Below are 57,671 nucleotides of genomic sequence, written 5' to 3'. Positions count from 1 at the left end.
TGCCATTATTGGTACTGGCTTAGCAAGTTTAGATGTCATTCGATTTGTAACGGCACATCATCCTAATTTACCTATTACAGTGACGAGTCGTAAAGGTCATTTACCCAGTGTTAGGGGAAATATGCCAGAAATTCAATTTAAATATCTTACTCCAGAAAAATTTAATGAAATCAAAAAAGAATGTTTTGGAAACGTACCTTTGGACGAGGCATTGGCATTATTTAAAAAGGACTGTGAATATTATGATATTCCATTAGAAGAATTAGTACACAGAAGGCAAGGCGACCCGATTTTGGATTTAACCTATGATTTACAACATGCCGAAGCGCTAGGGAAATTTCAAAGTATCTTAGAATTAACAAAAGAAAATTTAAATTGGATTTGGAACAGTTTCAGTAGAGAGGATCAGAAGATATTCTTAGAAAAATACCAATCTATATTAAAAGAAAATTCGAACCCAATGCCTCCTCGTACCGCAAAATTAATTATCGATCATATCGAAAAAGGGCAAATTGAAATCAAAAAAGGGTTGGAAGACGTTAAATATGACGGGCATCAATTTTGTTTTAAATATGAGGATGATTTTAAAGCAATTGATAAATTTGATATTGTCATTAATGCTACTGGTTCAAAATCACATTTATCAGAATTAGACCAAGATGATCAACTGATTCTCAATCTGGAAAATAGGCAAGTAGTCCAAGCACACCCACTAGGTGGTATTCAAATCATTCCAGAAACAAATCAAATTATAAGTCCACGTTATGGTACCTTAAAAAACATGTTTGCTTTAGGTCAAGTTACAAATGGAATTAATCAATCACGTAACGGCGTTATGATGATAGTAAAACAAGCTGTAAGTGTAGTAGAGAATTTGTTGAATACTAAGCATGATTGATTTTGTAGTGTAGTATACAAACGAATGTTTATCCAATTTAGATGAATCAGTTAAATATGAATTATGTTTCCGAATGAATTTAAATCCGGTTTCATTTTGAGGAAAGCAAAAGAGTAATTTTTGCTAGATGTTCGTTCGTTTTTGGTTTGAATTATAGAAGTATTAAATAAGTATAGCATTTAATCATTTATGAAAATATTTTAAGATGTAAATTTTTGATGAATGGATTTGTAAACCAACTTATAAGCATTGTAAAGTCAATAATATAAGCAAGTTGTTACTGATATAAAGCCGACTTAGATAATATGAATTGTTTTTTGTCGAAATATATAGTACGATAACGATGTAGCTTTCAAAAGTTACTTTGACTCAATCATCAATTACAATTTCATAAATATTCTTTCGGGGCAGGGTGAAATTCCCAACCGGCAGTAAATTAAGCCTGCGACCTGCATTTGTTTTGGCAAATGTGGCTGATCTAGTGAAATTCTAGAGCCGACAGTAAAGTCTGGATGGGAGAAAGAATGAAGTATAACAAAAAGGCACTTATACGAGTGTTTATTTAACGTACATTTTTCTAAAAATTGGAGAAGTGTATCCAAATTTAAGTAAATTATGTTATATCTAAATACATCCCACACCTGAAATGAGTTTCAGGTGTTTTTTTATTATTAAGAGGTGATTATATGAGTCAATATTTAAATTATGCAATTCAATTGGCGCAGATGGTAGATGGCCAAACTGGTGTAAATCCTCCTGTGGGTGCAGTTGTGGTAAATCAAGGTAGAATCGTCGGTATTGGTGCACATTTACGAAAAGGTGACAAACATGCCGAAGTACAAGCTTTAGATATGGCAAAAGCAGCAGCAAATGGAGCGACAATTTATATATCTTTAGAACCTTGTTCACATTATGGTTCAACGCCACCATGCGTAAACAAAATTATTGAATTTGGTATTTCAAAAGTTGTTTATGCTGTTAAAGACACAACCTTATCGTCTAAAGGTGATGAAATTTTACAAAATGCTGGAGTGAAAGTCGAGTTTCATCATAAGCCAGATGCTGAAGCATTATACAAAGACTTTTTTATTACTAAGCGACAAGACGTTCCTGAAGTTACTGTAAAAGTATCTTGCAGTTTAGATGGTAAACAAGCTACTGATAGTGGTGAAAGTAAATGGATTACCAACAAAACTGTTAAACAAGATGTATTTATGCTCAGACATAAACATGATGCAGTAATCACCGGGACTGGTACGTTAAACGCAGATAATCCACAATATACTACTAGGATTGAACAAGGTAAACAACCTATACGTGTGATACTTTCAAAATCTGGACAAGTCGATTTTACTTTAGACATTTTTCAACAACCGACGACGCCAATATGGATTTTTACAGAAAATAAAAATTTAAAAAATCAAAATAAAAATATAGAAATAATGTATTGCTCAAATTGTACGATTGAAAATATTTTAAAGCAGTTATATCAAAACGGGATTGGACGTGTTTTGGTTGAAGCAGGTCCCACGATTACTTCAGAATTTCTCCAATCTAACTTTACAAATGAACTCATCTTATATTACGCCCCAAAAATAATAGGTGGTTCTGGTGACAATCAATTTTTCAAAACAGAAAATGTCTTTAATTTATCAGACGTTCCTCAATTTGAAATTGTAAATTCCAAAATGCTTGAGCAAAATATTAAATTAGAATTGCGAAAGAAGTGAATAATTATGTTTACTGGTATTGTCGAAGAAATAGGAACTATAAAAAAAGTTACAACACAACAAGCGGTTGTTAATTTAACAATTGATTGTAGAACAATTTTATCTGACATGCATATTGGTGATTCTATTAGTGTAAACGGTGTATGTTTAACTGTTATACAATTTGATGAACGGTCATTTTCAGTCCAGGTAATCAAAGGTACTGAGAATAAAACCTATTTGAATCAATTAAATCAATTCGCTGAGGTGAATTTAGAGCGAGCAATGAGCGGTTCAGGAAGATTTGGAGGTCATTTTGTACTTGGCCACACTGATGAAGTAGCTAGAATTACTAGAATACAAAACTCAGATAATTCTAAAATTGTAACTATTAAACCATCTACTTCTGTGATCGATCAAATGGTACAACAAGGTTCAATCACCGTAGATGGCGTTAGTTTGACAGTATTTCAATTACGAGATACAGAATTTGATATTCATCTTATACCAGAAACAAGAAGATCAACTATTTTAAATCAAAAACGTGTTGGTGACTTAGTACATATTGAAACAGACATGTTGTTTAAATATGTAGAAAAAATAGTTGGTAAAAGTGAAAAAGGTTTAAGTTTAGAAAAACTAAGCGCTTTTGGATTCTAGGAGGGGTAAAATGCAATTGGACAGTATAGATTTAGCACTTGAATCACTAAAAAAAGGTAAAAGTATCATTGTAGTAGACGATGAAAATAGAGAAAATGAAGGAGATTTAGTAGCGGTTACTGAATGGATGTATGATAATACTGTTAATTTTATGGCTAAATATGGAAGAGGATTAATTTGTGCACCGATTAGTAAAAAAATAGCTGAAGATTTAGAACTTCATTCAATGGTCAATCATAATTCAGATGTATATGGCACTCAATTTACAGTTAGTATTGATCATATTAACACTACAACTGGTATCAGTGCTGATGAAAGAATGCTCACTGCAAAAGCATTAATCGATAATAGTACAACAGCAGAAGATTTTAATAAACCAGGCCATTTATTTCCATTAGTTGCTCAAGAGAATGGTGTATTGGCTAGACGTGGTCATACGGAAGCCTCTGTAGATTTAGCTAAATTAACTGGCGCAAAACCGGCAGCGCTGATTTGTGAAATTATGAATGACGATGGTTCAATGGCAAAAGGTGATGATTTAGAAGCATTTAAAAATAAGCACAATTTGGTAATGATATCTATCGAAGATTTGGAAAAATATAGAAAGCAATCTGTTTCGTCTGTTGCAGCAAAAGCTAAAATAAAGTTGCCTACTGAATATGGTAATTTCGATATGTATGGTTTTACAACAAATGATGGTGAAGAAATTGTAGCAATCACAAGTGGTAATATTAACGAAACAGAGAATGTACGTATACATTCTGCTTGTTTGACTGGAGATATTTTTCATAGTCAAAGATGTGATTGTGGTGAACAGCTTGCTGCATCTATGAAATACATTGATAAAAATGGAGGCGTTATCCTTTATTTACCTCAAGAAGGTAGAGGAATCGGTTTAATTAATAAATTAAGAGCATATGAATTGATAGAACAAGGATATGATACGGTTACAGCAAATATTGCACTCGGTTTTGATGAAGATTTAAGAGAATACCAATATGCTGCTGAAATTTTAAAATATCTAGGTATCAAACGTGTGAATTTATTAAGTAATAATCCTAAAAAATTTGGAAGTTTGGAGAATTACGGCATTGATATTGCCAAAAGAATTGAATTGGTAATACCATCGAACCAATATAACCAAGCTTATATGAAAACAAAAAAAGAGAAAATGGGTCATTTAATATAGGAGGAATAAACATGAATTTTGAAGGTAATTTAATAGGATCAGATTTAAAGGTAGCGATTGTCGTAAGTAGATTCAACGATTTCATTACGAATCGTTTGCTAGATGGTGCTAAAGACACTTTAGTTAGACACGAAGTGCCTGCAGAAAATATTGATGTTGCATATGTGCCTGGGGCTTTTGAAATCCCATTAGTAGCTAAAAAATTAGCTCAAAAAAGTGATTACGATGCAGTAATTACTTTAGGTTGTGTGATTAGAGGTTCAACGTCACATTATGATTATGTATGTAATGAAGTAGCGAAAGGTGTTTCAAAAGCGAATGATATTTCAGATACACCAGTTATCTTTGGAATTTTAACAACTGAAAATATTGAACAAGCTGTAGAACGTGCAGGTACAAAAGCAGGAAACAAAGGGTCTGAAGCGGCAGTAAGTGCTATAGAAATGGCAAATTTATTGAAAAAAATTTAATGATTCAAGTAATAATTAGTAATGTCATTTAAAAATAAAAATTAGGTCAGAACTCTAGATATCATTTCCTCTGCTCAAAATAAGAGTCAGGCATATAAATCCAAAAAATAGCACTCAGATGATTTAATTCAATTCATCTGAGTGCGTCTTTTTATTCAATACTTCATATTGTTGGCTCGCTTTCTTTGGGGACAGCTTTAGCCTGTAGCAGCTTGTCCTATACTTCGAGAGACTTGCTAAAATACGTCATATTTGTCAAAGAACTATATGATTCAAACAAAATAATTTTGAGAAAGGGGATTTATGTCCCAGCCTCTTTTGTTTTAAATTTTTGTTTTTGCTCGTCATACTTGGACTATAAATATCGTTTGCATAATCCGTAATCATTCACTTATTCATAAATATGATATTACATTTGATTATTCTAACAACATTTTTAAAAGGTTTAAATTACATACATTTTAACCATAAAATTTTTATTTTTTTAATTTTTTGTATAGCCATGCACTTAATGCTCCAATAGTTGACAGAGCTCCAACGACTACTCCCATTTTTTTCAACACTTCGGGTTTCATAATTTCTAAAAACATTAGATTTAAATTTTGAGGTCGTTCTGCTAATCTTCTCATAAAGTAACTAAACCAATCATCACCGTATGGAACATAGATACAGAAATGATTGCCTTCGCGCGCTAGTGATTCTGCCAATTCTGAGCGGAAACCATACAACATCTGAAATTCATAGTTATCTTTTTCAATATTATTGTCTTTAATAAACTGTTTAATATGTGTGATGATAGCATCATCATGTGTAGCAATAGAAGTGACATTTTTCGCATTTAAAAGTCGCTTTTTAATTAAGCGTATGTAATTATCGTCAATTTCTTCTTTAGTTTGATAGGCGATGTTTTCATTTTCTTTATATGCACCTTTGACCATACGTAATCGTAATTCTGGGTATTTATCGACGAGTGCATCTGCTTTATATAAATATCCTTGTATAACAGTTCCTACATTTTTAAATTCGCCTTTTAATCGGTCTAAAACTTGTGTAATATCAAATAAGCTATCATATTTTTCAGTGTCTATATTAATATGCATATTACCAAAATCGTTAGCTTTAAGTAATATTTCACGTAAATTACGATAAGCAAGATCAATGTCAAACTCAGAACCTAATTGGCTGATTTTGATAGACATATGACCATCTAAATTATGATTGTTGATAGCATACATCACTTCTAATATTTGGTCTTTTGCTTGTATTGCCTCACCTTCATTTAAAACAAATTCACCAAGACAATCTACTGTGACAGTAATCCCTTTGTTATTTAAACGTTCAATTGTGTCCACTAATTCTGGAATAGTGTTCCCTGCAACTACTTTCTTGGCACCGAACATAGGACCAATTTCCTTAGCTGCTTTATTTAAAAATGGATTGTTAGATAATCCTATAAAAAAATTTTTCACAATTGGCATATTAATTCCTCCCATTCTGCTTATGGCTGTTCTTTCAATAATAGTGTAGCATGAATCTAATAGTAATGAAATCGTTTACAATAAAATTTATTACACTAAATATTATATACTACACGATAACATTGTCTCACGCTTTAGCTATGAGTTATAATCATAAAGTTATAGGCACACATAACAGTATGATTTATGCGTTAAAAATGGAAAAAGTACATCATATTTTGATACAATGTAGTTATTGAAATTATTGTAGAAGGGGAAGTATGGAATATGTGGAAATGGGAAACAGAAAACGAGGCAAAGGGTGTCATTGTAATCGCCCATAACATGCTCGAACATACAGGTAGATATGCATATGTTATAACAATGCTTCGTAGAAATGGCTACCATGTAATCATGGGTGATTTGCCTGGACAAGGTCAAACTACACGTGCTAATAAAGGACAAATAGCAAACTTCGAAGTATACCATGAACATGTGCTTGAATGGATTAGAATAGCTAATGAGTATAAACTTCCGACTTATTTTTTAGGTGTAGGCCTTGGTGGGCTTATCATTTTAAATTTACTTGAAAAAGTGGAAGTGCCTATTGAGGGGCTAATGTTGATTTCTCCATTATTAGAATTCAAGAAAAATAAAAAAACTAGAAAAGATAAAATTGTGTCGAATGTAGGAAAATTAACTAAAGATACAAGATTTAAAATAGGTATTACAATTGAAGATTTAACACGTAATGAGGAGGTTATTGAAGAGGCAAAAGCGGACCAACTCATGCTTCAGAAAGTTACGTATCATTGGTATAAACAAATCATTGAAATCATGAAAGAAACTGTTACACATTTAAAAGATATTAAACCACTTCCTTTATTATTAATGTATGGACTAGAAGATAAAGTGTCTGATATTTCTACTATGAGTTTAATTAAAGAAAAAATTACTACAGAAGAGTTATATTTTAAAGCTTGGCCTGGGTTGAATCATGAAATACATAATGAACCTGAAAGAGATGACGTAATGCGCTATGTTCTAGCATTTCTTAATAATAGCGCTAGTAATATTGGTTTTATTGTACATGATGAAAATGAACTTTCATAATTTATATAATAAATGATGGAATCGGATCTTGAGTATCATTTTATAAAATGCTTAATAAGTCTAAACAACCATCTAATTGATACAATTATGACTTAACAATCATTGATAAAAAGAGTGAATAAATTTAATCTGTCGTTGATTTTATTGACACTCTTTTATTTATAAAAAATAATGTGAAAAAAATCACAATAAACATTGATTTTTAAAATAATGATTGTTATATTTATATTGTGAAAAAAATCACATTAATCTTTAGTAATATTTACTTTGAATTAAAAGGAGCGACTTAGCATGAAAATTGAAAAAGGGAATAAAGTGGTTTTAATAGGTGATGGAGCAGTTGGATCAAGTTATGCTTTTGCAGTAGTTGCACAAGGTTTAGCTGATGAATTAGTAATAATTGATTTAGATGAAGCAAAAGTTAAAGGCGATGTTGCAGATTTAAATCATAGTGCTCCATACGGTGATTCACCAGTAAAAGTAAAAGCTGGTAGTTATGAAGATTGTAGTAATGCTGACTTAATTGTCATTACTGCAGGAGCTGCACAAAAGCCAGGCGAAACGAGATTAGATTTAGTAGAAAAAAATACAAAAATATTTAAAGATATTGTCACTAAAATTATGAGCACAGGCTTTAATGGCATTTTCCTTATAGCAACAAATCCAGTGGATGTATTATCCTATGTAACACAAAAAGTTTCAGGATTACCGAAAGCTCAAGTGATTGGATCAGGTACAATACTAGATACCGCACGATTTAAATTTGAACTAGCACAAGAATTTGGTGTGTCCCCTTGGAGTGTGGATGCACAAATTATTGGTGAACATGGTGATTCTGAATTAGCGATATGGTCACAAGCTAATATTGCTGGTCAACCATTATACAATTTATTAAATGATAACCCTGATAAACAACATAGAATAGATGAAATATTTACCAACACAAGAGATGCTGCTTATGAGATTATCCAATCAAAAGGGGCAACTTATTATGGCATAGCAATGGGATTGGTACGTATTACACAAGCAATTTTAAAAAATCAAAATGTAGTCTTGCCAGTTTCTAGTTATTTAGAAGGTGAATATAAACAAGATGATGTTTATATTGGAGTGCCTACATTAATTAATAGAAATGGTGCAGTTAAAGTATATGAGACGCAATTAAATAGTGAAGAAAGTGAAAAGTTTGAAAATTCTGCCATAATTTTGAAAGATATGCAAAATAAAATCAAACAACTAATTGCATAATTCATAATTTAATTTTAAACTGTATATAAGATTAATTTTATTGAAAATATCAAAATTTATTCCGATATGAATAAATTTTGCATTGAATGAATTTTTGGTAAATTAATTTTACATGTTTAACTTTATATTATGATTGGGGGATATTTCTATGGGGAAGACAATTGCTGATATGGTAGATAGTGTCCTTAGATTGGAATATGTACTTAAAGATATTGAAGAAATTTTTGAAAAAGTACAGAAACAATATAAAATGTCAAAAGAAGAAATTTTAATTCTTTTAACACTTTGGGAAGAAGGATCAATGACGCTTAAAGAAATGGATAATTATGTTAAAATAAAATCTTATAAACGTACAAGAACGTATAATGATTTAGTTGAGAAAGCGTGGATTATTAAAGAAAGACCTGTGAACGATGAACGTACGGTAATTATACATTTCAATGAGGATTTAAAAGGTCAAAGGGAAGAACTTTTAAATTGTTTTAAAGCAGAAATAAGTGAAAAATCATCTACTATACAATCTAGTCTTAAATCTATCTTAAAATTATAGGGAATAATTATAGTTACAAAATGAGAAGTTAGACCCAATATAGTATTAGGTAATCAATATCTATACTAAAGTAAAAATGCATCTCCATTTATGTGGAGATGCATTTTTATTTTTAATATACTTTATCTTTTTTCAATTGCACATAGAAATGGTGCATTATTTTTTTGATTAATAAATTGATATTGTAATATGTGTGCTTTGTTTTGATCAAAATGTTGAAGATAATTTAATAATGCATCACGTTCAATTTTACCCTCATCATGTCCGTGATATATTACTAGTACAATTATGCCTTCTGTTGCCAATATATCAAATATTTCATCTATAGCTGTTAAAGTACTGCTGGGGATTGTCACAATTGATTTGTCGCCTTTAGGTAAATAGCCTAAATTAAAAATGGCTGCATCAATTTGTCCAATTTCATTACTTTGTATATATTGCTTTACTTTAGCATGACTATCTTGAATTAAGTGTACATTTTTAAATGCGTTTGTCTTGTTGCTCGTATTTTGAATTGCAACCTCTTGAATATCAAAAGCATACACTTTACCATTTGGAACTTGTTGTGCTAAAAATTCAGTGTCATGACCATTACCACAAGTGGCATCAATCACAATGCTGTCTTTGTTGATATGTTGTCGTAATAGCGTTTTAGAAAATGGTAAAATCCGTTCTAGTTTCATGATTTAATCGTCGATTCATAGTATTTTCCTTGATAAGAATTTCTGCGTGCTAATTCATCATCAATTTCGTTTAATACTTCCCATTTGTTGACACTCCACATAGGGCCAACCATTAAGTCAATCGGACCATCACCAGTAATTCGATGGACAATCATTTCTTTTGGTAAAATTTCTAGTTGATCACAAACTAAATTTGTATAATCGTCTTGAGACATGAATTCGAGCATGCCTTTTTCGTATTGTTTTACCATTGGTGTACCTTTAAGTAGGTGTAACAAGTGTATTTTAATGCCTTGGACATCCATTTGTGCTACTTCTTTAGCTGTTTCCATCATCATGTCATAGTCTTCTTCAGGAAGACCGTTAATGATATGTGTACACACGTTTATGTTATGTTTACGTAGCTTAGCTACACCTTCGTAATACGTTTTCATATCATGTGCACGATTAATCAAATCTGATGTTTTTTGATGTACTGTCTGTAGACCTAATTCAACCCATAAATAGGTACGTTCGTTCAATTCAGCTAAGTATTCGACAACATCATCCGGTAAGCAGTCAGGGCGTGTTCCAATAGATAATCCTACAACTCCAGGTTCTTTTAATGCAGTTTCGTACTTTTCTCTTAATACTTCAACTGGCGCATGTGTGTTAGTAAATGCTTGGAAATAAGCAATATACTGACCTTCATGCCATTTTTCATGCATTCTATCTTTGATTTGTTGGAATTGCACATCTATCGGGTCTACACGATCTCCTGCAAAATCCCCACTTCCTGCTGCAGAACAAAACGTACAGCCACCATGTGCAACTGTGCCATCTCTATTTGGGCAATCAAATCCTCCGTCAATTGCAACTTTAAAGATTTTTTGGCCAAATTTATTTTTCAAATGGTAATTCCAAGTATGATATCGTTTATTCTCGAATGCGTAAGGGAAGAATTGTCCCATATAACATTTTCCTTTCTAAATTCATTCTAGTTAAAGATTTTAACATATTTTAATGATATAGTGTTTAGAGTAAAAACAGAAATTTAAAATTAGAAAGGAGCTTATGGTTATGAATATGCCAAAATCAGTGTGGTGGTTGGTGATTGGTATGGCATTAAATATCACAGGCTCAAGTTTTTTATGGCCATTAAATACAATATATATGAATGAAGAATTAGACAAAAGTTTAACAATGGCTGGGTTAGTATTAATGATTAATTCATTTGGTATGGTCATTGGCAATTTATTAGGTGGTAATCTATTTGATAAATTGGGTGGTTATCGGACAATTATGATTGGAACTGTGATCTGTTTAAGTAGTACAACATTGTTGAATTTTTTCCACGGATGGCCATGGTATGCAGTATGGTTAGTCTGTCTAGGCTTTGGAGGTGGCATGATTGTCCCAGCAATTTATGCGTTAGCAGGTGCAGTTTGGCCGCAAGGTGGTAGACAAACTTTTAATGCGATATATTTAGCTCAAAATTTAGGAGTGGCGATTGGTGCAGCATCTGGTGGCTTTGTGGCAGAATTAAGTTTTAATTATATATTTATAGCTAATTTATTAATGTATATTGCATTTGCCATAGTCGCAATTAGCCAATTTAATATTAAATTGGACATTAAAGTTAAATCAAATGATGCTATGAGTTTATTAGATAAAGCGTACAGACCACAATTCATTGCATTAACTTTGCTGTGTGTCATGTTTAGCATTTGTTGGATTGCTTATATTCAATGGGAAAGTACGATTGCTTCATTTACTCAAGAGCTAAATATCTCTATGGGCCAATACAGTTTATTGTGGACTGTCAACGGTATTATGATATTAGTTGCACAACCATTAATCATTCCAATAATTAGATTATTAAAAGGAAATTTAAAGCATCAAATGTATGTTGGTATAGGTATTTTTATTATCTCTTTCTTTGTCACAAGTTTTGCTGAACAATTTTCTGTATTTATGGTAGGTATGGTTATATTAACATTGGGTGAAATGTTTGTTTGGCCAGCAGTTCCGACAATTGCAAATCAACTTGCACCAAATGGGAAAGAAGGTTCATTCCAAGGTTACGTTAATTCTGCAGCTACAGTTGGTAAAGCATTTGGTCCTCTTATTGGTGGTGTTGTTGTTGATATGTTTAACATGCAAATCATGTTTTTAAGCATGATTTCATTGTTAGTTTTATCACTTATATTTTTAACATTTTATGATCGCAAATTACCAAAGGATATTTAATATAATATTGAACCCAAAATGTAGATTTCATTTATTTTTGTTACAGAGCAATCATGGTACATGAGATTAAAAATAAGCATTAATGATTCAGCGAGAAATGGTTATTGAATTAATAATATTTTATGTATAGTTTAAATAATTTTATATAAACATAAAGGCGAGTTTTGTAAATCAACTTTATACTTGAAATAAAGGGCTTTTTCAAATATCATAAGAAGAGTATAGGAGTAGTAATTTGAAAGCTTTTCGACAGAGAGCTAGGGTGGGTGGAACCTAGCGTAAAGCCTCAAGTGAACTTACCAGGACTTAAAGTGAATGAATGACATCTCTAACTATTAATTAAAATGAGCGCACATTTAGTGAAACAGGGTGGTACCGCGGTGAAAATCATCGTCCCTATTATATAATAGTTTGAGGTGTCTTTTTATTATTGAACAGGAGGAAATGAAGTGAATTACAATCATAATGAAATTGAAAGAAAATGGCAGAATTATTGGGAAAACTATAAAACGTTCAAAACTGAAGATAATTTAGGCCAGAAAAAATTTTATGCACTTGATATGTTCCCTTATCCATCAGGTGCAGGGCTACATGTAGGCCATCCTGAAGGCTATACAGCTACTGATATTATTTCAAGATACAAACGAATGCAAGGATATAATGTATTACATCCAATGGGTTGGGATGCTTTTGGTTTACCAGCTGAACAATATGCACTTGATACAGGTAATGATCCTCGTGAATTCACAAAACAAAATATCCAAACTTTTAAACGACAAATTAAGGAATTAGGATTTAGTTATGATTGGGATCGTGAAGTTAATACAACAGACCCAGAATATTATAAATGGACACAATGGATATTCATTCAATTATATAATAAGGGACTTGCTTATGTTGATGAAGTAGCAGTGAACTGGTGTCCTGCGTTAGGTACTGTATTGTCAAATGAAGAAGTAATCGATGGTGTTTCTGAACGTGGCGGACATCCTGTTTATAGAAGACCAATGAAACAATGGGTACTTAGAATTACTGAATATGCAGACAGATTACTTGAAGATTTAGATGATTTAGATTGGCCTGAATCTTTAAAAGACATGCAACGTAATTGGATTGGACGATCAGAAGGCGCATCTGTAAGATTTAATGTAGAAAATTTCAATGATCAAATTGAAGTGTTTACAACACGCCCAGACACTATTTATGGTGCAACATTCTTAGTGTTAAGTCCTGAACATGAACTCGTAAATAAAATTACTACATCAGAACATCAAGAAAGTGTTGAGAAATATCAACAAGAAGCGGCAATGAAATCAGACTTAGAACGTACTGGATTAGCTAAAGAAAAATCTGGTGTGTTTACTGGAGCGTATGCATTTAATCCTTTATCAGGAGAAAAAACGCCGATTTGGATTGCTGATTATGTTTTATCTTCATATGGTACAGGCGCTGTTATGGCAGTTCCTAGCGGAGACCAAAGAGACTATGAATTTGCAAAAGCTTTTGATTTACCAATTAAAGCAATAATTGAAGGTGGAGACCTATCTGAAGCAGCTTATGATGGCGATGGGCCTCATATTAATTCACAAGAATTAAATGGTTTATATAATCATGAAGCGATTGAAAAAGCTATTACACTTTTAGAACAAAACAATGCTGGTACAAGAAAAGTCAATTATAAACTGAGAGATTGGTTATTTAGTCGTCAACGTTATTGGGGCGAACCTATTCCTGTTATACATTGGGAAGATGGTACGATGACAACGGTTCCTGAAGATGAATTACCTTTACTTTTACCTGAGACAGACGAAATTAAACCTTCTGGTACAGGTGAATCGCCATTAGCTAATATAGATGAATTTGTTAATGTTATTGATGAAGAAACTGGGATGAAAGGACGTCGTGAAACAAATACAATGCCACAATGGGCAGGTAGTTGTTGGTATTATTTACGCTTTATTGACCCAGATAATGAACAGATGTTAGCTGATCCTGAAAAGTTAAAACATTGGTTGCCTGTGGATTTATATATTGGTGGAGTTGAACATGCAGTGTTACACTTATTGTACGCTAGATTTTGGCATAAGGTCTTGTATGATTTAGGTGTAGTGCCTACCAAAGAACCATTCCAAAAATTATTTAACCAAGGCATGATTTTAGGTGAAGGTAATGAAAAAATGAGCAAATCTAAGGGTAATGTTATTAATCCAGATGATATAATCAAATCACATGGTGCTGACACGTTACGTCTATATGAAATGTTCATGGGTCCACTAGATGCTGCAATTGCATGGAGTGATAAAGGATTAGACGGTTCAAGACGTTTCTTAGACAGAATTTGGAGACTTTTAATTACAGAAGACGGTTTAATCACAGATAAAGTAGTCAATACTAATAATAAAGCTTTAGATAAAAGTTACCACCAAACTGTGAAAAAAGTTTCGGAAGACTTTGAAACATTAAATTTCAATACGGCAATTAGTCAGCTAATGGTATTTATAAATGATTGCTATAAAGTTGATGAGATTTATAAACCATATATTGAAGGATTTATTAAAATGTTAGCGCCAATCGCACCTCATATAGGTGAAGAATTATGGGCGCGTTTAGGACATGAAGAAACGATTACTTATCAACCATGGCCTTCTTATGATGAAACATTATTAGTCGATGATGAAGTGGAAATTGTCGTTCAAGTAAATGGTAAAGTTCGTGCCAAAATTAAAGTTTCTAAAGATCTTTCAAAAGAAGAAATGGAAACAGTAGCATTAGGTAACGAAAATATCAAAGCTGAAATAGAAGGCAAGGATATTAAAAAAGTGATTGCGGTGCCTCAAAAACTTGTTAATATTGTTGCCAAATAACACAAAAGGGGCGTATATATTATGGAAACAATTACTATAGATGAATTGAAATCAAAAATTTTAAATTCTAATCCTGTTCATGTCGTAGATGTAAGAACTGATGAAGAAACAGCAATGGGTGTCATACCAGATGCAGAAACGATACCTATGGATAAAATTCCTGATAATTTAAGTCACTTTAATTCAGAAGAAACGTATTATATTATTTGTAAAGCTGGTGGCAGAAGTGCACAAGTCGTCCAATATTTAGAACGCAATGGCATTCACGCAGTCAATGTTGAAGGTGGCATGGATGCGTGGGGCGATGAAGGTTTAGAAATTAAAAGTATTTAATCTTTTGATCGAGCAAAATCAAACGATGATTTTGCATTTTATGCAAGTTTAGTGTTATAATATATTTAACAAAGATATCAATACAGATACACCAAACCCCCTCACTATTGCGAGTAGTGAGGGGGTTTTTTGGTGTTGGCTAAATGTCGCCTGTATTATTTGTCATTACGATTGCGCAGCCAGTACGCAAATAACGTAACGATACAACCACTGATAACAGCAGTCATGAAATGAACAAAGATATCAATCACAAAATACACCTCCTCTCTACGTCTATTGACGCCTGAGAGTAGGCGACTTAAGTATTATAACATTCGGTGACTCAAGCGCATAGAAAATACAAAACATTAAAAATGAATTTGTTTTAACAGTGCGTAGTTGGTCTAGTAGATCACAAATTGATAGGTTTAATGTTGAAATTTACTTGCATTTGTTCCTGATATATGACCTGTAACTAAAGCGCTAGTAATATTATAGCCACCTGTATAACCATGGATATCGAGCAGTTCACCACACATAAATAATCCTGGCGTTAATTTTGACATCATCGTTTTGGGTTCGATTTCTTTAAGAGAGACCCCTCCGCCAGTTACGAAAGCTTTTTCAATTGATAGTGTTCCATTAACTTTAAAAATAAATCCTTTTAATAAAGTAATCAATGTATTAAATTGTTCATTAGAGATATGATGTGCTGTTAATGTTTCTGAAATATCTGCTAACTCTAACATATATAATAGATAACGTTCTTCAATTAAACCGTGTAAGCTATTTTTTACATATTTATCTGGCGTATCTTTTAATAATTTACGTACTTTGTCTTCTAATTGTGCAAAACTGAGTTCTGGAAAAGCATCTAATTGCATTTCGATATCTTCGCGTTTTTGTTTTTTTTGTTCTTTATATACAAATTGGCTGCATCTTAATGCGGCAGGGCCACTGATTCCAAAATGAGTAAATATCATGTCCATTTGATGTGTGACGCGCTTTTTACCATTTTTCTTCAATACAGATAACGCAACATTTTTTAAACTTAATCCTTTTAATCTTTTGTTTTTAATAAATTGCTCGGATGACGTAATTGGTACTTCAGTTGGGAAAAGTTCTGTAATTGTATGTCCAAAGTGTTCAGCGAATTTATAACCATCACCAGTCGAACCGGTCTTTGGTACACTCGTGCCACCTGTAGCGATAATCAAACTATTCGTTTCAATTACTTGTTGATTACCTAAAAAGACTTTGAATGTCTGTTGAGTTGTATGTTCAATAGCGTGTACTGACGTTTCTTCTTTTACAGTTACATTATTTTTTTCAATCGTACGAATTAACGCATCTACAACATCCTGTGCTTTATTAGAAACAGGAAACATACGTCCATGATCTTCTTCTTTGAGTGCAACTCCACGTGATTCGAAAAAGTGAATAATAGATTCATTGTCAAATACGGAAAAAGGACTATATAAAAATTTTCCATTTCCTGGTATATTTTTAATTATCTCTTCATACGGTAAACGATTTGTGACGTTACAACGTCCACCTCCTGAGATTTTTAATTTGCGACCGAGCCCTTTTTTCTTTTCAATGAGAAGGACTTTATCACTATGTTGACTTGCTGCGGCAGCAGCCATTAAACCACTAGGACCACCGCCAATTATAATTGTTTGGTACATTTGATTGCCTCACTTTACTAAATAGTGTTATTTTATAGTTTATAGTAATATAGTTTTGAAAAAAAGTGTTTATAACGTTATGATTAAAGTTATGATTGTAAAAATTAAATTTGAGATAGGAAGATCTGAATGAGTGAAAGTAAAGAATTAGTTAGGGGTACCTTTTTAATCACCCTTAGTATATTGATTACTAAAGTCTTGGGTGTTTTATATATTATTCCTTTTTATTCCATAATTGGTGGAGAAGAAAAATTGGCGCCTTTTAACTATGCATATACGCCGTATAATATTGCCATTGCAGTTGCAACTGCTGGGGTGCCATTAGCGGCGTCTAAATATGTGTCTAAATATAATGCTTTAGGGGCGTATAAAGTCAGTGAAAAATTATATAAATCAAGCTTTATAGTTATGACTATAACAGGATTTATTGGATTTTTCATTTTATATTTATTAGCACCGAGCATTGCCACAATTACTTTAGCCCATGAATCTGGTGCTAAGGGTGGCTGGTCCGTCGCTGACATCACATGGATTATTAGAATTATCAGTATGGTAGTCATATTTATCCCATTACTGGCTACATGGCGTGGTGTGTTCCAAGGTTATAAATCAATGGGTCCAACTGCTGTATCAGAAGTTATTGAACAAATCGCCCGTATTTTATTTATTTTAGTAGGAAGTTATCTAGTTCTGAATGTTTTTGGTGGAAGTGTGTTACAGGCCAATGGTATAGCAACATTTGCTGCTGCAGTAGGTGCGATTGCAGGGATATTCACCTTATGGTATTACTGGAGAAAGAGAAAGCCTAATATTGAAAAAATGGTGGCAACGGATACTTCTGATATTTCTGTATCTTATGGAAAAATGTATAAAGAAATTATTTCTTATAGTATTCCATTTGTAATTGTTAGTTTAAATTTCCCACTGTTTAATTTAGTAGATCAGTTTACACATAATGGTGCCTTAGATTTGGCTGGAGTACCAAGTCGTTTACATGACTATTTCTTTACTATTTTAAACATGACGACAAATAAAATAGTAATGATTCCAACGTCATTATCTGCTGGTTTTGCAGTGAGTTTAATTCCATTTATTACTAAGACGTATGAATCTGGTGAATTAAAAGAAATGCACAGACAGATTCGAACATCATTAGGGGTGTTAATGTATATTACAGTCCCTGCAAGTCTGGGAATTATGGCTTTAGCGCTACCATTGTATACTGTCTTTTATAGTTATAATGTCGATGGTAGTCAATTGTTATTTTATTATGCACCTGTTGCTATTTTAATTGGATTGTTAAGTGTAACAGCTTCTATGCTGCAAGGTATTGATAAACAAAAGTTAACAGTCTTTGTAATTTTAGCGGCAGTAGTATTAAAAGTAATACTAAATACGCCATTGATTATGGCATTCCATACTGCTGGAGCAATTTTAAGTACGGCGATAGCGTTACTATTTGCTGTTATCTGTAATTTTTATATACTTAAAAAATATGCGAGTTTTGACTTCTCAGAAACGTGGTTACATTTTGGTAAAATTTTCTTATATGGCTTGTTAATGATGGTCGTAGTTGAATTATCATCGTTTTTATTACAAATGGTTATTTCTCCGCAAACTAAATTTGGTGCTTTAGCAATTTTAATTATCAGTGTCATAGTAGGTATGATTGTTTACGGTGGTATTACGATGAAGACGAAACTTGCTGACCAATTTTTAGGAGATATTCCAAATAAACTCAGACGTAAATTAGGGATTATAAAATGAGATTAGATAAATTTTTAGCTAATATGGGTGTAGGAACACGTACAGAAGTTAAACAATTATTGAAAAAAGGTATTATTACAGTTAATAATAAAATAGAAAAATCTCCTAAAAAACAAATAAATCCAGAAACTGATGAAGTACAGAAAAACAATGAAACAATTCACTATATTGATAAAGTATATCTAATGTTAAATAAGCCTAAAGGTTACGTATCTGCAACAGAGGATGAGCAACATCAAACAGTTGTGGACTTAGTTGAACCGTACCGTTTTTTAGATGTGTTTCCAGTTGGTCGCTTAGATAAAGATACTTCGGGTTTGTTATTAATTACGAATGATGGCACTTTTAACCATGAACTAATGAGCCCAACGAAACACGTATCTAAAACCTATGAGGTAATTTCCCAAAAAAATATTACAAATAATGATATAAAATCGTTTAAAATGGGTATTGAATTGAATGAGGGTTTGGCAAAGCCTGCGACTTTAGTAAAAAGTGATGAAGCATTTAAATCATTTGTCACAATTTATGAAGGAAGATATCATCAAGTTAAACGCATGTTTCATGCTATAGATAATGAAGTTTTAGAATTGAAACGCATTAGCATTGGTGAATTAAAACTGGATGAATCTTTAGCGCCAGGTGAGTATCGCCATTTAACTCAAATAGATTTTAAACAATTAGGATTAAAATAATAAAGAGGTGTTATTATGTCAAAATTATTAAAAGCAATTTTAGGTGTTGGAGGCGCAGCTGCTGCAGTTGTTCTTTCTAAAAAAGAGAATAGAGATAAATTAAAGGATGAATATAGCAAATATAAATCAAATCCTGAATCTTATAAGCAAAATGCAAAAGACATCGCTAGTCAGATTAGCTCAAAAGCAAATGAAACTTATAATGAAGTAAAACAAGACCCTAAAGGTTATGCTTCAAAAGTAAAACAAGATCCTAAAGGTTTTATTAACGAACAAAAAGAACGTTTTAAGGGTGAATCTGAAGACGAAGAGCATGTTGAGGAAGCAAGATTTACAGATGAAGGTGCTGCTGACCCTTCAAATAATCTTCGCGTCGTTACTGAAGACGAGCTCAAAAACAATAAAAATAAATAAGCAATTATACATTTGATTTTTTTACCTAGTTCATTGTTTTGAACTAGGTTTTTTTATATATTAATACAGAAATTGAAAGTTAGGTATATGAAAGGTTTTAAACTGTTTTTCATTTAATTATACAGTGAATTTTTTAAAATAATAATCACATCTCGCTGTAGTTTCTGTACTACTTCATGTAAAATATTAATTATATAAGTATTAAAAAGGAAGTTGATGCTAAATGTGGAAAGAAAAAGTGAAAGAATACGAAACAGATATTATAAATGATTTAAAAGGCTTATTATCTATTGAAAGTGTGAGAGATGATAATGAAATTTCTTCAGATAATCCAGTCGGACCTGGACCACGTAAAGCATTAGATTATATGTACGAAATTGCTGAACGTGATGGATTTGATACTCACGATGTTGAACATATTGCAGGGCGTATTGAAGCTGGTGAAGGCGAAGATGTTATGGGGATTTTATGTCATGTTGATGTAGTGCCAGCTGGTGATGGTTGGGATACTAATCCTTTTGATCCGGTTGTAACTGAAGATAAGATTATTGCAAGGGGCACACTAGATGACAAAGGGCCAACAATTGCCGCATATTATGCCGTGAAAATATTGAACGATATGAAAGTTAATTGGAAAAAGCGTATACATATCATTATAGGTACTGATGAAGAGTCAGATTGGAAATGTACAGAGCGTTATTTTAAAACTGAAGAAATGCCAACTTTAGGGTTTGCACCTGATGCTGAATTCCCAGCAATACACGGTGAAAAGGGTATTAGTACTTTTGATGTGGTTCAAAATGAAAAAGCTGAAGATAAAGATGAACCAGAATACGAACTTATTTCTTTTACATCAGGTCAACGTTATAACATGGTACCTGACGAAGCAATTGGTAAACTTGCGGTTAAAGAAAATATGACTGACGTCATTCAAAAATTCGAACAATTTTTATCTGATCATAATATAAATGGTGAAAGTATCGTTGATAGTGGCGTATTAGTGCTTAAAGCATACGGTAAAGCTGTACATGGTATGGATCCATCTATTGGTGTGAATGCTGGATTGTACTTATTACATTTCTTAGCCCAATTAGGTTTAGACAAAACTGCTGAAAATTTCACTCAATTTAGTGAACAGTATTTATTCAACTCTCATTTCGGTGAAAAAATGGGAATGAAATTCCACACAGATGTTATGGGAGATGTAACTACAAATATAGGTATCATTTCATATGATAATCAAAATGGTGGTCAATTCGGTATTAATTTAAGATATCCGCAAGGTTTTGAATTTGAAGAAGCCATGACTCGTTTTAAAGGTGAGATTCAGGAACTTGGTTTTTCTATAGCATTAGGTAAAAATCAAACACCTCACTATGTGGATAAAAATGATCCTTTCGTACAAACTTTAGTGAAAACATATCGTAATCAAACAGGTGACCAAACTGAACCATACACAATTGGTGGTGGAACTTACGCTCGAAATTTAGATAAAGGTGTCGCATTTGGTGCTATGTTTAATGATTCAGAAGATTTAATGCATCAAAAAAATGAGTATATTACGAAAAAACAATTATTCAATGCAACTAGTATTTATTTAGAAGCTTTATATGCTCTATGTGTGGAGGAATGATGATGACAAAAGTACTTATTAATGAACATTTAGTAGACGAAAAAGACGCAAGCGTACCATACAATGATCGTGGTTATGTATTTGGTGACGGTATATATGAATATATTAGAACATACAACAATAATATTTTTACTGCCAAACCACATTTTGAAAGACTTTTGAGAAGTGCTAAAGAAATAGGTTTAGAATTGAAATATAATGTAGAAGAGCTTACAGAATTAATCCAAGAATTATTAGCGGCGAATGGTGTCGTTAATGGTGGCGTATATATACAAGTTACACGTGGAGCAGCCCCTCGTGACCATGCATTTCCTACGCCATCAGTAGAAGCAAATGTGATGGCATTTACTAAAACTTACGATCGTCCATATAAATTATTAGAAGAAGGTATTAATGCGATTACAACTGAAGATATTCGTTGGTTAAGATGTGATATTAAAAGCTTGAATTTACTTGGCAATGTGTTGGCTAAAGAGCGTGCAGTTAAATATAACGCTCAAGAGGCTATTCAACATAGAGGTGATATTGTTACTGAAGGATCATCAAGCAATGTTTATGCTATTAAAGCTGGAGAAATCTATACACATCCAGTAAATAATTATATATTGAATGGTATTACACGTATGGTCATAAAAGATATTGCTCAAGAAAAAGGTATACCGTTTAATGAAGGTACATTTACTGTAGATTTTTTAAGAAATGCAGATGAAATTATTGTGTCTAGTACATCTATTGAAGTAATGCCAGTCGTAAAATTAGATGGTGAACAAGTAGGAGACGGAGAAGTTGGACCAATAACGAAATTGTTACAAGAAGGATTTAATAGATACATTGACACAGATAGTTAATATTTTCCATAAAAGGAAATAAAATGTAACTTTTACCAAAGCTAAATTATGTTATAATGCTAACTGAGCCGATTTAAAAATTATAGAAAAATACTGTAGTAAAATGTGACTTTTTGTTTCTCATTATTGGTTGAAATAAATCCTTAAACATTATAAAATCTTCTATGAGACTTGAAATTGAGACATGAAATTTCATTTAAAAAAACTAAAGGAATTTTTCGAAAAAAATACTGTTACGAGATGATATATGATATGATGTTAAAGTTATTATCAATCTCGATACAGTATTTCATATTTAAATATAAAAACTTGATTCTATGGGACAAAATGGTCGTTATCATATAATGACAGTAATATAGAGTTTTAAGTTTAAAAGTGTGTGTATTAGAAAATGATTATATTTGGCTCTCGAAATCTGTTTTCTGGAGCCATTTTCTAATTGAAAGTGAGGTGAACGTGTTGGAGCAGTTTTATCAATTAGGGTGGACACTTGATTCAGCAGGTGGTGCATCTGGAGAAGCATATATGGCTGAACAAGATGGGCAGAAATTGTTTTTAAAACGAAATTCAAACCCATTTATTGCAGCCTTGTCTGCTGAAGGTATTGTACCTAAGCTCGTATGGACGAAACGAATAGAGACTGGGGAAGTCGTGACGGCGCAGCATTGGAAAAATGGCAGAGAGTTAACTTTTGATGAGATGTATGAACAACGAGTAGCTAATTTATTGAAAAAAATACATAGTTCAAAAACACTTTTGAATATGTTGAAGCGTATGGAAATGTATCCTATTACGCCTGATATTTTGTTGAATAAAATAAACGCCTCATTATCTAGAGAAGTGTTAACACACCATGTGGTGCGAAAGGCATTAACTTATTTAGAAGATCATATGCCAAGTCTTGACCCTAGATTTTTTACAGTTGTCCATGGAGATGTCAATCATAATAATTGGTTGTTGTCTGACCACGATGAACTATTTTTAGTGGATTGGGAAGGTGCAATGATTGCAGATCCAGCAATTGATTTAGGCATGCTGCTATACAATTACGTTCCTGAAAATAAATGGCCTCAGTGGTTAAATGATTACGGTACGAAAGATTCTATAGACTTGCAAAAAAGAATGAAATGGTATACTGCTGTACAATCTATTGGTATGGTTCAGTGGTATGAAGAACAAAAACGCTATAAAGATATGAATATGTGGCTGAAGTTCTTAAACCAAGTAATGAATAACAATGCATTTATATAAGGAGTTATCAAGAAAATGAGAATGCGTTACAAGCCATGGGCAGAAGATTATTTAAAATCGCATCCTGATATTGTAGACACAGATGGCAGCCATGCAGGACATATAAGTGAGTGGTTTGACAAAGAACAACCAATTTATATTGAAATTGGTTCCGGCATGGGACAATTTATAACAACACTTGCTGCACAAAGACCTGAAATTAATTTTATATCTATGGAACGTGAAAAAAATGTAATGGTCAAAGTGTTAGATAAAGTGAGAGAGCAAAATCTAACGAATATTAAATTGATATGTAACGATGCGATAGAATTAAATGAATACTTTAAAGATGGTGAAATTTCACGTATTTATTTAAATTTTTCTGATCCTTGGCCGAAAAGAAGACATACTAAGCGTAGATTGACGTATCATACGTTTTTATCTTTGTATAAACAAGTGTTAAAAACAGATGGTGAGATTCATTTTAAAACAGATAATAGAGGATTATTTGCCTATAGCTTAGAAAGTATGTCCCAATTTGGTATGTATTTTACAAAAATAAATTTGAACTTGCATCAAGAAGAAAAAGAAAATAATATTGAAACAGAATATGAGCGCAAGTTTTCAGACAGAGGTTCAAGAATTTATAGAATGGAAGCAAAATTCCATAGTAATTAAATATTTGTAATGACGCAGCCCAAAATCTCACGTTCAAAACAAAGGACTAATCCGCAAAAATGACGGATTAGTCCTTTTTATTATAAGCGTGCTACGATTTTGCTTGTACATGCTTGCCTGGGGGTATGACTCGAGCCTGTAGTCTCTTGTTCATATCATTTCACTAGGCATCAGTACATAACAAAATCACCATGAAATTTTGTTGTAGCAGAAGACTAACAAATTTCGTTATTTTACGTGTACTGTGTATTATATTACTATATTAATTAATTAGTAATTAAATCAAGAAATGGGGACTGATTATGAAATTAGGAAATTTCAAGATACATTACCTGAACGGTGGCATTACAAATATTGATGGTGGAGCGATGTTTGGTGTGGTTCCGAAAGTTTTATGGGCTAAAAAATATGAGCAAAGTGAGGAAAATCGGATTCCATTACCTACACATCCAATTTTAATACAAACGGAAGAATTTAACTTTATTATTGATACTGGTATTGGTAATCATAAGCTTACCGAAAAAGAGCGTAAAATATTTGGTGTGCATTATGAAAGTAATATAGAAGAAGATTTAAAATTATTTAATTTGACAACGAATGATATTGATTATGTTTTAATGTCACATTTACACTTTGACCATGCTTCAGGATTAACTGATAGTGAAGGGCGTGCAGTTTTTAAAAATGCGATTCATGTTATTCAACAAGATGAATGGCATGAGTTTGTTAGCCCAAATATACGAAGTAAATCAACTTATTGGCAGAAAAATAATGGTGATTTCACCGATAAATTATTGCTGTTTGAAAAAGAAATTGAAATCGTCAAAGGGATTAATATGTATCATACTGGTGGCCATAGTTACGGTCACTCTATTATTACAGTAGAAAATGCAGGAGAAAAAGCAGTACATATGGGAGATATTTTTCCTACAGTCGCACATAAAAATCCACTGTGGGTAACTGCTTACGATGATTATCCAATGCAGTCTATAAGAGAAAAAGAACGCATGATACCTAGATTCATTTTAGAAAATTACTGGTTTTTATATTATCATGATGTAAATTACTTTGCTGTAAAATTTAATCAAAAGGAACCATCTGAAATCGAGCATTACATTACAAGAGAATAAAATAAAAGGTTAAAGTTTTGAACATTTGAAATAGCACTATATCTTAACTAAAAATACAATCAATGTCTTCATAGTTTGAGCAGTAATATAGTTTATTTCTTTCATTGTAATCATCTCAGTGTAGTCGACAAATATTTTCTACATGATACAAGTGTGTTCATAACTTTAACCGTTTATCATTTACATTCAATGATGTTTATCACTTCACCAGTTTTAGCGTCGGCATAAAAATCATAATAAGTGCGTTTGCCATTATGAAGGGTAGTGATACCACCTTGAAAGACTTCTAATTGATCGCCAGCATTTTGATACATTATCGTTTCATTTAGTATGTAAGAACCTACAACATTCATAAAATAAGTTTTTACATCTGTAATAATAGCTTCTGGATTACGATTTTGTAGTTGCTTTTGACGCGTATAAAAATAAATTGATCCAACAATAGTTGTTATTGAAATTAAGCCGATGAAGAACCAACTTTTTTTATTCAACATATTACAATCTACCCCCAATAAATTCATATTTATAGTTTACCATAATGAAGATGATATAATAAATATTAAGGAGTGAATGACATTGAGTATAGACAAAAGTAAAACATTATCAAGAATGAAAATATTAACAGAATTACATGGAGCGCCAGGATTTGAAGATGACGTTAAATCATATTTGAAATCTGAAATGTCACCGTATGTAGATGACTTTGTATACAATCGAATGGGCGGCTTTTATGGAGTTAAGAGAGCTAAATCTAAAAATTCAAAGAAAATAATGGTTGCTGCTCATATGGACGAAGTGGGCTTTTTAATAACGAACATCACAGATAATGGGCTCTTACAATTCACGAATTTAGGTGGAGTAGCGACTGATATATGGCAAGGTCAAAGACTAAAAGTTAAAACAAGAAACAATGAAGAAATCATAGGAGTTGTAGCGAATATACCGAAACATTTTAGGACAGGTAACGAAGGTGCACCAAAAATTGAGGACCTATTATTAGATATTGGTTGTGAAAGTGAACAAGATGTTATCAATCGAGGCATTCAAATTGGTGATACTATTGTTCCAGACACACCGTTCACACAGTTATCAGAGCATAGGTTTGCTAGTAAAGCGTGGGACAATCGTTATGGTTGTTTATTAGGTATAGAATTATTAGAATTATTAAAAGACGTAGAGCTAGATTTTGATTTATATGTTGGCGCAAATGTTCAAGAAGAGGTTGGGTTAAGAGGTGCAAAAGCCTCTGCTGAATTAATCGATCCGGATGTAGCTTTTGTAGTAGATTGTTCGCCAGCAAATGATATGAAAGGAAAGCAAAATCTTTCCGGTGAATTGGGTCAAGGGACATTGATTCGTATAAAAGATGGTACGATGATACTAAAGCCAACGTTTAGAGATTTTCTATTAGATTTAGCAAATAAATTTCAAATTCCATATCAATATTATATGTCTCCAGGCGGTACAGATGGAGGAGAAATTCACAAAGCAAACATTGGTATTCCAACTGCAGTTATTGGTGTTTGTGCACGCTATATTCACAGTACAAATGCAGTATTTGATTTTCGTGATTATGACGCTGCAAGAAACTTAATATTACAATCAGTTAAAAATTTAGATGACGAAATAATAAATACTTTACAGTATAAATAATGTTTTGGAGTGATTAGATGGAACAATTAGAAAATGAACAACAATTTTTAGAATTTAAAAGAGGGGACACTGTATTTTTATTTACTGCTGATTGGTGTCCAGATTGTAAAGTGATTGAACCAGACTTACCACAACTTGAAGCGAAGTATACAAATTATAAATTTGTATCAGTGGATAGAGATAAATTTATAGATATTTGCATTGAACATGGTATTATGGGCATTCCTAGCTTTTTAGTATTTAGTAATGGACAACAAATTGGAAGTTATATTGGAAAAGAACGTAAATCCATTGAACAGATAGATAATTTTTTAGCTTCTTTATAAACATAAAGTGAATGAATCTTATTAAGTGCACGATAAAAATATACCCTTAGAACTTACTTTTTTTCTGTTCCTAAGGGTATATTTATTGTAAACTGTATAAAGACACGTAAATAGGAGTGTTAACGATGAATGTCTTTCAAATGAGAGATAAATTAAAAGATAGATTAAAACATTTAGATGTCAAATTTAGTTTTAATCGTGATGAAGAAACGCTACGCGTATCTAGAAATGATAATGGCAAAGGTGTCACTGTCAAACTTTCAACAATTGTAGCGAAATATAAAGAACAAAAAGAAAATATTGTAGATGAAATTGTATATTATGTCGAAGAAGCGATTGAACAAATGAAAGGGGAGGCGTTATCTGAAACAGAGAATATTGAGATAATGCCTGTATTAAGGTCGCCTAGTTTTGATAAAAAAGACAAAGAAGGTAATTCATTTGTTATAGATAAACATACTGCAGAAACTAATATTTATTATGCAGTAGATTTAGGAAAATCTTATCGCTTGATAGATGAGCAAATGTTAGAAAAATTAAATCTTACTAAACAACAAGTGAAAGAAATGGCTTTATTTAATGTTCGAAAACTTGAAAACAAATATAAAACCGATGAAGTTAAGGGTAATATCTTCTATTTTGTAAATTCAAATGATGGTTACGATGCCAGTAGAATTTTAAATTCTACCTTTTTAAATGACATACAAGCGCAATGTGAAGGTGAAATGTTGGTGGCAGTACCGCATCAAGACGTGTTGATTATTGCTGATATTCGAAATAAAACAGGTTACGATGTTATGGCACACTTAACGATGGAATTCTTCACGAAAGGATTAGTTCCAATTACGTCACTTTCATTAGCTTATGATAATGGACATTTTGAGCCAATATTTATTTTGGGTAAAAATAATAAACAAAAAAGAAACCCAAATGTCATCCAAAGATTAGAAGCAACTCGAAAACAATATGAAAATAAAGATAAGGAATAAGGAGTTAAAAAAATGAATTTATTTTACAATAAAGAAGCTGTAGGAGATGTAGCTTTTTTACAAATTGAGCCCGCAACAGGCGAATTTACGTATGAGACGAAGAATGATGTAGTAGCAATTCGTCAAGATAACAAGATTGTAGGTTTTAATATATTCAATGCATCAAAAGTGTCAGATATTGATGGAAATGGACATATAAAGTTGGATGAGAAGTTAATTCAGGACTTACAACAAGCAATTAAAAATGCTGGTTTCACGTTTGAACTAAATGCAGATTTATCACCAAAATTTGTTGTTGGTTATGTTGAAACTAAAGAAAAACACCCTGATGCTGATAAATTAAGTGTATTGAATGTAGATGTAGCAACAGAAAAGCTACAAATTGTTTGTGGTGCGCCGAATGTTGAAGCAGGGCAAAAGGTCGTTGTTGCAAAAGTAGGTGCAGTAATGCCTAGTGGAATGGTTATTAAAGATGCAGCCTTACGCGGTGTAGATTCAAGTGGAATGATTTGTTCTATGAAAGAATTAAATTTACCAAATGCACCACAGGAAAAAGGTATTATGGTATTGTCTGATGAATACAAAGTTGGACAGGCATTTTTTGAAGAATAGAAGGAGGTAATGTCCGAATGAGCTGGTTCGACAAATTATTTGGAGAAGAAAATGATCCTAATAAAGACTATCTAAATAAAAGAAACCAACGACGTCAAAAGAGTCAAGAACATCAAGACACATTACTTCCTCAAAATAACGATGTTTATGAGAGACCTAAAGGGAAATTTAGATTTCCAATGCGTGTTTTAGAAGAAAATAGTGAAACTGAGGACGCTATTAATGGAAAATCAGAAAATGAATTTAAAAATTCTGACCATAAATCAACTAGTCACCATACTGAGAATCACAGTCATAGAAGAAGAAGACAAATGGCTAATGAAAATGCTACAGATAAATTTACTCAATCATCTAAAGAATCATATGCAACATCTCGTAGTAAAACAAATGCGTCATTAGATAATGAAGTTCAAAAAGAAAAGAGACAACACAAAGGCAAAAGAACAAGAATTCAAACAGACGTTTTAGGTGGTACTGGACGTGAAAATGGTCATAGTACAAAAAGACATGAGCCCACTACCCCTCAATATCATAAAAGTGAATTTAAAGCTAGCGAGGTTCCGTCAGCTATTTTTGGCACTAAAAAACCACACCCTTTAGAAAATGGTGTGATAAAACCTAATCATCGTTTTAAAGATGATAATGAAAATAAAGTGCAAGAAGAACGCAAATCAAATTCTAGTAATGACCATAATGACACTGCTGAAACAACGTTTGATCAACCTTCTCAAGTTGATAGCGAACAACCATCAGCTAAAAAGAGCAATGAACAACTACAAGATAAGTCGATACAACAAGAAAATGTATCACAAGCTACTACTACTCCAAAAAAGAATAATACCATCAATATAGAAAATATCTATGCTTCTCAAATTGTTGAAGAAATTCGTCGCGAACGTGAACGTAAAGTGCTTCAAAAACGTCAATTTAAAAAAGCATTGCAACAGAAGCGTCAAGAAAATCAACAAAATGATGAAGATACAATTCAAAAAGCAATTGATGAAATGTATGCACAGCAAGCAAAACAATATATTGGAGAAAGTTCATTAGATGGTGCACAAAATAAAATTAGTGATACAGACTATTCAACAAAATCGTCTGGTGAAGATGCAACGGATGAACATGATACAACTGACCAAATTGATACGTCACAATACAATTATCAAGAAATTAATTTAGACAATATAAGTAATGTACATAACATTAACGACTCTGACGATGTTTCAAATACAAATGAAAATCAAACAGAAAATGTAGAAACAGCATCAAATCTTACAGAATCATCAACGAATCATGCTAACGATGAAACAAATCTTTCTCAAGATATTGATCATGCAGATATAGACAATCATTTGCACCATCATGACGAAAATTCAAATGGAACTATTGATAATACTGGTATTTCGGAAGCTACCTATAGAGAAATTTCAGATAATCAAAAAGATACGACACAAAATACAGTTGATTTGACTCAACAAACTAATAACAATGAACGAAAAACGTCACAAAGTGAAAATGATGATGTATTAGATCATACATCATTGCATACTAAACATCATTTTGAAAAAGAAGATGAGCAATATGTAGATGAGTCTAATGATATTAATCAGAATGAATCACGGAATGAAGAAGATTCATCAGCTTCAACTGAAGCGAATGAAAATGGTGAAGAAACAGTTGTTAATGACGTGCAAATGTCAGAGAATAACGAAAATGAAGCACAACAAGATCATGTTAAAACAAACGCTAAAGTGAATAGTGATGAACAAAACAATCAACAACATAAAAATACAATCAACTCGAAAGGAAGCAAACCAAAACCTTTCAATGTAGTAATGACACCATCTGACAAAAAAAGAATGCTTGATGCCAAGAAAAATCTTAACGACACACATGCTTTTGTGAACTCCAATGATACTGAATTACAACAATCAGATGAAAAAATAGATAAAACGGCACAAAGTGAAAAAGATGAATCAACTGCTGCATTTAATCAACAAATGCAAACTGAAACTAACCTGGAAGAACATAATTCTAATGCTAATGAGTCAAAAGATACGTTTATAAATACGGAATCTGAAACGTTGACTGAGGATGAAGAAGTAGCATCCAGCATAGATGACAAAAATGAAGTTATAAGTCACAGGTATAATGGACAACCACAAAATGCCGAAACCAATCATGTGGATAAACATTCTGTAGATGCTACCGTTTCTCATAAATCAAATTCTGTGAATCAGCAGAACCAAAGCATGCAAGCATCCCAAGAAAGCAAAACAACTATACGAAAAGGTCCAAATATTAAACTTCCGAGTATTGATTTACTGGATGAACCTAAGGTCCATGAAGTAGATAATCAGTGGATTGAAGAAAAGAAACAAGAATTAAATGAAGCATTTTACTATTTCAATGTACCTGCGGAAGTTCAAACTGTTACAGAAGGGCCAAGTGTGACTCGTTTTGAATTATCTGTAGAAAAAGGTGTAAAAGTATCAAGAATCACTAACTTACAAGATGATATTAAAATGGCGTTAGCAGCAAAAGACATACGTATTGAAGCGCCTATTCCAGGTACAAGTTTAGTAGGTATTGAGGTGCCAAATCAGTCTTCAACACCTGTTAATTTACGTTCTATCATAGAAGATAATACTTTTAAAAATGCTGAATCTAAATTAACAGTTGCTATGGGACTTAGAATTAATAATGAGCCGTTAGTTATGGATATAGCAAAAACGCCTCATGCATTAATTGCTGGTGCTACAGGTTCAGGTAAATCAGTATCTATTAACAGCATTTTAATGTCATTATTGTATAAAAATCATCCTGAGGAGCTAAGATTATTACTTATCGATCCTAAGATGGTTGAGTTGGCACCATATAATGGTTTGCCACATTTGGTATCTCCTGTTATTACAGATGTTAAAGCTGCTACACAAAGTTTAAAATGGGCAGTGGAAGAAATGGAACGTCGTTATAAAGTATTTGCTAAATATCATGTTAGAAATATTACTGCATTTAATAAAAAGGCAAATTATGAAGATAGAATGCCAAAAATTGTTATAGTAATAGATGAATTAGCTGATTTAATGATGATGGCGCCACAAGAGGTTGAACAATCAATTGCACGAATTGCACAAAAAGCACGCGCATGTGGAATTCATATGTTAGTTGCAACACAAAGACCATCTGTAAATGTAATTACAGGGCTAATCAAAGCGAACATACCGACACGTATTGCTTTTATGGTATCTTCAAGCGTAGATTCACGTACAATTTTAGATAGTGGTGGAGCAGAACGCTTATTAGGTTATGGAGATATGCTCTACCTAGGAAGTGGAATGAACAAACCAATACGTGTACAAGGAACTTTCGTTTCTGATGAAGAAATTGATGATGTCGTTGATTTTATAAAACAGCAACGTGAACCTGATTATCTTTTTGAAGAAAAAGAATTGTTGAAAAAAGTAGAAAGTCATCCGCAAGATGATTTATTCGACGATGTATGTCGATTTATGGTACAAGAAGGACATATTTCTACTTCACTGATACAAAGACATTTCCAAATCGGTTATAATCGAGCTGCTAGAATTGTAGACCAATTAGAACAGTTAGGTTATATTTCGGAAGCAAATGGTTCTAAACCCAGAGATGTGTATATCACTGAATCTGATTTAAATGATAATTAATATAGAGATAAAGGAGTGTTACAATGACACATTACCATTTTGTCGGCATTAAAGGTGCCGGAATGAGTTCATTAGCACAAATCATGCATGATCTTGGAAATGAAGTACAAGGGTCAGATATTAAGAATTATGTTTTTACAGAAGTCGCATTAAAAAATAAAGGTATAAAAATTCTCCCTTTTGATGCAGATAATATTAAGGAAGATATGGTCATTGTTCAAGGTAATGCATTTCCTGATACGCATGAAGAAGTTGTACGCGCGCATGATTTAAATTTAGAAGTGATTCGTTATCACGATTTCTTAGGTCATGTTATTAACCAATATACTTCAGTTGCTGTAACAGGTGCGCATGGTAAAACATCAACAACTGGTTTACTATCACATGTTATGAATGGAGATAAAAAAACATCCTTTTTAATTGGTGACGGTACTGGATTAGGTATTCCAGCTAGTGATTACTTTGCTTTTGAAGCATGCGAATACCGTAGACATTTTTTAAGTTATCATCCGGATTATACAATTATGACAAATATTGATTTTGATCATCCAGATTATTTTAAAGATGTGCATGATGTTTTTAATGCCTTTCAAGAAATGGCGCAAAATGTAAAAAAAGCAATTATCGCATGGGGAGATGATCCATATCTTCGTGATTTAAAAGCAGATGTACCTATTTATTATTATGGATTTTCTGAAAATGACGATATTTATGCGGATAATATTCAAATTAGTGAGAAGGGTACACAATTTGATGTTTATATTAATAATAATTTTTATGATACCTTCTTATCTCCACAATTTGGAGACCATAATATCTTAAATGGACTTGCTGTAATAGCAATCAGTTATTTAGAAGGATTGAACGTTGATAATATTAAAGAAGCGTTAGAAACATTTGGTGGTGTAAAACGTAGATTTAATGAAACTAAGGCAGGTAAACAAGTATTAGTAGATGATTATGCTCACCATCCAAGAGAAATTAGTGCTACAATTGAGACAGCACGAAAAAAATATCCTAATAAAGAAGTTATAGCTGTTTTCCAACCACATACTTTCAGTAGAACACAAGCTTTTTTAGAAGAATTTGCTGAATGTTTAAGTCTTGCGGATAAAACATTTTTATGCGAAATTTTCGGCTCAATAAGAGAAAACAATGGCGAACTAACTATTCAAGACTTGGTTGAAAGGGTAGATGGTTCTACACTTATTGATGAGCAAAGTGTAAATACTTTAGAACAATATGAAGATGCGGTTATCTTATTTATGGGTGCAGGCGATATACAAAAAATCCAGCGCGCATATATGGAAAATATCGGTGTAACTACCTCATTTTAATATGTTTATGTTAAAATGATGTGGGTATTTATATTAAATAACAACATATGTTTTTTTAGGAGGCGTTTTTAATGGAATGGATTTTACCTATAGCTGGAATAATTGCAGCGATTGCTTTTTTAGTGTTATGTATAGGAATCGTTGTTGTATTACTTTCAGTTAAGAAAAATTTAGATCACGTTGCTAAAACTCTTGATGGAGTTGAAGGACAAATTCAAGGGATTACACGTGAGTCTACTGATTTACTTCATAAAGCGAATCGCTTAACTGAAGATATTCAAGATAAATCAGAACGTTTAAACTCTGTCGTTGATGCTGTTAAAGGTATCGGTGATTCAGTTCAAACATTAAATGGTTCTGTTGATCGAGTAACAAACTCAATCACGCACAATATTTCTCAAAATGAAGATAAAATTTCTCAAGTTGTACAATGGTCAAATGTTGCAATGGAAGTTGCTGACAAATGGCAAAACAGAAGAAATCGTAGAGAAAGTGCAAATTATAAAACAAGTAGTGTAGCAAATGATGCAAATCACAGCTATACTACACGTGTTGACCATTAATCATTTATATACTTAAAAAACAAATGCACTTAAATGAGGTATAAACTTATTTAAGTGCATTTGTTATAGGAGGCATTCAAATATGAAGTACTATAATCGAGATGATTACGAAAGAAATTTAGAAAGTTATGAAGTACCAGAATATTTTACATCCGGTGCTAGAAATGTGTTTGTTTATGGATTTATAGTAGGTGCTGTGATAGGTTCGGCTGTAGGATTAGTGTCTATTAGTAAATCACGTCAAAGTGAGAAATCCGTTCCTAAAAGTAATAAAACATTCAAATCAAATGTAGTTAAAGAAGCTGAAAATGACAAACTAGAAGCAGAACGTCAAGTTGCGCATATTAAAGAAAAAGCAATTACAAACAATGAATTAGGTGCGCAAAAAGTTGCAATTCAACAAGAGACGGCTACTCACAACTTATCTGATACGTCACCACAAGCACAAGATACATTAACTGAACAACAATCGGATGAAACATCAGAAGGCTTGAATAATATTGATGAACAAGCACAACCAACTGATAGTGAAAAGAATGCTCAAAAAAGTGCAATCAAGAAAGAGTCAGAAACACATCATTTAGCTGATTCTACAGTTGCTTCAACGTCTAACGAATCACAAAAAAATGATACAGTATCGGCTACGAAATTAGCCAATGCTGCTGAAGAAAAAAATAAAGCTTTAAAAAATGACCCGACAATTAAGAAAAATACAACTGAACTTGTAACTGAAGAAAGTGTAAAATCTAATTCTAAAAAAGAAGTACCTAATTTAGTTACAAAAAATGACAAGACTGAAACTAAAGATAGCTTAAATTCAGCAACAATTGCAGATGGTATTACTGCTTCGGGATTAGCATTAGCAGCGAGTCAAAAACGTGATGCAATGTCTAAAGACCCAAAAGTAGCTGAAAAAACCGTTAATTTATTAAAACCTGAATCTTTAACAGTCAAAGGTAATCAAGAAGTGCCTAATTTAGTTACAAAGAAATTAGATAATGCAGTTGAAAATAATAATAAAGTAGAAAATTCTGCTGATAAACATGATCAATCTTCAACTAAAAATACACCTCAGGCTGCAGAGCAACGTGTTAAACAAACACATAAAAGTGTGTCGTTTAAAGACGGTATAATTGTACATGATAATGCTGAACAAGGTATTAGTAAGCAATCTTCTAATAATAGTACTGATAGCTCTAATTCTGACAATGAGGTGCCAACATATTCAAAAAATAGATTGCAAAGCAAAAAGACTGAAAAAGCAAAAAGTAAAATAGATAAAAGAACATTTAATGATTAAAACTGTTATGTGATTTTAGAATAAATTCTATAATCAAAAGCAGTCTCGGACATAAATTCTATACTCAAAATAAGAGGGCCAATGCATAATATGGATTGGTCCTCTTTATAGTTAAAATCTTACGTTTTTGACTGTCCATGCTTGGCTAGGATATGGTTCGAGCCTGTAGTCTCTCACTCATAAGATTCTCCCTGGGTGTCAGCACATTACAAAATCAGTATAATTGATATTTTGTTATTCAAAAATAAGGCACTTACTTATAATTTAATAAACATTACTCAACTAAATTAACGAAATGCCTTATATGTGAAATGTATATCTTTACTCAACATACACTGTCAATGAACACTTCAGTACTTATTCCTACAATTATCAGTAAACTAAAAATTAACGAATCAACTACCCGCATTAGATAACATAAGTATAGTTACTTATGTTAAGTGGGGTTTAATATCCTTGCATACGCTGTGATGAGCGTTGGTATAAATTGATTATTTATGGAATAGTGTAAAAATACGGCTAGAAAATAACAGAAAATTCAGTTATCATTAAACGTATTCACTTTAAAAGTGATTTTTTACGTTTGAGACTTGAACTTATATGCAGTTATTGTTAGAATTACGTTTAACAAATATTTTATCGCTTTAAAGCAGAATAAAATATCGCTGTAAAATTTTCATAGAGGTGACTAAAATGACAGACAAATTACAAGAATACAGAGATGAAATTGTTGGAATTAATGAACAAATACTAGACCTTTTATCTAAAAGAGGGAAGATTGCACAAAAAATAGGTGAAGAAAAGCGCAAGCAGGGTACAATGGTTTATGACCCTCAACGTGAAAAAGAAATGATTAACCAACTATTAGATAAAAACGAAGGTCCGTTTAATGATAATGTGATTAAACAACTATTTAAAGAAATATTTAAAGCCTCTACTGACTTGCAAAAATCAGAGAATGAAAAACATTTATATGTATCTAGAAAATTGAAACCAGAAGATACGATTGTTCAGTTTGATAATAAAGGTATTATCGGTGACGGTAATAAATCTTTTGTTTTTGGTCCATGCTCAGTTGAATCACAAGAACAAGTAGATACAGTTGCAGCAGATTTACAAGCCAAAGGTGAAAAGTTCATTAGAGGTGGAGCGTTTAAACCTCGTACATCACCTTATGATTTCCAAGGTTTAGGTGAAGAAGGACTAAAAATACTTAAAAATACAAAAGATAAATATGGTTTAAATGTTGTAAGTGAAATTGTAAATCCAGCAGATTTTGAAATCGCTGATCAATATTTAGACGTTTTCCAAATTGGTGCGCGTAATATGCAAAATTTTGAATTATTAAAAGAAGCAGGACGTTCTAATAAGCCAGTATTATTAAAACGTGGATTAGCCGCTACAATCGAAGAATTTATCTTTGCAGCTGAATATATTGCATCGCAAGGTAATGAAAATATAATTTTATGTGAACGTGGTATACGTACATATGAAAAAGCTACAAGAAATACATTAGATATTTCAGCAGTACCGATTTTAAAACAGGGGACACATTTACCAGTTTTAGTAGATGTTACACATAGTACTGGACGTAAAGATATCATGTTACCAACTGCAAAAGCAGGTTTAGCTGTTGGTGCTGATGGTATTATGGCAGAAGTTCACCCAGATCCTTCTGTTGCATTAAGTGATAGCGGTCAACAAATGGATTTAAATGAATTTGAAAAATTCTACAATGAATTAAAACCATTAGCTGATATGTATAACAATAAACAATTAAAATAATTTATATCATACGATGACTTTATAACCTCTATTTTGCATACTAATTATTTAGGTGCATATAGAGGTTTTTATATTTCTTTTTAATAGCAATTTATACGAATTTATACTAATATTAATTACTATTTTTGAAAATGATTGTAATAGAAATAAAAACATATATTTAAATAAGATTTAATAAATTATTATGAAATTGACATTATTATGACATTCAAATCAAAATGATTTTACATTTTCGAAAAATATGGTAAACTTTGAAAATGTTATGAAAACAGAGTATAATGATAAAGAAATCGCTTTCAAGGAGGAAGTTTATGACTGTAACAATTTATGATGTAGCTAGAGAAGCAAGGGTATCTATGGCTACTGTTTCGCGTGTCGTAAATGGTAACCAAAATGTAAAACCGGAAACACGAGACAAAGTGAACGAAGTTATTAAAAAGTTGAGTTATCGTCCCAACGCAGTAGCAAGAGGATTAGCAAGTAAACGTACGACGACTGTTGGGGTAATCATCCCAGATATTTCAAATGTGTATTATTCACAACTCGCACGTGGTTTAGAAGATATTGCTACAATGTACAAATATCACTCAATCATATCGAATTCTGATAATGACCCTGGCAAAGAGAAAGAAATTTTTAATAATTTATTAAGTAAACAAGTAGATGGTATTATCTTTTTAGGTGGAACGATATCAGAAGAAATTAAAGAATTGATTAATAAATCATCTGTACCAGTAGTCGTGTCAGGTACGAACGGTAAAGATGAAGGAATTTCATCTGTCAATATCGATTTCCAAACAGCTGCAAAAGAAATCACAGCGCACTTAATAGAAAAAGGAGCAAAACGATTTGCTTTTGTAGGCGGAGACTATTCCAAAAAGGCACAAGAAGATGTGTTAGAAGGATTAAAAGAGGTTTTATCAGAAAATCAATTAACATTAGATGAACAATTAGTTTTCAATGGCAATGAGACCTATAAAGATGGTTTACGTGCATTTGACGCATTAAAATCTACTAAACCAGATGCTATCTTATCAATTAGTGATGAACAAGCAATTGGTTTAGTTCATGCAGCACAAGATGAAGGTGTAACTGTTCCAGATGATTTACAAATTGTTAGTTTTAATAACACACGTTTAGTTGAAATGGTTAGACCACAATTATCAAGTGTGATTCAGCCGTTGTATGACATTGGTGCAGTGGGAATGAGATTATTAACCAAATATATGAACGAAGAAGAAATTGATGAACCTAATGTGATTTTACCACATAGAATTGAATACAGAGGTACTACAAAATAAAGTTAATAAAACAGCAGAATTTGGACATAAATTTTATGTAACATGATTTCGTTGTCCAAGTTAAGTAAGAATGAACAGGATTTAAGTGTCACCTGAGCTGCAACTTGTGCAATAGCCCCACTAACTCAACGAACTGAGTAGTGGGGCTTTATCATGTCTGTATTTTTATGTAATAAAATAATGAATACCAATGTTATTTAAACCAACTTAATACTTGAGTTGCATGTTTCATATTGATTTCTGTAATTTCTTTACGTCTAGGTATTAATTGATAATCTAGTTTTTGGTCTTTCCAAGTTGTAGGTAATTCACAAGTAGCATAGGGTGTCCACTTAGCAATCCACTTTTCAGGTAATTCGCCTTGCTGTTGTTGTTCACCAATTAATGCTAAAAAAACATGCGTCCATGCCCTAGGTACAACTTTCCAAATATTGTAACCACCGCCACCAAACATAATTACTTTTCCATCAGTATATTTATCTGCTAATGCTTTAATTTTATAGGGGATTTCATATAGTGCATTTAATGTACAACTCATATGTGTGAGTGGGTCTAAATAATGAATATCTACACCGTGCACACTCACAATGATATCAGGTTTGAAAGAGGCAACCACAGGTTCTAATGTTTCATTTAAGACTTCTAGATAAGAATCATCTTCTGTGTAGGGTTCAAGTGGTATATTGACGGTATAACCGAAGCCTTGTTCATTGCCGCGTTCTGTATAGTTTCCCGAACCAGGGAATAAAAATTTGCCTGTTTCATGTATAGAATAAATTAATGCATCGTTGTTAGTGTAAAAGCTCCATTGTGTTCCATCCCCATGATGTGCATCTGTATCTATACACATTACTCGTAAATCATAATGCTTGATGAGATAAGCAATCGTAATTGCCACATCATTGTATATGCAGAAACCATTGGCACGACCTGGCAAACTATGATGTAATCCACCACCTAAATGGCAACCATTGGTGAATGTACCGTCCATAATTTTATCAGCTAAATTAAGGGCACCACCCACAATGCGTGCACTGTGTTTATGCATCATTCTAAACTGTAGTGTATCGCTTCCATCTAAGCCATATTTCTTGGCTTCATTGTCATTTAAAATGCCATGTGATGCACGTCTAATAGATTGTATATAATCATAGCTATGAATCAAATTTAATTCGTCATCTGTAGCGATTCGCGGTTTAACAATGTGTTCAGGTTTTAAATAACCTAAATCACTTAATAGTTCAGTTGTCAGTTTCAATCTCATTTGATTGAAAGGATGTTGATTACTAAAACGGTATTGTAAGATTTCGTTTGAATAAACAAAACCAGTTTTTTGGGTATTGCTCATATTGATTTAACTCCCCTTTAAAAGAAAAAGCGATTCTTGTATCTTAAATCATCGAATGCTTGTAATTGATCAATGGAAATGCGTGCACCTATTCTTGCCATTAAACAATTTGCTGGATGACTAGTGATTTCAGGATCATCTGTAGCAAAAATTTCTAGGCCCCCATAACCCATTAATTTTTGCATTAATTTTTTATAAGCAAAAACATCTAGACCAGAATTTTTTAAATCCCAATGCCAATAATACTCAGTAGTTAAAACGATATAATCTTCATATTCATCAGCCGTCAAACTTAAACGAATGAGTTTACTGCCTAAATGTAAATGTCGATAAGGTAAACTGATTTCTATCGCACCCAGTTCAATTAAATACTCAAGGTTACCATCAGACCAACGTTCTAATGAATCAGGATAGTGATAAGTGACATAACCTACAATATGGTCATGCTTTCTAATCACAAAAATTCTACCTTCTTTTAATTCACTAATTTCTTTTATAGCTATAAATTGATCGTTAGGTTGTCGAAAAGCAGAAAGTCCATCATCAAAAGTCATAAGTTCAAGATTTTCTCTAGAGACAGGGCCTTCTATTATAAATGTACCTTCGTCCAAATGAAATGTTTGAAATTGATACGTTTTTATATGTTCCATTTTTTCACTCCAAACGACTGTAGATGAATGTCATATTCACCCTTTAATACTTTTAGTATAAGTGATTTCGGAGGAAATTAACACGAAAATGTATCCGTTTACACCAATTATTTTGAAAATTGTGAATTTGTTAGTTATAATATGCATTAAGCATTCGATTTCATTAAGAGGGGGATTTAGAATGAAAGTAGAAGTATATAAAGGGGAAGAAGGAAATTTTAACCTTCAAAACTATGAGAAACAATACAACAACTTTGATTGGAAAGAGGTCGAAAAAGCATTTTCATGGTATGACACAGGTAAAGTGAATATGGCGCATGAATGTATCGATCGCCATGTGGATGAAGGTAAAGGAGAAAAAGTTGCACTTCATTATAAAGATGATCAGCGACAAGAAAGTTATACTTTCAGTGAAATGAAATCAAAATCAAATAAAGCTGCAAATGTTTTAAAAGATAAAGCCAACGTTGAAAAAGGTGATCGTGTATTTATTTTTATGCCAAGAACACCTGAACTTTATTTTGCGTTATTTGGTATTTTGAAAATAGGTGCAATTGTAGGCCCATTATTTGAAGCATTTATGGAAAAAGCTGTTGGGGATAGACTAGAAAATAGTGAGGCAAAAGTAATAGTTACTACTAACAGTTTATTGCCAAGAATACCTGTAGATAAGTTACCAAATTTAGAAACAATCATTGTAGTTGATAATGATGTAGATGGTGCATATGTAGATTTCAATAGTGAATTTGAACAAGCGAGTGATCAATTTGAAACGGAATGGTTAGATTTAGATGATGGTTTGATTTTACATTATACATCAGGCTCAACTGGCCAACCTAAGGGCGTATTACATGCGCAAAAAGCGATGTTAGTACATTATATTTCAGGTAAATATGTACTTGATTTTAAAGATGATGATGTGTATTGGTGTACAGCAGATCCAGGATGGGTCACTGGAACATCTTATGGTATATTTAGCCCTTGGTTAAACGGCGTTACGAATTGTATTGCGGGAGGTAGATTTTCTCCTGAAGCATGGTATGGTATGATAGAAGAATTTAAAGTGACTATATGGTATACGGCTCCAACAGCATTAAGAATGTTAATGAGTGCTGGTGATGATATTGTTGAAAAATATGACTTGTCATCATTAAAGAGTATTTTATCTGTCGGTGAACCATTAAACCCTGAAGTCATTAAATGGGCAAAAGATGTATTTGGACTGCGTGTGCTAGATACTTGGTGGATGACTGAAACAGGTGGCCATATGATTGTAAACTATCCTTCGATGGATGTGAAATTAGGTTCAATGGGTAAACCATTACCAGGTATTGAGGCATCAATTGTAGATGATCAAGGTAATGAATTACCTCCTAATCGCATGGGTAATTTGGCAATTAAAAAAGGTTGGCCATCCATGATGATTTCTATTTGGAATAATCCTGAAAAATATGAATCGTATTTCATTGGTGACTGGTATGTATCTGGAGACTCAGCTTATAAAGACGAAGATGGATATTTCTGGTTCCAAGGTCGTGTAGATGATGTAATCATGACTGCTGGTGAACGCGTAGGTCCATTTGAAGTAGAATCGAAATTAGTGGAGCACGAAGCAGTTGCAGAAGCAGGCGTCATTGGTAAACCAGATCCTGTACGCGGTGAAATTATTAAAGCATTTGTTGCGCTACGCCCTGAATTTGAGGAAAGTGATGAGTTGAAAGAAGAAATTCGTAAGTTTGTTAAAGAAGGTTTAGCTGCACATGCTGCACCACGTGAAATAGAATTTAAAGAAAAATTACCGAAAACACGTTCAGGTAAAATTATGCGTCGCGTACTAAAAGCATGGGAGCTTGACTTGCCAGAAGGCGACTTAAGTACGATGGAAGATTAATTAAATACAAAGTGTTAAAGTTTTATTTCACATGCAAAAATTGCTAAAAACACTCCTTTATTGATAGGTTTTAACTTTGCTTAAAATTTTGAAATAAAGGAGTTTTTAGTGTAATAAAACAATATGAGTATAAATGTATATCATAATTTTACAAAAGTAGCTTATTATTTTGAAAGCGTTATCTCTATTAATCGACAACACAACATTATTTGGTTATTATGAATATGTAAGGAATTTTGACTCACTGATTGAAATTTGATTTTTAATAGTGATTAAAATTTATAAAAGAAGGGGCGAATGAATTTGGCACATTTATCAGACTTAGATATTGCTAATCAATCAACATTACAACCTATAGGGGACATAGCTGAAAAAGTAGGTATTCCAGCAGATGCTTTAGAACCATATGGACACTATAAGGCTAAGATAGATATTAACCAAGTTAAACAAAAAGATAACAAAGGGAAAGTCGTATTAGTAACAGCTATGAGCCCAACACCAGCTGGTGAGGGGAAATCAACAGTTACTGTTGGTTTGTCTGATGCATTTAACCAATTAAAGAAAAATGTAATGGTTGCATTACGTGAACCAGCTTTAGGACCAACGTTTGGTATTAAAGGTGGAGCGACAGGTGGCGGATACGCTCAAGTGTTACCGATGGAAGATATTAACTTGCATTTTAATGGTGATTTCCATGCGATTACTACAGCGAACAATGCTTTATCAGCATTTATTGATAACCATATTCATCAAGGCAATGACTTAGGCATTGACCAAAGAAGAATTGAGTGGAAACGCGTTTTAGACATGAATGATCGTGCGCTAAGAAATGTGATCGTAGGATTAGGTGGGCCAACGCAAGGTGTACCACGTGAAGATGGTTTCAATATTACAGTGGCTTCAGAAATTATGGCAATTTTATGTTTAGCTAATGATATTCAAGATTTAAAATCTAAAATCAGCAAAATTACAGTAGGTTATACAAGAGATCGTAAACCTGTCACTGTTGCGGATTTAAAAGTTGAAGGTGCATTAGCAATGATACTTAAAGACGCAATCAAACCAAATTTAGTCCAAACGATTGAAGGTACACCTGCATTAGTACACGGTGGCCCATTTGCAAATATTGCACATGGTTGTAACTCAATTCTTGCTACTCAAACAGCAAGAGAATTAGCTGATATTGTCGTAACAGAAGCAGGCTTTGGCTCAGATTTAGGTGCTGAGAAATTTATTAATATCAAGGCACGTGAAGCAGGATTTGAACCATCAGCAGTCGTAGTAGTAGCTACGATTCGCGCGATTAAAATGCATGGCGGCGTTGCAAAAGACAACCTTAAAGAAGAAAACGTTGATGCATTAAAAGCAGGAATTGTAAACTTAGAACGCCATGTAAATAACGTGAAAAAATATGGGTTAGAACCAGTGATTGCATTAAATGCATTTATTCACGATACAGATGCAGAAACTAAATTTGTTCAAGAATGGGCAAAAGAAAATGGTGTACGACTAGCTTTAACAGAAGTTTGGGAAAAAGGTGGTAAAGGTGGTATCGGTTTAGCTAACGAAGTGTTAGAAGTGATCGAACAACCACAAGATTTCAAACATTTATATGAACTAGAGCAACCATTAGAAGATAAAATTGAAATAATCGTAAAAGAAATTTACGGCGGTAGCAAAGTAACATTTAGTAGTAAAGCTCAAAAACAATTAAAACAATTTAAAGAAAATGGTTGGGATCATTATCCTGTATGTATGGCCAAAACACAATATTCATTTTCAGATGATGCAACGTTATTAGGTGCACCTGAAGGTTTTGAAATTACAATCCGTGAATTAGAAGCGAAAACAGGTGCAGGGTTTATTGTCGCACTGACTGGTGCAATAATGACAATGCCTGGTTTACCTAAACAACCTGCCGCATTAAAAATGGATGTTACAGATGATGGACATGCAGTTGGTTTATTCTAAATATTTGTTTAAAAAGTTTAGAAAAAGGCCTAACGATTTCTGACTTTAAAATAGGGGTCAATTTATAACGAAACTGAACTCAATCAGTGAGACTAAATAAAAACACTTTCGTTGGATTCGTTTTAAATGAATCATTCGAAAGTGTTTTTCTATGTGCAATGTTGTTTACCTTAGAGATATAAAAACTAACTCATTTACGTATGGATTAGTCTTTACTTTGGTAAAATATATTAATGAATTATTTTATTTAGTCATTAAATGAGATTTAATATCATAATTTTCTGCACGTCTATAATCATAAAGGGTAATTTCATCTTCTACTAACATACGTTTTAATACATAATGCTGTCTATTTAAACTGACTTGGATTTGATCACTAGGTTTAAGTGAGCCATCTTCATTATAGGGTGTGTAATAGTAGGGACTTTGTAATAACCCAACTAAATAAGCAGATTCAGCAATATTCAAATCCTCAGCAGGTTTGCCAAAAATACTATAAGCAGCTGAACCTATCCCAGAAATATTTGTGCCATTATAATCACGACCAAAAGGAACAATATTTAAATATGTATATAAAATTTCATCTTTAGTCAGTATTTTTTCAGCACGCATTGAGAGTACTAGTTCATTTGCTTTTCGGTTATATGTTTTTTTATTGGTTAAAACTTGATTTTTAACAAGTTGTTGTGTAATTGTACTACCGCCCGTAGCATCCATCGAATTAAATATATCTTGACCAATCGCCCTTAAAACGGCTTTAGGTAAAATACCGTTATGTTGAAAGAACAAGCTGTCTTCTGAAGCGGTTAATGCTTTGATCACATTACTATTAACATGTTTTGGACCAACGATAAGTGTATTAATAGAATTGTTATATTCTGATAAAATGTTATCACTTTTATAATCAATATCTTCATTACCAGACACATTTAATAATTTATGTTTTAATTCATTATCTGACATATGCGTTGCTTCTTTTGTTAAATTTTGAAAATAAAGTACAGATATTGCGAGTAAGATAACCAAAGAACAGCTAAATATGAAAAACAAACCTACGAAAAAGTGTTTGATTTTTTTATAAATAAATTCAAACTGTTCCAGTCTAGTAAGTTGTTTATTTTTATGATTGTCTATATCAAACGTCTGTTTTTCCATAGTGGTCCTCCTTAGCTAAACAGTATTATAACATAATACAGAGTGTTGACTTTTAAAATAGAATTAAATATAATTAATATCAATTCGATATCGTTTTTGGATAGAGGAGAAGTAATATATTGTATCATCTTCAGAGAGTTAGTGATTGCTGCGAACTAACGTTGGTCTTTATATGAATACACCTTTATAGCGTAATTATCCAAACGTTTTAGTTAATGAACGTATCATTAATAAAGTTGTTTGACTTAAAGTATGGTGGTACCGTGCATATGCGCCCTTACATAATTATGTAAGGGCGCTTTTTTGCATTTTCTGAGATTATTTTCTTGAATCATAGAAGTGATGCAAATAAAGCCTATTCAAAACTTTATCAATATTTAATTAGGAGGTTGATATCATGACAAATGCATTAATTGAAGAATTAAAATGGAGAGGCTTAATTTATCAACAAACGGATGAAACAGGTATTGAAAATTTATTAAATAAAGAACAAGTTACGTTATACTGTGGTGCCGATCCAACTGCAGATAGTTTACACATTGGTCATTTATTGCCGTTCTTAACTTTACGTCGTTTTCAAGAGCATGGTCATCGACCACTTGTGTTAATTGGTGGCGGTACTGGAATGATAGGTGACCCATCTGGTAAATCAGAAGAAAGAAAGTTACAAACTGAGGAACAAGTTGAAACCAATGTACAAGGTATTAGTAAACAAATGCATAAAATTTTTGAATTTGACACAAATAAAGGTGCAAAACTAGTTAATAATAAAGATTGGCTTGGACAAATATCATTAATTGAATTTTTACGTGATTATGGTAAACATGTCGGTGTAAATTACATGCTAGGCAAAGATTCTATTCAAACGCGTTTAGAACACGGTATTTCATTTACAGAATTTACTTACACAATTTTACAAGCAATTGATTTCGGACATCTTAATCAAACATACAATTGTAAAATTCAAGTGGGTGGTTCAGACCAATGGGGCAATATCACTAGTGGTATTGAACTCATGCGTCGTATGTATGGAGAAAATGAAGCATTTGGTCTAACGATTCCTCTAGTAGTTAAATCTGATGGTAAAAAATTTGGTAAAACAGAAGGTGGAGCAGTATGGTTAGATGCTGACAAAACAAGTCCTTATGAATTCTACCAATTTTGGATTAATTCAACAGATGAAGATGTTATTAAATTTTTAAAATACTTCACATTTTTAAGTAAAGCAGAAATAAATGATTTAGAAAAATCATTGCAAGAAGCACCGCATTTACGAGAAGCACAAAAAGCATTAGCTGAAAATGTAACTAGATTTATTCATGGCCAAGATGCATTAGATGATGCAATTAGAATTTCACAAGCGTTATTTTCAGGTGATTTGAAATCAATTTCAGCTAAAGAATTAAAAGAAGGATTTAAAGATGTACCACAAGTTGACTTAAACCACACGACTTCGAACATTGTTGAAGCCATTGTTGAAACGGGCATATCTTCATCTAAAAGACAAGCACGTGAAGACATAAATAATGGTGCGATTTATATAAACGGTGAAAGACAACAAGATGTAAATTATGAATTGTCAGATGAAGATAAGATCGATAATGCATTTACAATTGTGCGTAGAGGTAAGAAAAAATACTTTATGATTAATTATAAATAAGGACATTTTTAATCGTAAGAGTTGAAAGATAAAAAGGAGTTTGGACATTATTGATGTCCAAACTCCTTTATTTAAAGATTGAAACAAGTGTTCTGATTGCTTACATATTAATTAAAAGGGACGACTTCTTCTTTAGATGAGTCTGTGCTATTGGACTTTTGTTCTGTTAATTTCACATCTACGCTTTGTGTTTTTCCTTTTCTTTCAATTGTTAAATTAACATTGTCACCTGGTTTTTTTTGTTCATATAAATAAGAGCGTAGTTCTGTATCTTCTTGGACTTTTTCATCATCTATTTTTGTAATAATGTCGCCTTCTTTTAGTCCACTATCAGCATATACTTTGGCTACATATATACCATGTTTTTTATCTGTGTTTAATTGTTTTTTATATTCATCTGGAATTTCGCTTAAATTTAGTAAACCAATACCAATAGAAGGGCGATCGATTTTCCCATTTTTAACGAGTTCTTTAATTGTAACTTTCACTTCGTTACTAGGTATTGCGAAACCAATACCTTCAACTTGTTCATTTGCTATTTTCATAGAATTTATACCTACTAAATTCCCATTTAAATCTACTAATGCACCACCAGAATTACCAGGGTTAATGGCTGCATCCGTTTGTAGTACATTTACTTTGTTCGCACCTGCTGATGTTTGCGTATCAATTGTACGTTCGCTAGCTGAAATGATACCTGATGTTACAGAATTTGCGAATTCTAAACCTAGTGGGTTACCCATTGCAAATACGCTGTCGCCAGTTTTTACTTTAGAAGAATTTGCAAAGTCTATCGCTTTTGTACCTTTGGTATCATCAATTTTTAATACAGCAATATCAGTAAGTGCATCTTTACCTATTAATTTGGCATCTACTTGATTAGAGTTATGTAATTGTACTTTAATTTCACTAGCACCATCGATTACGTGATTATTTGTAACAATATATGCGGATCCATTATTTTTTTGATAAATCACACCAGAACCCACGCCAGCTTCTTCTGATTTAGCAGATTTTCCTTTAAGTAAGTCATCTAAATTTTGAGCTTTTTGCATATTAATGACACCAACAATTGCAGGTGACACATCTGTAATCATTTGATTCACAGAATCATACTTATCACTTTTGCCATCTAATGAATTACCAGCATTATTGTTATTATTCGCTTCTTTAACAGTTGAACCGTTATCTTCCAAAACTGTATTTTCCATTACTTTACCAATACCTAAGACGATGAGAGCACCTATGATACCAGCTATGAGTGCAACAAGTACAGTTTTGAACCATGGAAATTTTGGTTTTGTTCGTTTACTAAATGTTGGTCGGCTGTAATTTGATGTTTGCGCATCAGGTTGTTTATTGTTTGTATTTTGATCATTGTTCAAATCTGACATATTATACCTCCGATTTATTCTTTAACTCCTATTATGAAAGCTTTGTCCAACTTTTTCTAGTATATCACTATACAACTTTAGACTGAAATATAAATTATCTTGTTCATTAATGCACTAAATGATAGAATCAATAAGGTAATATAAGGTGAAAAAAGTAGGTGGAAAAATGTATAGATTTATTAGCAGTATATTAAATTTAATTATACGTAAAATATGTAAATCATTAGAAGTGCAAGGGGAAGAAAATATTCCTCAATTACATAGGTATGTCGTCACTTGTACTCACGAAAGTTACAATGAAGTCATTATGTTAGGTATGGCTATTTATCCAAATCAAATTCATTATATGGCCAAAAAAGAGTTGTTTAATAATAAGTGGTTCGGTGGATTTTTAAGTTCACTTAATGCTTTTCCAGTCGACAGAGAAAATCCTGGTCCAAGCACGTTGAAAAAGCCAATTAAATTATTAAAAGAAAATAAAACAGTTGGTATTTTTCCAACTGGCCATCGTATGAAATATGACGAAGGTTCACCGATGAAACGAGGTGCAGTTACAATTGCTATGATGGCGCAAGCACCCATCTTACCAGCGGCATATATTGGTCCCAAAAAAATTCAGGGCTTAATCACAGGCAAATCAATTATTAAATTTGGTGAACCTATCGACACTAAAAATTTACCAAAAGATATGAAACGAAATGAAAAATTAGAATATTTAACAAAAGAATTGGAAAAAAGAACAATTCAATTACAAAATGAATTAAATGCATCTGTAGCACATAAATAATTCATTTTACTCATTTTGAATCTTATTTTATATACGAATTTTATAAAACTTGTGTTATTATGGAACTGTACAATGACAACAAGTATAACGCTTTCATTCACCACGTGGACATTTTGTACATGTGGTGATTTTTTGGGTAATTTATTGGGAAATGGGGAATGATTATGTATAGTTTCTTTCAACGTTTGGGAAGATCGCTCATGTTGCCAGTTGCAGTGTTACCAGCAGCTGCTATTATCGTTGGTATTGGTAATGCATTAACAGCACTTGGTATACTGCCAACCATAGCTGCGTTCTTTTCTACAGCAGGCTCAACGATTCTAGAACAACTGGGAATATTATTTGCAATTGGGGTCGCTTTAGGTATGGCGAAAAAAAATGACGGAGCAGTGGCGCTTGCTGCAGCTGTTGGTTTCTTCTTAACAACCGTCGTGCTTAGTCCTGAAAAATTAGCACCATTATTGGGTGTAAAAGAAACAGGAGTAAATGAAGCGTTCGAACAAATGAATAATCAAAACGTCTTAATCGGTTTGATTATCGGTTTAGTTGCTGCATATACGTATAACAGATTTAGTAAAACAGAACTGCCAACAGCGTTATCGTTCTTTAGTGGTAAACGTTTGGTACCTATTTTAACTGCATTCTTTAGTATATTTATCGCGGTTATTATGTTGTTTGTTTGGCCAGTTGTGTACTCAGCAATTGTTGCATTTGGAACATGGATATTAGATTTAGGTCCTGGTGGTGCATTTTTATATGGCTTTTTCAACCGTTTGTTAATACCGACAGGATTACACCATGCATTGAATGCAGTATTTTGGTTTGATTTAGCAGGTATTAATGATATTGCTAAATTCCAAACGGGTGATGGTGCTGTTCAAGGTATCACAGGACGCTATATGGCTGGTTTCTTCCCAGTAATGATGTTTGGGATTCCAGCAGCAGCATTAGCGATGTATCATACTGCTGAGACAAAACAGAAAAAAAGAGTTTATGGCTTAATGTTTGGTGGAGCGATTTCAGCATTTTTCGTTGGCGTGACTGAGCCAATCGAATTTTCATTTATGTTTGTAGCACCAATACTATTTGTTATTCATGCACTATTAACTGGTTTATCTCTGTTTATTGCAGCGCTATTTCACTGGACAGCAGGGTTCTCATTTAGTGCGGGGTTAATTGACTTTTTACTATCTTTGATTAATCCAGTAGCAAATCATCCACTGATGTTAATGGTTCAAGGTGTAGTGTTCTTTGTGATTTATTATGTTGTATTTAGATTAGCAATAAAATGGTTGAAACTTAATACACCTGGTCGTGGTGATAACTTACTACCTGACCCGACATCAGAAGAAGCTACAACAGGTGACACTGCAGATTCAGCTGAGTCTGAAGGGGAGTTACAGAAAAATAAGTATTCAAAAACGGCAAGTCAAATCGTAGAAGGTCTTGGTGGCAAAGAAAACATTACTTCTTTAACAAATTGTGCTACTCGTTTACGTATGGAACTCAATGATAATAGTATTATTGATGAAACTAAGATTAAAAGTGCTGGTGCAGTAGGTGTTACTACAAGCGGTAAACACAACACCCAAGTTATCATTGGGACGCAAGTACAACAAGTAGCAGACGAAATGGAAGCGCAACTAGAAGATCATAGTTAGATAGACGTCGTTTGAAATTTTTATTATAAAGTTGTAGCAATTCATACAATCACGTTTGGAAATTAGCGATAAGTACATGTTATCGTTTCATTTTCAAGCGTGATTTTATTTTCAAATTAATTTCATGAAATTAATAATATATTTCTATATATATCTTTTGGAAATACATTGCTCTTTTCACATGTAAATAGTACGATATACTAGTATCAGAATTTTCTGATTAAAGGAGAGGAACTAAGATGAAGTCGGTATTATTTGATGTTGATGGTGTGTTTTTAAGTGAAGAAAGGTGCTTTGATGTATCTGCATTAACGGTTTATGAAATGTTAATGAGTAAAGATTATATTGCTATTGACCCATCTATAGATTTTCATGAACTGGATGACGAGCAAATTTCTGAAATAAGAGATATTGTCTTTTACCATGATGAGATCTTAACAAAGTTAAAATCTTTAGGGTTGAATTCAAACTGGGATATGTTATTTATTGTTATTGCATTACATTACATTGACTTATGCAAATCACTTACTCAAGAGGAATTGTCTATTGCATTGAATTCAAAAAGCTTTAGTGAAAAAACGCTACAATTTCTCGGTGATCATATTTCTGATATTGAGCTTAATTTTGAATTACCACTTTCATTTTTAGATGGTTTAAGTTCTGGTAAAGCAAATATATATCAAGCATTAATTGAACATGCAAAAGTACAGTTAAATACAAAAGATGTTGAATTATTTGAGTTGAAAAGTCCTTTCTGGATGCTAGCACAAGAAATATATCAGGAATGGTATTTAGGTTGCGAATTATATCATGAAGTAGAACAGAAACAACAGCGCACTGACTTTAAAAAAGGCTATATATATCAAGAGGTAGTGCTTAGACCTGTTAGTGAAATCAAGCAATTGTTAGAAGATTTAAAAGAGGCTGGTTACCAAATTGCCATTGCTACAGGCCGACCACGTACTGAGACAATCGTTCCATTTGAAACATTAGGGATTAAATCATTGTTTGACGATTTACATATTGTGACTGCTAGTGATGTATTGATTGCAGAAGAACATTTTCCTGATTTAAAGCCGCTAGGGAAACCCAATCCATTTAGCTATTTAGCAACGCTAGATGGTAATGATTTGCAACATTATAAAAAATATGCAACAAATCAAGAAAATCGTGTAAACCCAGATGAAGTATTTATTGTTGGTGATTCATTAGCTGATTTATTAAGTGCGAAAAAGATAGGCGCAACTTTTATCGGTCCTTTAACCGGTTTGAAAGGACAAAATGCACGTGAGGAATTAGAAAGCTATGATGCTGAATATATTGTCGATCATGTTGGTGAAATTCGAGATATCTTATTATAATACAAATATAGAAGATTGAGGAATATAAGGGATATTAATATATATTTACACCTTGTTAAAGCTGATTACGATTAATGACTTACAGGGTTTACTTAAACTAAAACGCATATATAAACATTTCGAATGATATGAGTAGCTCCACGATGATGTTGAATGCATCGCATACTTTTTAGGAATTGTTTCAACGATTTTATTTACATGTCGTGATACATTACTTATAGAGATTTTGTAATGTGTTGACGCCAGGGGGAATGATATGAGTGAGAGACTACAGGCTCGAGCCATATCCTCAGGCAAGCATGTACGATTAAAATCGTAGTATTTTAAATATAAAGAGGGGCAATCCATATTAAGGATTGCCCCTCTTATTTTGAGAATGGGGATTTAAGTCCCAGCCTTTATTTTTCTGCTATTTATGTCCAGACGCTTAAATAGTATTTCATATGAATAAGACAGTTAATAATAGTTCAAATTAAATGTATCTTGATAAAAAGTTGACAGGACAATCATTTTGTTGTCCTGTCAGTTTATTATTGTTAAATATTGTAATTTTCATTAGCTGCAACATCTAATTCTACACTTCTTATTAGATTAAATCCTTCAATTTCATATAAAGCATCGATTACATCTTGTGTTACAGGATGATCAATCGATAAAATCATCAACGCATTACCACCTTGGTTGGTGCGTCCTAAATGCATAGAAGCGATATTGATATTGTATTCACCTAATATTTGACCTGTACGTCCTACAATACCTGGTCTATCGTTATGATTGATAACCAATTGATGTTTTTCAGGTTTGAAATCAACAGGGTATTCATTAATACGTACGATTCTTGGGCCATAGCCATTTAGTACAGTTGCACCAATTTTAATTTGTGTGTCTTTATTAATTAAAGTTAATTCAATATAATTGCTAAATCCACGATGTTTGGTATCTTTTTCTATATTATATGATACACCTTGCTCATTTAGTAATACTAAGGCATTTATTAAGTTGACACGTTCTGCTAAATCTTGGCGTAATACACCTGATACAAGGGTTCTAGTAAGTAAACTTGTATCATCCAGTGCGATATCGCCTTTATATTTAATTTGTAACTCACGAGGGGCTTTTTCCAATAATTGAATACCTACTTCACCAGTTAATTTACTTAATTCAATATATGGCTTTAATTCATCATTAATTTCATTGAAGGACATTTTTGGTGCGTTAATCGCATTAACGACATTACCGTGTTCAAATATGTCTATGATTTCATTGGCAACGGAGACTGCAACTTTTTCTTGTGCTTCAACAGTAGATGCACCCAGGTGTGGTGTGACGATGATTTTATCATGCGCAACAAGTGGTGATTCAGTTGCAGGTTCGCTTTCAAATACATCAATTGCAGCGCCCTGAATTTGATTAGTATCTAATGCTTCGACAAGCGCATCTTCATCAATGATACCTCCGCGCGCAACATTGATAATTTGAAGGGTCGGTTTTGCTTTTTCAAAAAATGCTTTATCTACAATACCTCTTGTTTTTGGAGTCAGCGGTGTATGCACTGTTACAAAATCTGCTTGTTCAGCAATTTCATCAACTGTAGCACGTGTCACATTAAGTTCTTTAGCTTTGTCTTCTGACAGATAAGGATCAAAAGCAAGTATGTTCATACCAAAGCTTTGTGCACGTTTTGCTACACCGATTCCAATTCTCCCAGCACCAATAACACCTAATGTTTTATTATAAAGTTCAGTGCCTCTATAAGCTTTACGATCCCATTTACCATTTTTTAATGATTGGTGGGCTTGAGGGACGTTACGTGCCATGGATAAAATCATTGCCATCGAATGTTCAGTAGCTGAAATTGTATTCCCATCAGGTGCATTAATAACGATAACACCATGTTTAGTAGCAGCTTCTACATCAATATTATCCACACCAACGCCAGCACGTGCGATAACTTTTAAATTTGGTGCAGCCGCAATGATATTAGATGTGACTTGGGTTTGGCTACGTACAATCAGACCCTCATAGTTAGGAATGATTTCAGCTAATTCTGTTTCATTCAAATCAGTTTGAATGTCGACATTAAAATCGCTATGATCTGTTAGACTCTTTAAACCATCTGGTGAAATTGGATCTGAAACTAAAATTTTATACATATGCTTTTACGACCTCCATATATTGTGTGATAGCTTTACCAACATAAGATTCATTTCTAAATTCTGACAATAGTATTTCTAACGCTGATATAACTTGTAAAATATCAAAAGGCGATATTTGCCCCATATGGCCAATACGTAATATTTGGCCTTTTAAATGACCCTGGCCACCAGCAATTGTAATGGCAAATCTATTTTTTAATTCACTCTTAATATAGTTGAGTTCATCTTTAGATTTTGGAGTGAACGCAGTGACAGTAGGAGACGCATAAACATCTTGAACCAATAATTCCAAATCTAATGCTTTCAATGCTTGTCTTAATCCATCCCTTATCGCATAATGCCTAGCAACAACTTGATCTAAACCTTCTGCATTGATTAGTTCGGCGTATGCGTTTACACCTCTAAATAAAGATACATTGGGTGTGAAAGGTGTTGAATGTTCAGCCAATGATTTTAAATATTTATTTAAATCTAAATAAAATCTAGGCGTTTCTACTGCGTTAAATCGTTCTTTTGCACGATTATTATAAGCTACAAATCCGAGACCGGGTGGAAGCATAATTGCTTTTTGACTACCTGAAACAAGTACATCGATATAATCCCGGTCTAAATCTACATCAACAGCTCCAATACAACTAACACCATCAACCACAAAATATATCGATGAATCAAAGTCGTTTAATGCTTTGCCAAGTTCATGAACAGGATGTAATACAGCCGTAGAAGTCTCGCAATATTGACTAAAGACTGCTGTGATTTCAGTGTTTAAAGATTTTAAAAAGTCGATAAAGTCAGGAACATTAACTGCTTGTCCCCATTCAACTTCAAATATATGTACATTATCGTAATAAGTTTCTGCAATTTGATTAAATCTATTGCCAAATGCACCAGAAACAATTACAACGATGTCATCATCTGGATTTGCTATATTTAGCATACTCGCTTCAAGTACGCTGGTTCCACTTGAAGTAAGTATCATAACCTCATTTTTAGAACCAAAGATAGGTTTAAGTGATTTAAAAGCTTGTTCTGCGATTGCTTCAAAATCACTTGATCGATGTCCGACCATTGGTAATTGTGTAGCGTGTAATATATGTTCTGGTACAGGTGTTGGTCCTGGTGTAAGTAACAAAGGATGATAATATTTCATGTGTAATTCCCCCAATGCTTATGATTGTCAAGTTTAGCAAATTTTCAGAAAATATAAAAGTGTAAAAATTTAAAATAATTAAATATATTCAAATTTCTAATAATATGTAAGGGCATACATTGTTATTATAATCATATTCCGTCATACATAAAATGATTGCAAAATTATTTTAATATAGGTTCTATTTTGACGTCGACATTGCCTCTTATAGAATTTGAAATCATGCAATTATTGTCTGCAATCTTTAGTAACTTTGGTAGTTTCTTTTTTAATTGTTCTTTCTGTGTTGTATCTACATTTATTTCAGGATAATGTGTAATGGTATCCATTTTAAATTTGGCATTTTCAAATATAGCTAATCCAATAGTTGATTGTTGTATATCAATATTGGTAAAACCTGAGCGTTCTAATACAGCCGCAAGGGAAATGATATAACAAGATGATGCTGCGGATACTAATAACTCATCAGGATTCGTACCAGTTCCATTTCCGCCTAGACCTGCTGGGATAGATATTTGTTCATTCAAAATATCACCAGAAAGTTTACCGACTGATTCTCGTCCATCTTCCCATTTTGTAGTTACTTTAAATTGATGTTGGACCATTGCTTTGACCTCCATTGTTTTTATGATAACTTAAGTTTAGTGGATTCTAGTTTATAATGAAAGGGGAGGGCACTTTTTATGTCATTTGAATACGAAAAACATCATATAATGTTAGTTGCGCATCGTGGCTTGGCAATGGATTATCCAGAAAACACCAGTATTGCTATTCAAGCTGCCCTTCAAAGCAATGCAGATATTTTAGAGATAGATCTACATAAAACGCGGGATGGTCAGTTAGTTGTGATACATGATGACACTATTGACAGAACATCAAATGGTAGGGGGAAGGTTGGAGAACAAACACTTAATGATTTAAGACAATATGATTATGGTATAAATAGTAATCCAAGATATACCAAACAAACATTGCTGACATTTGATGAAGTATTAACATTGATCAAAGCATCGTCTCAGGCATTATTAATAGAAATGAAACAACCTAAAAATTATCCTGGCATTGAAAATGATTTAATAGATAAACTAAAGCAATATGAGCTAGATAAAAATCAAGTGATCATTCAATCTTTTGATCAAAATTTTATAAAGCAACTATATCTGAAGCAATATGGCTATCGATTAGGTGTTTTAATTAGCAAAAAACGATATTGGTATAAAATGCCATCTTTTAAAAAAATAGCTGAATATGCTGACTACGTGAATCCACACTTTTCCTTAGTAACGAAAACCTTTATGAAAAAAGCACATTATCATGGATTAAAAGTAATGCCTTATACTGTTAATGAAAAAAGCCAAGCGATAAAACTAATCCGTATTGGTGTCGATGGTCTTATTTCTGACAAACCACATCGCTTATTTTGTTAATTCAATAACTACCTGAGCTAAAGCTCATGCATAACCCCCACTA

49 protein-coding genes and 1 riboswitch (1 of these 50 cut by a window edge) are annotated in these 57,671 nt (G+C 32.7%); of the genes, 36 read left to right on the top strand and 13 right to left on the bottom strand.

Annotated elements, in window-relative coordinates:
* The 5 genes from HMPREF2586_RS11490 to ribE (HMPREF2586_RS11470) form a co-directional block, all read left to right on the top strand.
* Positions 1-898, top strand: partial view of an FAD/NAD(P)-binding protein gene (locus HMPREF2586_RS11490; RefSeq protein WP_070658744.1) — the 3' portion only. Its footprint begins 578 nt before the window's first position; only the last 898 of its 1,476 coding nucleotides appear in the window; its start codon lies off the left edge, out of view; the stop codon is at positions 896-898.
* Between the two features lie 394 nt (positions 899-1,292).
* Positions 1,293-1,426: riboswitch (FMN riboswitch) on the top strand.
* A gap of 158 nt (positions 1,427-1,584) precedes the next feature.
* Positions 1,585-2,628 carry a bifunctional diaminohydroxyphosphoribosylaminopyrimidine deaminase/5-amino-6-(5-phosphoribosylamino)uracil reductase RibD gene (gene ribD, locus HMPREF2586_RS11485; RefSeq protein ID WP_070658741.1) on the top strand — a complete coding sequence of 348 codons (1,044 nt, stop codon included), beginning with the start codon at positions 1,585-1,587 and terminating at the stop codon, positions 2,626-2,628.
* 6 nt (positions 2,629-2,634) lie between these two features.
* A complete protein-coding gene (gene ribE / locus HMPREF2586_RS11480) occupies positions 2,635-3,267 on the top strand; it encodes a riboflavin synthase (protein WP_070658738.1) in 633 nt (210 codons plus the stop codon).
* Positions 3,268-3,277: 10 nt separating this feature from the next.
* Complete coding sequence (locus HMPREF2586_RS11475) at positions 3,278-4,456, top strand: bifunctional 3,4-dihydroxy-2-butanone-4-phosphate synthase/GTP cyclohydrolase II (RefSeq protein WP_070658737.1); 1,179 nt, start codon at positions 3,278-3,280, stop codon at positions 4,454-4,456.
* A gap of 11 nt (positions 4,457-4,467) precedes the next feature.
* On the top strand, positions 4,468-4,926 hold the full coding sequence (gene ribE, locus HMPREF2586_RS11470) for a 6,7-dimethyl-8-ribityllumazine synthase (protein WP_070658736.1): 459 nt from the start codon (positions 4,468-4,470) through the stop codon (positions 4,924-4,926).
* Between the two features lie 476 nt (positions 4,927-5,402).
* On the opposite strand, the gene HMPREF2586_RS11465 is transcribed toward ribE (HMPREF2586_RS11470), so the two are convergent.
* Complete coding sequence (locus tag HMPREF2586_RS11465) at positions 5,403-6,404, bottom strand: proline dehydrogenase family protein (RefSeq protein ID WP_070658734.1); 1,002 nt, start codon at positions 6,402-6,404, stop codon at positions 5,403-5,405.
* Between the two features lie 267 nt (positions 6,405-6,671).
* Between HMPREF2586_RS11465 and HMPREF2586_RS11460 the strand changes: the two genes are divergently transcribed.
* From HMPREF2586_RS11460 to HMPREF2586_RS11450, 3 genes are all read left to right on the top strand, one after another.
* The gene (locus tag HMPREF2586_RS11460) at positions 6,672-7,496 is read left to right on the top strand and encodes an alpha/beta fold hydrolase (protein ID WP_046208333.1); all 825 of its coding nucleotides are present in this window, start codon (positions 6,672-6,674) and stop codon (positions 7,494-7,496) included.
* A gap of 291 nt (positions 7,497-7,787) precedes the next feature.
* Entirely contained in the window at positions 7,788-8,744 is a 957-nt protein-coding gene (locus tag HMPREF2586_RS11455; protein WP_064208814.1) for an L-lactate dehydrogenase, read from the top strand.
* 148 nt (positions 8,745-8,892) lie between these two features.
* Positions 8,893-9,294 (top strand): transcriptional regulator, SarA/Rot family, encoded by a 402-nt coding sequence (locus HMPREF2586_RS11450; RefSeq protein ID WP_064208815.1) that lies wholly within the window; start codon positions 8,893-8,895, stop codon positions 9,292-9,294.
* Positions 9,295-9,416: 122 nt separating this feature from the next.
* On the opposite strand, the gene HMPREF2586_RS11445 is transcribed toward HMPREF2586_RS11450, so the two are convergent.
* Together HMPREF2586_RS11445 and HMPREF2586_RS11440 are read right to left on the bottom strand one after the other, a co-directional pair.
* The gene (locus tag HMPREF2586_RS11445) at positions 9,417-9,977 is read right to left on the bottom strand and encodes a tRNA 5-(aminomethyl)-2-thiouridylate-methyltransferase MnmM (protein ID WP_046208336.1); all 561 of its coding nucleotides are present in this window, start codon (positions 9,975-9,977) and stop codon (positions 9,417-9,419) included.
* Positions 9,974-10,927, bottom strand: coding sequence for a tRNA modification radical SAM protein MnmL/YtqA (locus HMPREF2586_RS11440; RefSeq protein WP_070039559.1), 954 nt, complete (start codon positions 10,925-10,927; stop codon positions 9,974-9,976). Before HMPREF2586_RS11440 ends, HMPREF2586_RS11445 begins: the two co-directional genes overlap by 4 nt.
* Positions 10,928-11,036: 109 nt before the next feature.
* Between HMPREF2586_RS11440 and HMPREF2586_RS11435 the strand changes: the two genes are divergently transcribed.
* The 3 genes from HMPREF2586_RS11435 to HMPREF2586_RS11425 all read left to right on the top strand — a co-directional run bounded on the left by HMPREF2586_RS11435 (position 11,037) and on the right by HMPREF2586_RS11425 (position 15,403).
* Entirely contained in the window at positions 11,037-12,206 is a 1,170-nt protein-coding gene (locus tag HMPREF2586_RS11435; protein ID WP_046208338.1) for an MDR family MFS transporter, read from the top strand.
* Between the two features lie 449 nt (positions 12,207-12,655).
* Positions 12,656-15,070, top strand: coding sequence for a leucine--tRNA ligase (gene leuS / locus HMPREF2586_RS11430; RefSeq protein ID WP_070039556.1), 2,415 nt, complete (start codon positions 12,656-12,658; stop codon positions 15,068-15,070).
* 21 nt (positions 15,071-15,091) lie between these two features.
* Entirely contained in the window at positions 15,092-15,403 is a 312-nt protein-coding gene (locus tag HMPREF2586_RS11425; RefSeq protein ID WP_046208340.1) for a rhodanese-like domain-containing protein, read from the top strand.
* A 155-nt stretch (positions 15,404-15,558) separates the two neighbouring features.
* Here the strand turns inward: HMPREF2586_RS11425 and HMPREF2586_RS12745 are convergent, their stop codons facing one another.
* Positions 15,559-15,654, bottom strand: coding sequence for a type I toxin-antitoxin system Fst family toxin (locus tag HMPREF2586_RS12745; protein ID WP_107360307.1), 96 nt, complete (start codon positions 15,652-15,654; stop codon positions 15,559-15,561).
* A gap of 156 nt (positions 15,655-15,810) precedes the next feature.
* Positions 15,811-17,070 (bottom strand): BaiN/RdsA family NAD(P)/FAD-dependent oxidoreductase, encoded by a 1,260-nt coding sequence (locus tag HMPREF2586_RS11420; RefSeq protein ID WP_070658732.1) that lies wholly within the window; start codon positions 17,068-17,070, stop codon positions 15,811-15,813.
* A 129-nt stretch (positions 17,071-17,199) separates the two neighbouring features.
* Here HMPREF2586_RS11420 and HMPREF2586_RS11415 point away from each other — a divergent pair, with 129 nt between their 5' ends.
* The 8 genes from HMPREF2586_RS11415 (at position 17,200) to HMPREF2586_RS11380 (ending at position 25,465) form a co-directional block, all read left to right on the top strand.
* Complete coding sequence (locus HMPREF2586_RS11415; RefSeq protein ID WP_046208342.1) at positions 17,200-18,837, top strand: putative polysaccharide biosynthesis protein; 1,638 nt, start codon at positions 17,200-17,202, stop codon at positions 18,835-18,837.
* Positions 18,834-19,532 carry a pseudouridine synthase gene (locus HMPREF2586_RS11410; RefSeq protein WP_070658731.1) on the top strand — a complete coding sequence of 233 codons (699 nt, stop codon included), beginning with the start codon at positions 18,834-18,836 and terminating at the stop codon, positions 19,530-19,532. Before HMPREF2586_RS11415 ends, HMPREF2586_RS11410 begins: the two co-directional genes overlap by 4 nt.
* 15 nt (positions 19,533-19,547) lie before the next feature.
* Positions 19,548-19,946, top strand: coding sequence for a YtxH domain-containing protein (locus HMPREF2586_RS11405; RefSeq protein WP_046208344.1), 399 nt, complete (start codon positions 19,548-19,550; stop codon positions 19,944-19,946).
* A 223-nt stretch (positions 19,947-20,169) separates the two neighbouring features.
* Positions 20,170-21,579 (top strand): dipeptidase PepV, encoded by a 1,410-nt coding sequence (gene pepV / locus HMPREF2586_RS11400; RefSeq protein ID WP_064208821.1) that lies wholly within the window; start codon positions 20,170-20,172, stop codon positions 21,577-21,579.
* Positions 21,580-21,581: 2 nt separating this feature from the next.
* Positions 21,582-22,427 (top strand): D-amino-acid transaminase, encoded by an 846-nt coding sequence (gene dat, locus HMPREF2586_RS11395; RefSeq protein ID WP_070658729.1) that lies wholly within the window; start codon positions 21,582-21,584, stop codon positions 22,425-22,427.
* A 459-nt stretch (positions 22,428-22,886) separates the two neighbouring features.
* The gene (locus HMPREF2586_RS11390; protein WP_046208347.1) at positions 22,887-23,678 is read left to right on the top strand and encodes a phosphotransferase family protein; all 792 of its coding nucleotides are present in this window, start codon (positions 22,887-22,889) and stop codon (positions 23,676-23,678) included.
* A 15-nt stretch (positions 23,679-23,693) separates the two neighbouring features.
* On the top strand, positions 23,694-24,335 hold the full coding sequence (gene trmB / locus HMPREF2586_RS11385; RefSeq protein ID WP_064208824.1) for a tRNA (guanosine(46)-N7)-methyltransferase TrmB: 642 nt from the start codon (positions 23,694-23,696) through the stop codon (positions 24,333-24,335).
* A 302-nt stretch (positions 24,336-24,637) separates the two neighbouring features.
* On the top strand, positions 24,638-25,465 hold the full coding sequence (locus HMPREF2586_RS11380; RefSeq protein ID WP_046206821.1) for a YtnP family quorum-quenching lactonase: 828 nt from the start codon (positions 24,638-24,640) through the stop codon (positions 25,463-25,465).
* A 176-nt stretch (positions 25,466-25,641) separates the two neighbouring features.
* Here HMPREF2586_RS11380 and HMPREF2586_RS11375 read toward each other — a convergent pair whose 3' ends face one another.
* Positions 25,642-25,959 (bottom strand): hypothetical protein, encoded by a 318-nt coding sequence (locus HMPREF2586_RS11375; protein ID WP_046206822.1) that lies wholly within the window; start codon positions 25,957-25,959, stop codon positions 25,642-25,644.
* A gap of 115 nt (positions 25,960-26,074) precedes the next feature.
* Here HMPREF2586_RS11375 and HMPREF2586_RS11370 point away from each other — a divergent pair, with 115 nt between their 5' ends.
* The 10 genes from HMPREF2586_RS11370 to ccpA all read left to right on the top strand — a co-directional run bounded on the left by HMPREF2586_RS11370 (position 26,075) and on the right by ccpA (position 39,017).
* A complete protein-coding gene (locus HMPREF2586_RS11370) occupies positions 26,075-27,118 on the top strand; it encodes a M42 family metallopeptidase (protein WP_371090945.1) in 1,044 nt (347 codons plus the stop codon).
* Between the two features lie 17 nt (positions 27,119-27,135).
* Positions 27,136-27,444 (top strand): thioredoxin family protein, encoded by a 309-nt coding sequence (locus tag HMPREF2586_RS11365; RefSeq protein ID WP_046206824.1) that lies wholly within the window; start codon positions 27,136-27,138, stop codon positions 27,442-27,444.
* A gap of 125 nt (positions 27,445-27,569) precedes the next feature.
* Positions 27,570-28,433, top strand: coding sequence for a DUF1444 domain-containing protein (locus HMPREF2586_RS11360; protein WP_046206825.1), 864 nt, complete (start codon positions 27,570-27,572; stop codon positions 28,431-28,433).
* Between the two features lie 12 nt (positions 28,434-28,445).
* The gene (ytpR, locus tag HMPREF2586_RS11355; protein WP_046206826.1) at positions 28,446-29,045 is read left to right on the top strand and encodes a YtpR family tRNA-binding protein; all 600 of its coding nucleotides are present in this window, start codon (positions 28,446-28,448) and stop codon (positions 29,043-29,045) included.
* A 17-nt stretch (positions 29,046-29,062) separates the two neighbouring features.
* Positions 29,063-32,731 (top strand): DNA translocase FtsK, encoded by a 3,669-nt coding sequence (locus HMPREF2586_RS11350; protein ID WP_070812744.1) that lies wholly within the window; start codon positions 29,063-29,065, stop codon positions 32,729-32,731.
* A 23-nt stretch (positions 32,732-32,754) separates the two neighbouring features.
* Complete coding sequence (gene murC, locus HMPREF2586_RS11345; RefSeq protein ID WP_046206828.1) at positions 32,755-34,068, top strand: UDP-N-acetylmuramate--L-alanine ligase; 1,314 nt, start codon at positions 32,755-32,757, stop codon at positions 34,066-34,068.
* Positions 34,069-34,139: 71 nt separating this feature from the next.
* The gene (locus HMPREF2586_RS11340) at positions 34,140-34,631 is read left to right on the top strand and encodes a DUF948 domain-containing protein (RefSeq protein WP_046206829.1); all 492 of its coding nucleotides are present in this window, start codon (positions 34,140-34,142) and stop codon (positions 34,629-34,631) included.
* Positions 34,632-34,713: 82 nt separating this feature from the next.
* Positions 34,714-35,931: a hypothetical protein gene (locus tag HMPREF2586_RS11335; RefSeq protein WP_070658726.1), complete on the top strand. Its 1,218-nt coding sequence runs from the start codon at positions 34,714-34,716 to the stop codon at positions 35,929-35,931.
* 693 nt (positions 35,932-36,624) lie between these two features.
* Complete coding sequence (locus HMPREF2586_RS11330) at positions 36,625-37,716, top strand: bifunctional 3-deoxy-7-phosphoheptulonate synthase/chorismate mutase (RefSeq protein WP_046206831.1); 1,092 nt, start codon at positions 36,625-36,627, stop codon at positions 37,714-37,716.
* Positions 37,717-38,027: 311 nt separating this feature from the next.
* Complete coding sequence (gene ccpA, locus HMPREF2586_RS11325) at positions 38,028-39,017, top strand: catabolite control protein A (protein WP_046206832.1); 990 nt, start codon at positions 38,028-38,030, stop codon at positions 39,015-39,017.
* A 193-nt stretch (positions 39,018-39,210) separates the two neighbouring features.
* Here ccpA and HMPREF2586_RS11320 read toward each other — a convergent pair whose 3' ends face one another.
* Both HMPREF2586_RS11320 and HMPREF2586_RS11315 read right to left on the bottom strand, forming a co-directional pair.
* Positions 39,211-40,365, bottom strand: coding sequence for an acetoin utilization protein AcuC (locus tag HMPREF2586_RS11320; protein ID WP_064208830.1), 1,155 nt, complete (start codon positions 40,363-40,365; stop codon positions 39,211-39,213).
* A 17-nt stretch (positions 40,366-40,382) separates the two neighbouring features.
* On the bottom strand, positions 40,383-41,015 hold the full coding sequence (locus HMPREF2586_RS11315; protein ID WP_070658724.1) for an N-acetyltransferase: 633 nt from the start codon (positions 41,013-41,015) through the stop codon (positions 40,383-40,385).
* A 181-nt stretch (positions 41,016-41,196) separates the two neighbouring features.
* On the opposite strand from HMPREF2586_RS11315, the gene acsA reads away from it, so the two are divergent.
* A complete protein-coding gene (gene acsA / locus HMPREF2586_RS11310; RefSeq protein WP_046206834.1) occupies positions 41,197-42,906 on the top strand; it encodes an acetate--CoA ligase in 1,710 nt (569 codons plus the stop codon).
* Positions 42,907-43,209: 303 nt separating this feature from the next.
* Positions 43,210-44,877, top strand: coding sequence for a formate--tetrahydrofolate ligase (locus tag HMPREF2586_RS11305; protein WP_070658722.1), 1,668 nt, complete (start codon positions 43,210-43,212; stop codon positions 44,875-44,877).
* Between the two features lie 243 nt (positions 44,878-45,120).
* Here the strand turns inward: HMPREF2586_RS11305 and HMPREF2586_RS11300 are convergent, their stop codons facing one another.
* A complete protein-coding gene (locus HMPREF2586_RS11300; protein WP_064208831.1) occupies positions 45,121-46,032 on the bottom strand; it encodes a biosynthetic peptidoglycan transglycosylase in 912 nt (303 codons plus the stop codon).
* Positions 46,033-46,429: 397 nt separating this feature from the next.
* Between HMPREF2586_RS11300 and tyrS the strand changes: the two genes are divergently transcribed.
* A complete protein-coding gene (tyrS, locus tag HMPREF2586_RS11295) occupies positions 46,430-47,692 on the top strand; it encodes a tyrosine--tRNA ligase (RefSeq protein ID WP_070658720.1) in 1,263 nt (420 codons plus the stop codon).
* 107 nt (positions 47,693-47,799) lie between these two features.
* Here tyrS and HMPREF2586_RS11290 read toward each other — a convergent pair whose 3' ends face one another.
* On the bottom strand, positions 47,800-49,086 hold the full coding sequence (locus HMPREF2586_RS11290) for a S1C family serine protease (RefSeq protein ID WP_070812743.1): 1,287 nt from the start codon (positions 49,084-49,086) through the stop codon (positions 47,800-47,802).
* Between the two features lie 166 nt (positions 49,087-49,252).
* On the opposite strand from HMPREF2586_RS11290, the gene HMPREF2586_RS11285 reads away from it, so the two are divergent.
* From HMPREF2586_RS11285 to HMPREF2586_RS11275, 3 genes are all read left to right on the top strand, one after another.
* A complete protein-coding gene (locus HMPREF2586_RS11285; RefSeq protein WP_046206839.1) occupies positions 49,253-49,873 on the top strand; it encodes a lysophospholipid acyltransferase family protein in 621 nt (206 codons plus the stop codon).
* Positions 49,874-50,037: 164 nt separating this feature from the next.
* Positions 50,038-51,534 (top strand): N-acetylglucosamine-specific PTS transporter subunit IIBC, encoded by a 1,497-nt coding sequence (nagE, locus tag HMPREF2586_RS11280; RefSeq protein WP_070658718.1) that lies wholly within the window; start codon positions 50,038-50,040, stop codon positions 51,532-51,534.
* A 239-nt stretch (positions 51,535-51,773) separates the two neighbouring features.
* The gene (locus HMPREF2586_RS11275; RefSeq protein ID WP_070658717.1) at positions 51,774-52,895 is read left to right on the top strand and encodes an HAD family hydrolase; all 1,122 of its coding nucleotides are present in this window, start codon (positions 51,774-51,776) and stop codon (positions 52,893-52,895) included.
* A gap of 536 nt (positions 52,896-53,431) precedes the next feature.
* On the opposite strand, the gene serA is transcribed toward HMPREF2586_RS11275, so the two are convergent.
* From serA to HMPREF2586_RS11260, 3 genes are all read right to left on the bottom strand, one after another.
* Positions 53,432-55,048 carry a phosphoglycerate dehydrogenase gene (serA, locus tag HMPREF2586_RS11270; protein ID WP_070658715.1) on the bottom strand — a complete coding sequence of 539 codons (1,617 nt, stop codon included), beginning with the start codon at positions 55,046-55,048 and terminating at the stop codon, positions 53,432-53,434.
* On the bottom strand, positions 55,041-56,201 hold the full coding sequence (locus HMPREF2586_RS11265; protein ID WP_070658713.1) for a pyridoxal-phosphate-dependent aminotransferase family protein: 1,161 nt from the start codon (positions 56,199-56,201) through the stop codon (positions 55,041-55,043). The genes serA and HMPREF2586_RS11265 overlap by 8 nt, the downstream gene beginning before the upstream one ends.
* A 164-nt stretch (positions 56,202-56,365) precedes the next feature.
* Entirely contained in the window at positions 56,366-56,806 is a 441-nt protein-coding gene (locus HMPREF2586_RS11260) for an SACOL1771 family peroxiredoxin (RefSeq protein WP_046206844.1), read from the bottom strand.
* Between the two features lie 78 nt (positions 56,807-56,884).
* Here HMPREF2586_RS11260 and HMPREF2586_RS11255 point away from each other — a divergent pair, with 78 nt between their 5' ends.
* Positions 56,885-57,628, top strand: a complete 744-nt coding sequence (locus HMPREF2586_RS11255) for a glycerophosphodiester phosphodiesterase (protein WP_070658711.1) — start codon at positions 56,885-56,887, stop codon at positions 57,626-57,628.
* Positions 57,629-57,671: the final 43 nt, after the last annotated feature.

The organism is Staphylococcus sp. HMSC034G07 (assembly GCF_001835975.1).
In the GTDB taxonomy this organism is placed as follows: Bacteria; Bacillota; Bacilli; order Staphylococcales; family Staphylococcaceae; genus Staphylococcus; species Staphylococcus ureilyticus.
This window is presented reverse-complemented; position numbering and strand designations above follow the sequence as displayed.

What these genes read in the sequence shown, in the direction of transcription:
- HMPREF2586_RS11335 (WP_070658726.1), top strand. Translation starts at nt 34,714, where the DNA reads ATGAAGTACTATAATCGAGATGATTACGAAAGAAATTTAGAAAGTTAT.
- HMPREF2586_RS11460 (WP_046208333.1), top strand. Translation starts at nt 6,672, where the DNA reads ATGTGGAAATGGGAAACAGAAAACGAGGCAAAGGGTGTCATTGTAATC.
- pepV (WP_064208821.1), top strand. Translation starts at nt 20,170, where the DNA reads ATGTGGAAAGAAAAAGTGAAAGAATACGAAACAGATATTATAAATGAT.
- HMPREF2586_RS11260 (WP_046206844.1), bottom strand. Translation starts at nt 56,806, where the DNA reads ATGGTCCAACATCAATTTAAAGTAACTACAAAATGGGAAGATGGACGA.
- ccpA (WP_046206832.1), top strand. Translation starts at nt 38,028, where the DNA reads ATGACTGTAACAATTTATGATGTAGCTAGAGAAGCAAGGGTATCTATG.
- HMPREF2586_RS11330 (WP_046206831.1), top strand. Translation starts at nt 36,625, where the DNA reads ATGACAGACAAATTACAAGAATACAGAGATGAAATTGTTGGAATTAAT.
- HMPREF2586_RS11360 (WP_046206825.1), top strand. Translation starts at nt 27,570, where the DNA reads ATGAATGTCTTTCAAATGAGAGATAAATTAAAAGATAGATTAAAACAT.
- HMPREF2586_RS11365 (WP_046206824.1), top strand. Translation starts at nt 27,136, where the DNA reads ATGGAACAATTAGAAAATGAACAACAATTTTTAGAATTTAAAAGAGGG.
- HMPREF2586_RS11375 (WP_046206822.1), bottom strand. Translation starts at nt 25,959, where the DNA reads ATGTTGAATAAAAAAAGTTGGTTCTTCATCGGCTTAATTTCAATAACA.
- HMPREF2586_RS11380 (WP_046206821.1), top strand. Translation starts at nt 24,638, where the DNA reads ATGAAATTAGGAAATTTCAAGATACATTACCTGAACGGTGGCATTACA.
- HMPREF2586_RS11435 (WP_046208338.1), top strand. Translation starts at nt 11,037, where the DNA reads ATGAATATGCCAAAATCAGTGTGGTGGTTGGTGATTGGTATGGCATTA.
- HMPREF2586_RS11275 (WP_070658717.1), top strand. Translation starts at nt 51,774, where the DNA reads ATGAAGTCGGTATTATTTGATGTTGATGGTGTGTTTTTAAGTGAAGAA.
- HMPREF2586_RS11255 (WP_070658711.1), top strand. Translation starts at nt 56,885, where the DNA reads ATGTCATTTGAATACGAAAAACATCATATAATGTTAGTTGCGCATCGT.
- HMPREF2586_RS11475 (WP_070658737.1), top strand. Translation starts at nt 3,278, where the DNA reads ATGCAATTGGACAGTATAGATTTAGCACTTGAATCACTAAAAAAAGGT.
- HMPREF2586_RS11320 (WP_064208830.1), bottom strand. Translation starts at nt 40,365, where the DNA reads ATGAGCAATACCCAAAAAACTGGTTTTGTTTATTCAAACGAAATCTTA.
- murC (WP_046206828.1), top strand. Translation starts at nt 32,755, where the DNA reads ATGACACATTACCATTTTGTCGGCATTAAAGGTGCCGGAATGAGTTCA.
- tyrS (WP_070658720.1), top strand. Translation starts at nt 46,430, where the DNA reads ATGACAAATGCATTAATTGAAGAATTAAAATGGAGAGGCTTAATTTAT.
- HMPREF2586_RS11450 (WP_064208815.1), top strand. Translation starts at nt 8,893, where the DNA reads ATGGGGAAGACAATTGCTGATATGGTAGATAGTGTCCTTAGATTGGAA.
- HMPREF2586_RS11290 (WP_070812743.1), bottom strand. Translation starts at nt 49,086, where the DNA reads ATGTCAGATTTGAACAATGATCAAAATACAAACAATAAACAACCTGAT.
- HMPREF2586_RS11420 (WP_070658732.1), bottom strand. Translation starts at nt 17,070, where the DNA reads ATGTACCAAACAATTATAATTGGCGGTGGTCCTAGTGGTTTAATGGCT.
- nagE (WP_070658718.1), top strand. Translation starts at nt 50,038, where the DNA reads ATGTATAGTTTCTTTCAACGTTTGGGAAGATCGCTCATGTTGCCAGTT.
- HMPREF2586_RS11285 (WP_046206839.1), top strand. Translation starts at nt 49,253, where the DNA reads ATGTATAGATTTATTAGCAGTATATTAAATTTAATTATACGTAAAATA.
- HMPREF2586_RS11265 (WP_070658713.1), bottom strand. Translation starts at nt 56,201, where the DNA reads ATGAAATATTATCATCCTTTGTTACTTACACCAGGACCAACACCTGTA.
- HMPREF2586_RS11340 (WP_046206829.1), top strand. Translation starts at nt 34,140, where the DNA reads ATGGAATGGATTTTACCTATAGCTGGAATAATTGCAGCGATTGCTTTT.
- dat (WP_070658729.1), top strand. Translation starts at nt 21,582, where the DNA reads ATGACAAAAGTACTTATTAATGAACATTTAGTAGACGAAAAAGACGCA.
- acsA (WP_046206834.1), top strand. Translation starts at nt 41,197, where the DNA reads ATGAAAGTAGAAGTATATAAAGGGGAAGAAGGAAATTTTAACCTTCAA.
- HMPREF2586_RS11440 (WP_070039559.1), bottom strand. Translation starts at nt 10,927, where the DNA reads ATGGGACAATTCTTCCCTTACGCATTCGAGAATAAACGATATCATACT.
- ribE (WP_070658738.1), top strand. Translation starts at nt 2,635, where the DNA reads ATGTTTACTGGTATTGTCGAAGAAATAGGAACTATAAAAAAAGTTACA.
- HMPREF2586_RS11370 (WP_371090945.1), top strand. Translation starts at nt 26,075, where the DNA reads ATGAAAATATTAACAGAATTACATGGAGCGCCAGGATTTGAAGATGAC.
- HMPREF2586_RS11455 (WP_064208814.1), top strand. Translation starts at nt 7,788, where the DNA reads ATGAAAATTGAAAAAGGGAATAAAGTGGTTTTAATAGGTGATGGAGCA.
- HMPREF2586_RS11415 (WP_046208342.1), top strand. Translation starts at nt 17,200, where the DNA reads ATGAGTGAAAGTAAAGAATTAGTTAGGGGTACCTTTTTAATCACCCTT.
- trmB (WP_064208824.1), top strand. Translation starts at nt 23,694, where the DNA reads ATGAGAATGCGTTACAAGCCATGGGCAGAAGATTATTTAAAATCGCAT.
- HMPREF2586_RS11410 (WP_070658731.1), top strand. Translation starts at nt 18,834, where the DNA reads ATGAGATTAGATAAATTTTTAGCTAATATGGGTGTAGGAACACGTACA.
- HMPREF2586_RS11445 (WP_046208336.1), bottom strand. Translation starts at nt 9,977, where the DNA reads ATGAAACTAGAACGGATTTTACCATTTTCTAAAACGCTATTACGACAA.
- ribE (WP_070658736.1), top strand. Translation starts at nt 4,468, where the DNA reads ATGAATTTTGAAGGTAATTTAATAGGATCAGATTTAAAGGTAGCGATT.
- HMPREF2586_RS11405 (WP_046208344.1), top strand. Translation starts at nt 19,548, where the DNA reads ATGTCAAAATTATTAAAAGCAATTTTAGGTGTTGGAGGCGCAGCTGCT.
- HMPREF2586_RS11300 (WP_064208831.1), bottom strand. Translation starts at nt 46,032, where the DNA reads ATGGAAAAACAGACGTTTGATATAGACAATCATAAAAATAAACAACTT.
- HMPREF2586_RS11350 (WP_070812744.1), top strand. Translation starts at nt 29,063, where the DNA reads ATGAGCTGGTTCGACAAATTATTTGGAGAAGAAAATGATCCTAATAAA.
- serA (WP_070658715.1), bottom strand. Translation starts at nt 55,048, where the DNA reads ATGTATAAAATTTTAGTTTCAGATCCAATTTCACCAGATGGTTTAAAG.
- HMPREF2586_RS11315 (WP_070658724.1), bottom strand. Translation starts at nt 41,015, where the DNA reads ATGGAACATATAAAAACGTATCAATTTCAAACATTTCATTTGGACGAA.
- ytpR (WP_046206826.1), top strand. Translation starts at nt 28,446, where the DNA reads ATGAATTTATTTTACAATAAAGAAGCTGTAGGAGATGTAGCTTTTTTA.
- ribD (WP_070658741.1), top strand. Translation starts at nt 1,585, where the DNA reads ATGAGTCAATATTTAAATTATGCAATTCAATTGGCGCAGATGGTAGAT.
- HMPREF2586_RS11465 (WP_070658734.1), bottom strand. Translation starts at nt 6,404, where the DNA reads ATGCCAATTGTGAAAAATTTTTTTATAGGATTATCTAACAATCCATTT.
- HMPREF2586_RS11425 (WP_046208340.1), top strand. Translation starts at nt 15,092, where the DNA reads ATGGAAACAATTACTATAGATGAATTGAAATCAAAAATTTTAAATTCT.